This is a genomic window from Rhodoferax sp. (assembly GCF_028689295.1).
Taxonomy (GTDB): domain Bacteria; phylum Pseudomonadota; class Gammaproteobacteria; order Burkholderiales; family Burkholderiaceae_C; genus Rhodoferax.
In genome coordinates this window covers 1-57,671 of sequence record NZ_JAQTWL010000011.1, presented here as the reverse complement: position 1 = coordinate 57,671, position 57,671 = coordinate 1, and the positions used below count along the sequence as shown (strand labels likewise).

The following is a 57,671-nucleotide window of genomic DNA, read 5'->3' as shown; positions in this document are numbered from 1 at the left end:
TGCTGCAGGACGCGCACCGCGAGGTCGATGACCAAACGCGCCAAAGCGCCACCTTTGCCCGCATGGAGGCGCTGGTAATGGAATCAGCGGCGGTTTGCAGGGCTCGCGCGGGCACAAGAGTGGACGGCTCCGATGTGAGCGCCGCGTTGCAGGCGCGCCAGTGGCGTCACAACTACCCCGACCAGCGCATGCAGGAGACCATCACCGACGGCGAGCGGCTGATCAGCCTGCAGGGCGAAAAGACCGGCCAGATCAACGGCCTGACGCAGATCGACCTGGGCGACTACCGCTTTGGTTTTCCGGTGCGGGTCACGGCGCACACCTCGGCCGGCGAGGACGGCCTGATCAACGTCGAGCGCGAGGTGGCGCTGTCTGGCCCGATCCACGACAAGGGCGTGCTGATTCTGCAAAGCTACCTGTCCACCCTCTTTGCCGCCCAGGCGCCGCTGGCGCTCAATGCCACCCTCGTGTTCGAGCAGGAGTACCACGGCATCGAGGGCGACTCGGCGTCGTGCGCCGAGCTGTACGCGCTGCTGTCGTGCCTGTCCGGGCTGGCGCTCAAGCAAGGCATTGCCGTGACCGGCGCCGTCAACCAGCACGGCGAGGTGCTGCCGGTGGGCGGCATCAACGAAAAAATTGAGGGGTTCTTCAGGATTTGCAATACCGCCGGGCTCACCGGCCAGCAGGGCGTGCTGATTCCCCAGCGCAACCGGCGCCACCTGATGCTGTCCGGCGATGTGACACAAGCCGTGGCGCAGGGCCGGTTTCACATCTACACGGCAGAGCATGTGAGCGAAGGCATTGAATTGCTGACCGGCCAAGCCAGCGGCCTGCCCGGCACGGCCAGCGGCTACGCGCCGGACACGGTGTTGGGCCTGGCCCAGAATACGCTGCAGGCATACCGCCAAGCCTGCCAACTGGCCGATCACTCCAAGACGGGGCGCAAGCGCAGGCGTTGACGTGAAGCAACATCATCGTCAGGGCCATTGACCAACTGCCAGAATTTCTCTTGCCAACCCTTCCAGGAGTCCATCATGTCGCATGCTTTTGCCTCCACCCTCAAACCTTTCACCACCGATTCGGGCAAGATTGGCCAGTGTTATTCGTTGCCGGCGCTGGCCGGACAATTTCCCGCCGTGAGCCGCCTGCCGGTGTCGATGCGCATTGTGCTCGAAGCCGTGCTGCGCCACTGCGACGGCCGCAAAGTCACCGCCGAACATGTGGCCCAGGTGGCCAATTGGCAGGCCAATGCGGCGCGCACCGACGAAATCCCGTTGGTCGTCTCGCGCGTGGTGCTGCAAGACTTCACCGGGGTGCCACTGCTGGCGGACCTGGCGGCCATGCGCAGCACGGCGCAGCGCCTCGGGCTCGACCCCAAGCGCATCGAGCCGCTGGTGCCGGTGGACCTGGTGGTGGACCACTCGGTCATGGTGGACCACTATGGCACGAAAGACGCGCTCGACCTGAACATGAAGCTGGAGTTTCAGCGCAACCGCGAGCGCTACGAGTTCATGAAATGGGGCATGCAGGCCTTTGACACATTTCGCGTGGTGCCACCGGGCTTTGGCATCGTGCACCAGATCAATCTGGAGTACCTGGCGCGTGGCGTCCACAAGGGTCCGGCCAATGTCTATTACCCCGACACGCTGGTCGGCACCGACAGCCACACCACCATGATCAACGGTATTGGCGTGGTCGGCTGGGGCGTGGGTGGCATCGAGGCCGAGGCCGCCATGCTGGGCCAGCCGGTGTACCTGCTCACGCCCGACGTGGTGGGCGTTGAATTGACCGGTTGCCTGCGCGCGGGCGTGACCGCCACCGACTTGGTGCTCACTGTCACGCAGATGCTGCGCCAGCGCAAGGTGGTAGGCAAGTTTGTCGAATTTTTTGGCGCAGGCACGCGTACCCTGGCCGTGCCCGACCGCGCCACCATCGGCAACATGGCGCCCGAATATGGCGCCACCATGGGCTTCTTCCCGGTGGACGACAAGACCATCGACTACTTCTTGGGCACTGGCCGCACGACGGATGAGGTTGAGGCTTTTGAGGCCTACTTCAAGGCGCAGGGCCTGTTCGGCGTACCGTTGGCCGGCGAGATCGACTATTCGGAGGTGGTCAAGCTCGACCTGAGTGCTGTCACCCCCAGCCTGGCCGGCCCCAAGCGCCCACAAGACCGCATCGAGCTGGGCCAGGTGGCCAGCCAGTTCGCCTCGCTCTTTAGCAAGCCGAATGCCGAGATCGGGTTCAACCAGAGCGCCGAGCGCCTCACGCAGCGCTACCCGGTGAATTGTGGCGCGGGCGAGTCGGCGGGCCAGGCGCCGCCGCTGGCACCCGGCGCCCGGCGTGACGTCGAAGAGATGGTGAGCAACCGGCCAGCGCTGGCGGCGGTAGAGGTGCCATCTTCGGTGGTGTGCGACATCAAGGCGTCGGCAAAAGCCGGGTTCACCTTGGGCCATGGCGACGTGCTGATCGCCGCCATCACCAGTTGCACCAACACCTCCAACCCCAGTGTCCTGCTGGCGGCAGGCCTGTTGGCCAAAAAGGCGGTCGAGGCGGGCATCACGGTGCAGCCGCACATCAAGACCTCGCTCGCGCCGGGTTCGCGCATCGTCACCGAATACCTCACGCATACCGGCTTGCTGCCCTACCTCGAGAAGCTCGGCTTTGCCCTGGCGGGCTACGGCTGCACCACCTGCATCGGCAATTCTGGCGACCTGACGCCCGAGTTCAACGCCGCCATTAGCCAGCACGACCTGGTCTGCGCGGCAGTGCTGTCGGGCAACCGCAACTTCGAGGCGCGCATTCACCCCAGCATCAAAGCCAATTTTCTGGCCAGCCCGCCGCTGGTGGTGGCTTATGCGATTGCCGGCACGGTGCTGCGCGACCTGATGACCGAGCCGGTCGGGCAGGGCAGCGGCGGCAAAGACGTGTACCTGGCCGACATCTGGCCCGGCAGCGACGAGATCCAGGCCCTGCTGGCCTACGCCATGAATGGCAAGGCGTATCGGGAAAACTACGCGCGCATTGCCACCGAGCCCGGCCCACTGTGGGAAGCCATCACCGGCGTCACCGGCACCTGCTACAGCTGGCCCAGGAGCACCTACATTGCCGAGCCGCCGTTCTTTGCCGCATTCAGCCTGCAAGAGGGTGCATCTGACACCGTGAATGCGGACGCCGCAGCGCCGGAAAACGCCGAGTCGGTGCGCGGTGCACGCATCATGGCGCTGTTTGGCGATTCAATCACCACCGACCATATTTCTCCGGCGGGCAACATTGCGGCGAGTTCACCCGCTGGCCAGTGGCTGCTGGCGCACGGCGTGCAACAAGCCGACTTCAACTCATACGGAGCACGGCGCGGTAACCATGACGTCATGGTGCGCGGCACCTTTGCCAATGTGCGCATCAAGAACCTGATGCTTCCCGCCCAGGCGGATGGTTCGCGCATCGAAGGCGGCTGGACGCTGTACCATGCGACCGCCGGCCAGCAGGGCGCTGCGGCCAGTGCCGAGAAGATGTCCATTTTTGACGCAGCCACCCGCTATCTGGCCGCAGGCACGCCGACCGTGGTGTTCGCCGGTGAGGAATATGGCACCGGCTCCAGCCGCGACTGGGCCGCCAAAGGCACGCAACTGCTGGGCATCAGGGCGGTCGTGGCGCAGAGTTTTGAGCGTATCCACCGCAGCAACCTGGTGGGCATGGGTGTGTTGCCGCTGCAGTTCAAGGCCGGAGACAGCTGGCAGCGCCTGGGGCTGACCGGCAATGAGCAGATCGACATCGTGGCCGATGTCGATCTGCACCCGCAAAGCGATGCGCAACTGGTAGTCACCCGCGCCGATGGCAGTCGCACGGCTGTCACGGTGCGACTGCGCATCGACACCCCGATCGAGGTTGACTACTACCGGGCCGGCGGCATCCTGCCTTTTGTGCTGCGGCAACTGCTGCAGAATACCTCCGGGAAATGAGCGCGACGCTTGATTTTTTGCGCCAATGTATTAGGCTTTGAACATGACACGCACACGCCTTGAATCCGACAGTTTTGGTTCAATAGAAGTGCCTTTTGATGCGCTTTGGGGTGCACAGACGGCGCGCAGCCTGCACTTTTTTGCCATTGGTGAGCAGCGCATGCCATTGCCTGTGATTCATGCACTGGCATGGGTCAAGTGGGCGGCGGCCAGCGTCAATGGCGAGCTCAATTTGCTCGATGCCGGCAAGTCACAGGCCATTGCCAACGCCGCACAGCGTGTCGCCACGGGCGAGTTCGATGCGCAGTTTCCGCTGTCGGTCTGGCAAACCGGCTCCGGCACACAGAGCAACATGAATGTGAATGAGGTGGTGGCGCATCTGGCCGGACCACAGATTCACCCAAATGACGACGTCAACCTGGGCCAGTCGTCCAACGACGTGTTTCCCAGTGCCATGCACATTGCCGTGGCGTTGCAGGCCAAATCAACCCTGCAACCCGCGCTTGCGGCCTTGCGCAGTGCCCTGGGCGTCAAGGCAGCCGCCTTCAGTGGCATCCTCAAAATAGGCCGCACCCACTTGCAGGACGCCACACCGATCACACTGGGTCAGGAATTCGGCGGTTATGACGCGCAACTGGCACTGTGCGACAACGGCATCAAGCACGCCCTGCTGGCCGTGCACCGGCTGGCCCTGGGTGGCACAGCGGTGGGCACCGGCCTGAATACCCACCCACAGTTCGGCGCGCGCGTGACGGCCATGCTCGGCAAAAAGCTCGAGTTGCCGCTGCGGCAGACCGACAATCTGTTTGCCGCCCTGGCCGGGCACGAAGCGCTGGTGGCTTTTCACTCCAGCCTGAAAACACTGGCCATTGCCCTGACCAAGATCGGCAACGACATCCGCCTGATGGGCAGCGGGCCGCGCGCGGGCCTGGGCGAGCTGCAACTGCCGCAAAACGAGCCCGGCAGCTCCATCATGCCCGGCAAGGTGAACCCCACTCAAATTGAGGCACTGACCATGGTGTGCGCGCAAGTGATGGGCCATGACGCAGCCATCGGCTTTGCCGCCAGCCAGGGCCAGTTTGAGCTCAACGTTTACAAACCGCTGATCATTTTTGACGCGCTCGATAGCCTGCGCCTGCTGACCGACACGATGCAGAGCTTTACCCGACACTGCGTGACGGGCATCACCGTGAATACGGCGCGTGTGCAGGCGCTGTTGCAAAGCTCGCTGATGCTGGTTACGGCCTTGACACCGCATATTGGTTACGACCGCGCCGCACAAATTGCCAAGCATGCCCACTCCCATGGCAGCACGCTGCGCGCAGCGGCGCTGGCGCTGGGTGCCGTCAGCGCCGAGCAATTCGATGCCTGGGTTGACGTGAAACACATGCTCGGTCCGCACGCTGGCTGAATCTGTGCGTTCGGTTCGCCATCGCACAGATGGGCGCAAGCTGCGCCCTTAAGCTGCGAATGTGGTGGATGACGCCACATTGATTCACTCTTCAAGGATTTCAAATGAAAAAAACAACACTGATTCTGGCGCTTCTCGCAACCCTCGGCCTGGCTGCCTGCGACCGACCAGCCACCGTGGTCAATGTTCCCGTCCCTGTGGCTGTGCCGGGTCCTGCGGGTCCTGCCGGAGCCACCGGGGATACCGGCGCCACGGGCAATACCGGCAATACCGGCAATACCGGTAGCGCTGGCAACACGGGTGCCACAGGCAGCACAGGCAGCACAGGCAGCACAGGCGACACGGGTAGCACGGGCTACACCGGTGCCACGGGCGACACAGGAGCCACGGGCAAAACCGGCAAGTCTGGCGATAGCACCACCATCATCGTGATGCCACCCGCTTCTGCACCCACCAATTAATCCAAACCAACCACTTCAAGGAGAATCCCATGGGCCTAGGAACCATCGTGCTGATTGTGCTGATTCTGATGCTGGTTGGCGTCATCCCGGCCTGGCCGCATAGCCGGGGCTGGGGTTACGGACCCAGCGGCGGCCTGGGCCTGGTGGTGATCATCATCATCGTGCTGCTGTTGATGGGGCGCATCTGACCGCTTGCCCGGCAGGGTGAAAGAAGTTCAACCCGGAGCCTCATCCGGGGCAGGCGGCCAAAGTGATGGCCATCGATATGCGGCTGAACATGGCCTTGCCGTGTCGCATCTCGGTGTACACAGAAAAAGGCAGCACCCAAATCGGCCTGATCAGGCCCGTGCCCATGCTTGCCGTCTTGTCACAGGACGCCTCGCTGCTGCAAGTGGCCGAAGAAGTTGAGAAAAAACTATTGGCGATGGTTGAAGAGGCTCAATAAGCCTGGCCGCTTACGTCTCTGCGAGCTTGAGTTCAAACCAGAACTCGCTGCCCTCGCCTTCGATGCTCTCCACGCCCATCTCACCGCCCATGGACGTGACCAGGCGCTGGCTCACCACCAGACCGATGCCCGTGCCCTTGGTGTTGCCGACCTCCTGACCCAGCCGGTTGAACGGCTGGAACAGGTGGGCAAGCTGCTGCCTTGACAAACCCGCCCCCGAATCGCGCACGCTGATGCGCACCTTGCCGTCTTCCGGGGCACGCCACGACACTTCCACAGAGCCGCCCACTTTGTTGTATTTGATGGCATTGGACAGCAGGTTGATCATCACCTGCTTGAGGCGGGTCGGGTCGGCCTGCACGCAGCAGGCACCGGGTAGTTTGGAAAAAACGAGGTGCACGTCACGGACTCGCGCCAGGGGTTCGACCAGGGTCTGGCAGTCCAGCAGCACGGGGGCCAAGGCCACAACTTCCATATTCAGGGCTGCATGTCCCGACTCAACCGTGGCCAGGTCGAGAATGTCGTTGATCAGGGACAGCAGATACCAGCCGCCCTTGATGATCTGATCCAGGCTGGCCTGCTGGCTCGGTGTGGGCGCTGGCGTGCCGACCTCCATGAGTTGTGCAAAACCCAGAATGGCATTCAGCGGCGAGCGCAGTTCGTGACTCATGCTCGACAGGAACTCGGATTTGGCCAGATTGGCCCGGTCGGCCTGCAGCCGGGCAAGCTCCAGATTCTGGTTGGTCTCCTGTAACACTTCTTGAAGATGCTTGCGTTCCGAGATGTCGCTCATGATCATGCGCAAATCAGTCTCTTTGATGTCGGCCCGCACCGCGCTCACATTGAGCTTGACCCACCGGGTGACACCATCGTCACGCAGCACCTGCAGTTCGCAGCTTTGGGTCTGCCCGGTTTCCAGCAGTTGTCGGTGGCATTGGTAGTAGATGTCCTGATACGTTCTGACAATGAAGCGGCTCAAGGGCTGTTTGACCAGCGCACTGCGGACCAGGCCCAGCAGTGTTGCCGCGCTCAGATTGGCCTCCACAATCAACCCGTTGGCAGCCACCGTGAGGTAACCCACCGGCGCCAGATCATACAAATCAAAATAGCGCGCGTGCGACAACTCAAGCGCCACCTGCGCCCGGCGCAGTTCCTCATTTTGCAATTGCAGCTCGATCTGATGCACCTGCAGGTCGTGCATCAGTTGAGCGGTGTTGACGGATTCAATCGTCATGGCAGGCACTGACACGCTCGGTGGTGGCAATGGCATAGACCTGACCGGCTTCATCGAGCAGCGCGGTGGCAGTGAGGGCCACGTCCAGCACGCGGCCGTCCCGTGTCAGGCGCCGGGTCTTGAAGGGCGCCAGGGTTTGCGCTTCACTGAGCTGGCGCACTTGCGCCAATGCCCGCTCCTGAAGCTCGATCGGAATCCGCTCGCGCACATTCATTTGCAGGGCCTCGGCTTCGGTCCAGCCATACAGGTGTTCAGCGCCCGGATTCCAGGCAATGATGCGACCGTCCAGCCCCTGCACCGTGATGGCATCGTGCGCATCCCGCACCACCACCGCCAGGCGCAGCAGCGCATTGGCTTTTTGCAGTGCCTCGCGGCTGCGCTTGACCTCGGTGATCTCGACAAAGGTGATCACGGCGCCCTCGATCACATTGTCGAGCGTGCGGTAGGGCAGGATGCGCAGGGTGTAGCACTTGCCGTCGTTGGATTGCACCTCGGCCTCTTTCGGGGCCAGCGTCCTGAGCACCTGCTGCACGTCGGCCACCAGCGTGGTGTAACCCACCAGGTTGTTCACGATGTGCGACACCGGGCGGCCCACATCGCTCAAAATCAGGTTGATGATGCTGCTGACCGCTGGCGTAAAACGCATGATGCGCAGGCTGTGGTCAACAAAAATGGTGGCAATGCCGGTGCCCGCCAGCAGGTTGTTCATGTCGTTGTTGGCGCGTGACAGGTCGGCCACCTTGGCTTGCAGTTCGGTGTTGACGGTGCTGAGTTCCTCGTTGATCGACTGCATTTCCTCCTTGGAGGTCTCCAGTTCCTCGTTGGTGCTTTGCAGCTCTTCGTTGACCGACTGCATTTCCTCGTTGCTGGACTTGAGCTCCTCGTTGGTGGTTTCCAGCTCTTCGTTGGCGGCGCGCAGGTACTCCTCCTTGGCCTGCAGCTCTTCATTGAGCTCGGCAATCTGGGCGCTGTCGGTTTTGCTGGCGGACGCTTTGGGGGCTGGCACTGACACGGCCGTGGCCTCGGTCGCCGATGCCTCTGGCGCAATTTCCAGCACCACCAGGTACAGCGGCGACTCCAGTGCGCCGGACGGACCGCCCAGCACCGGGCAAACGCTCAGATTCACCGGCGTGAAGTGGCCGTTGGTCTTGACGCGCACGCCCAGGGCCTGCGAGGTGCTGCGGCTGGTGGCCGCCTTGTGCAGGGTCACGGTCAGGTCGCGACGCAAGCCTTCGCGCGCCATTTTCAGAATGTTGTAAATGCCGGCCACGCCGGGCGCGGGCTCCAGGTACATGCCGGTGCGGCCGTGCAGGTAGAGAATGTCGCCACTGCCGTTGACCAGCGCGGCCACCGCCGCCACGTGTTGCAGCAGGGCATGCTCGGTCAGCTCGCGCAGCGAGAGTGCGGGCAGCGGCGCGGTTTTGTCAGCAGACTTGGCCAGGCTTTTTTGTACCAGCGGCGGCAAGAAACGGCCCAGCGCGGCGCGCTGCGCGCCCTGGAAATCTTCCTTGCGCTGGTAGATCTTGGCCTTGCGGTCGAGCACGGCAAACAGGTCGCCCTGCTCCCCGGCGGTCTCAGAGGTGCCCAAGAACAGGATGCCGCCGGGCTGCAGCGCGTAGTGGAACAGCGAGATCAGTTTCTTTTGCAGCTCGGCGCCCAGATAAATCATCAGGTTGCGGCAACTGATGAGGTCGAGCTTGGAAAACGGCGGGTCCTTGATGATGTCGTGCTCCGAAAACACCAGCAGGTCGCGAATCCCCTTGTGCACGCGGTAGGCGCTGCCGCCGGGTTCCAGCGTAAAAAACCGCGCCAGCCGCTCCGGCGTGATGTCATCGGCAATGCTGACCGGGTAAACACCAGCGCGGGCCACCGCAATGGCCCGGCTGTCGATGTCGGTGGCAAACACCTGCAGCTTGTAGCTTGCCCTGAGCAACTCAAGCCGCTCCTGCAGCAGGATGGCCATCGAATACGCCTCTTCGCCGGTGGAGCAACCGGTGCACCAGACGCGCACGGCAGCGCCCACTGGCTTGCCCTCGAACAGTTTGGGGATGACTTGCACCTCCAGCGCCGCAAAGGCGTCGGGGTCGCGGAAAAAATTGGTCACGCCGATCAGCATGTCATTGAACAGCGCCTGCACCTCAACCGGGGTTTGCTGCACATATTTGACGTAGGCGTCAATGCCCTCGATCTGGTGCACCGCCATGCGTCGCTCGATGCGGCGGTAGATGGTGCTGGGCTTGTACTGGGAAAAGTCGTGCCCGGTCTGGGTGCGCAGCAGGACAAATATTTTCTTCAGGGCGTTCTCGCTGAGCGGCTCGGCGGCCCTGATGCGATGGGCCGGCCGGGAAAAGGCATGCGCCGTGTAGGCCATGAGTTGGGCCGCCATTTCCGCCGGGGGCATTTCAAAGTCCACCAGGCCCGTGGCCAGCGCGCTTTGCGGCATGCCGTCGAACTCGCTCGAGGCCGGGGTTTGCACCATCACCATACCGCCCTCGGCCTTGATGGCGCGCACCCCCAGTGTGCCGTCGCTGCCGGTGCCCGAGAGCACGATGCCGATGGCGCGCTCATGCTGGTCCAAGGCCAGCGAGCGAAACAGAAAATCGATCGGCAGGCGGTGGCCACGCGGCGCGGCAGGCTCCAGCAACTGCAGCGTGCCGTGCAAAAAAGCCATGTCGCGGTTGGGCGGGATGATGTAGGCGTGGTTGGCTTGCACCACCATGCCGTCCACCACCTCCGACACCTGCATGCGGGTGCGACGCTGGATCAGCTCGGTCAGCAGACTTTTGTGGTCGGGGTCGAGGTGCTGCACCAGCACAAAGGCCATGCCGGGTTCCACATCGGGCGGCATGCCAGAGAAAAAAGCTTCTATCGCCGCCAGGCCACCAGCCGAGGCGCCGATACCGACGATGGGAAAGGACAGCGACAGGGCCGGCACCAGCGCCTTGTCAGCGTCTGGCTCCTTGGCTTTGACTTTTGGGCGCGTGGCCATGGGATTCTCCAATGTCAGGGCCGGCGGCCTGGTAATACAACAGCTCGCAGTGTAGTGCGGGCTTTCTACGTGGTTTGGCGGCTATGGCACACGGGCGTCGGCGAGTGCCAGGCCCTCGTCGAGCGCCGCCATGAACTCCTGCACCCGGATCGGCTTGGTGACGTAGCGAAAAAAGCCGGCTTCCATGCCTTTTTCAATGTCACGCGGCATGGCGTTGGCGCTCAGCGCCAACACCGGAATATGCCGGGTGGTGGCGTCGGCCTGCAAAATCGCCAGCGCCTGCATGCCACTGATGCCGGGCAGGTTGATGTCCATCAAAATCAGGTCGGGCTGGTGCGCCCGTGCCATGGCAATGCCACGTGTGGCATCCGGGGCGCCCAGCAAGCGCATGTCGGGGCGGCGCGCAACCAGTTGCTCCACCAGCGCCATGTTGGCCTTGCTGTCTTCCACATACAGCAGGGTGCGCAATGCGGTACCCGCTGGCGTGGGGGTTTCCGGCAAGGCAGGCGGCAGCCCTTCGTTTTCGACCAGCTGCGGCGCCGAGGCAGCGTCGAGCTCGAACCAGAACACACTGCCCACGCCGACGCTGCTGGTGACGCCAATTTCACCGCCCATCAGCTCCACCAGCTGGCGGCTCACCACCAGGCCGATGCCGGTGCCCTCCTCGGCGCCCGCCTCTTGCCCGAGTCGGTTGAACGGCTGGAACAATTGCGCAATTTTGAGCGGCGCCAGCCCTTCGCCGCTGTCACGCACGCTGATGCGAAGGCGCCCGGCAGAGTGCGTCCTGTAGGTCACTTCGGCGGTCCCGTTGGGGCGGTTGTATTTGATGGCGTTGGAGAGCAAATTCACCAGCACCTGCTTGAGCCGGGTGCGGTCGGCGATGACAAAGCAGTCGTCGTCAACGGGTGCAAACTTGATGCGAATGCCCTTTTGCTGGGCCTGCGGCTCAATCATGGCCTGGCAGTCCTGCAGCACGCCGTGCAACGAAGTAGGCTCCAGCGACAACGACAAGCGGCCGGACTCGATCAGGGCCAGGTCCAGAATCTCGTTGATCAGCTTGAGCAAATACCAGCCGGCCGTGAGAATCTGGCCGACGCTGGCGGACTGTGCCGGCGAGGGTGGCGGCTCGCCCGACTCCAGCAACTGGGCAAAGCCCAGGATGGCGTTGAGCGGCGAGCGCAGCTCGTGGCTCATGCTGGAGAGAAAGTCCGACTTGGCCTGGTTGGCATGGTCGGCCACGCGGCGGGCGCGCTCCAGTTCGACATTCTTGTTTTGCAGCACCAGGTCGAGCCGCGCACGCTCGGCCTCGACCTGCTTGCGCGCGGTGTTGTCGGTGCCGATCAGCAGGTAGCCGATGATGCTGCCCTGCTCGTCGCGCAGCGCGGTGACCGAGACCACGGCGGGGAAGCGGCTGCCGTCCTTGCGGATGTAGGTGAGCTCGTAAATGTCTTCAATGCCGCGCGAGGCCTTGAACACCAGCGCCTCGAAACCGGGGCTGATGTCGGTCTCAAGCTCGGCGCTCAAGGATTTGGCCCGGGCGATGACCTCCTGCGGGTCAGAAATATCGGCCGGGGTGATCTTGTTCATCACCTCGGCGGCGGTGTAGCCCAGCATGCGCTCGGCTCCCACATTGAAAATCTGGATCACGCCCTTGGCATCGGTGGCAATGCTGGAGAAGTTGGCGCTGTCAAAAATGGCTTTCTGCAGGGCACCCGCTTCGCGCAGTGCCTCTTCGGCCGCTTTGCGCGCGGTGTTGTCGGTGCCAATCAGCAAGTAGCCGATGATGCTGCCCTGCTCGTCGCGCAGCGCAGTGACCGAGACCACGGCGGGGAAACGGCTGCCGTCCTTGCGGATGTAGGTGAGTTCGTAAATGTCTTCAATACCGCGCGAGGCCTTGAACACCAGCGCCTCGAAGCCGGGGCTGATGTCGGTCTCAAGCTCGGCGCTCAAGGATTTGGCCCGGGCGATGACCTCCTGCGGGTCAGAAATATCGGCCGGGGTGATCTTGTTCATCACCTCGGCGGCGGTGTAGCCCAGCATGCGCTCGGCTCCCACATTGAAAATCTGGATCACGCCCTTGGCATCGGTGGCGACGCTGGCGAAAACCGCGCTGTCGAAAATTGCTTTTTGCAGGGCGCCCGCCTTGCGCAGCGCCTCTTCGGCCTGCTTGCGCGCGCTGATGTCGCGCAAGATGCCGGTGAAGTAGCGCTGGCCGCCCAGCGTCATTTCGCTTACCGCGATCTCCAGCGGAAAAGAGCTGCCGTCCTTGCGCAGGCCAATGACTTCACGACCGACCCCAATTGCCCGCGCCTCGTCGCTGACCCCGTAATACGCCAGCGAGCCGTTGTGATGGTCCCGGTCAAGCTCGGGAATCAGCAAACTCAGGTGTTTGCCATCAAGTTCGTCAGCGCTGTAGCCAAACATGAGTTCGATGGCCGGATTCACGGTTTCGATGATGCCACCATGGGCGTGAATGGTCACCAGGCCATCCGCCACCGTATTGAGAATGGTCTGCAACAGTGCCGCGCTGTCGCGCAGTGACTGTTGCACCGCGTATTCCTCGGAGATATTGCGAAACACCAGCACCGCGCCCACCACCAGACCATCAGCGGAGCGGATCGGAGCACAACTGTCGGCGATGTCAAATTCGCGCGCGTCGCGAGCAATCAGCACCGTGTGGTTGGCCAGGCCCTGAATGGTGCCGTGTGCCAAAGTGTCTGCCACAGGAATTTTGGTCAGCGCGCGGGTTTCCTTGTTGATGATGTGAAACACTTCATCGATCGGTTGCCCGACAGCCTGCGCCTGCGTCCAGCCAGTCAGCGCCTCAGCCACCGGATTGAGCAGCGTGACGCACGCGGCGGCATCGGTGGCAATCACGGCGTCGCCAATCGAATTGAGCGTGACCCAGAGCCGTTGCTCGCTCTCCTGCAAGTGGTGATTGGCCTGCTCCAGCAGTTGGTTGCTGGTTTCCTGCGCCTGCAGCAATTGCATTGTCTCGCTTTGCACCAGTTGGTTGACACGCTGCCGGGATCTTTGCAGGATCAGATAGGCAAACAACCCGGCAAGCGCCAACGCCAGCACGGCAACGGCAGACAAGTAACTAAAAATTGACATGCCCCTAGCATACCGGGCGCCACGTCGGCGTCTGTGTGTTGGCGCACAGAACTAATGCCCGCCTGCGCCAACAATGGGTCTTCGTCCGTGCCAACGCGCTCTGCGTCGCACGATATGATTCTTAATCGACCTGGAGAATTTTCATGAACTTTACCAAACGTATTTCTGCCGCTGTGCTGGTGTTGGCCGCCTTGGGCCTGGGTGGCTGCGCCGGCATGACCCATCAGGAAAAAGGCACGGCAACCGGTGCCGTGATTGGCGGCGTTGCCGGCAATGTGGTCGGCGGCGGCTTGCTCGGCACTGCTGCCGGTGCGGCTATCGGTGGCGTCATCGGCCACGAAGTGACCAAATAACACACCTCGCGCAAGCTTGGAACCATTGGAGTTGTCCATGACAGCCGAAAGGTATGGGCGCTGCCGGCCAGGCATTTTGCAATGCCTGGCCGGTTTTGTTTTGGTCTGCCATGTCAACAGCGCGTGGGCCGGAACAGAGGCAGCCCTGGCGCTGGCGCTGCAGGGACAGTACACGCGCCTGCAAACACAACTCCAGCACAACGCGTTTGGACGTCCCCTGGTGCTTCAGTCCGCAGAGAGCGCAGACGGCCTGTCGGGCGACATTTACGCCGTCGTGGCCTTCCCGTTTGCCACGGTCAGCACAGGAATGAGGTCACCCGGGCATTGGTGCGAAGTGATGATGTTGCACATCAACACCAAATACTGTCGCGCCGTGGCAGGGTCGACAGGCACTGCCTTGCGCGTCAACATTGGCAAAAAAACACCCCAACCCATTGCTGCCGCCCCGCGGGTCGAGCTTCAATACACTGAAACCGCAGTCACCCATGCGTATTTTGCAATCACACTCACGGCAAAAGACGGACCGTTAGACACCAGCAACTATCGCATTCATCTTGAGGCGGTTGAACTGCCGGACAACCAATCGTTCTTGCATTTCACCTACGCCTATGACGTGGGCTTGGTAAGCCGTCTGGCCATGAAGACCTATCTGGCCACTCTGGGAGCCGGCAAAGTGGGCTTCACCCAGGTCGGCACAAGTGCCAACGGCCAGCCCGTTCATGTGGCGGGGATGCGCGGCGTGGTGGAGCGCAACACCATGCGTTATTACCTGGCGATCGACAGCTTTTTGGCATCGCTCGGCGAGCCACCCGCGACACAGGTCGAGCATCGTCTGAATGCCTGGTTTGACGCGGTAGAACGTTACCCGCGCCAGTTGCATGAGGTTGACCGGTCAGACTATCTTGAGATGAAACGCGCTGAGGTCGCGCGCCAGCAAGCTGGTTGACTAAACGCCACATTTTTCAAAATGCCATTTGATCTGCCTTTGTACTGGGCTCTGCTCAAAAAGGTATTCAATTTATGGCTTGACGACGACGTACCCTGCATGGGCGCGGCGCTGGCCACCATGGAACGCTTGTGGAGCCCGCTCTTTGGCGGCTGACTCACCATTGCCGGCGCCAGCAACGCGGCCGCCGGATTCGCCCTGGTCACCGCCATGTTTGCGCTGATCTACAAAGTGATGCCACGCGCCGGCGTTTACATCGGCCGCAGCGGCATTGTGTCGGGCTTTGGTGCCGCGGGCTTGCTGGTGGTGGTGCTGTTGTGGGTGTATTACTCGGCCCAGATCTTTCTGATCGGGGCCGAATTCACCTGGGTGTATGCCAATCTGTTTGGCTCCAGAAAGCCGCTTAGACCTGCGATTTGAAGTAGTTGAATGAATGCACAAAAGCTTCACGCACCTTGTCCATTTCCGTCGCCATGGTTTTCCAGGTGTCTTCACTCGCGGTTTTGAGCTCGTCGAGCTTGGCACCGGCCAACTTGGACTGGTGGCGCAGCTTGCGCATTTCTTCCAGATAAGCGTCGCGCGCATCGGCCTTGGCTTCGGTGGCCCTGGCTTCGAGCTTGTTCATGTTGGCGTTGAGCTCATCAAGCTGCGACTTCATTTTTTCGATGTAAACGTTTTTGGTGGTCATGGTTTTTCCTTGGGTTGAATCAATCGGGGGGATCAGCGTGCGATCACCTTGCCGCTGTCGTCGGACAAGACGATCTCGACACGGCGGTTGAGCTGGCGGCTGGCGGCACTGTCGTTGGCGGCCACGGGAAAGGATTCGCCGTAACCACGCATGTCAATGCGCTCACGCGCCACACCCAATTCCAGCAAGGCGGTGCGCACCGCGCCGGCGCGGCGCTCCGACAGGCCCTGGTTGTAGTCGGCGGCGCCAGTGCTGTCGGCAAAGCCTTCAATCAGCACATTGCGCTGCGGGTTTTGCTGCAACACATTGGCCAACTTCTGCGCGCTGCGCATGCCGTCGGTCGTCAGGCGCGACAAGTCGGTGCCAAACAGCACGTCGCCCAGCGTGATGACGGTACCGCGTGCCGTTTTCTTGGCAGCAAGTTCAGCCAACTGGGCTTCAAGTTGCGCGGCACGCGCCTGCGCTTCCTGCGTCTGGCGCTGGGCATTGGCGGCGTCCAGCTGGGCTTGGCGGGCAGCCAGTTGCGACTGGGCGGCATTGCTTTGCGCCTGTTGCGCGGCCAGGGTGGCTTTTTCGGCGCTGAGTTTGGCTGCGTTGGCTTCGTTGGTGCGCGCGTCCAGGCGCAACTGGTCGCGCTCCTTGCCGGCATTGGCGATTTCAGCCTCGGCCATCTTGCGTTTGGTCACTTCCTGCGCGAGGGCGATCTTTTGCTTGGCCAGGTAGGCCAGGTTGTCAATCTTCTCATCGCTGCCGCGATCATTCGCTTCGACGTTGGCCTGTGCCATGGCCTGGGTCGCCAGCTTCATTTCAAACGGCGCATAAGTGGCAACGTCGGGGTTGCCCTGGGCCGCCATGTAGTCGGTCCGGGCCTGGTCCAGCAGCGATGTTGTTTTGGGGGTCGAGCTGCAGCCTGCCAGGAAGGCGGCAATTGCCAGAACGATGGGGGCCAATTGAGTTTTTTTCATGATGTTTCCTGTCTGTAGGGTTGAATTTATTGGGCGGTGCGATTGAGCTCTTCGCGCAACACGCGAATGTCTTCCTGCAGCACATCGGCGGCGGCCTGCGCCTTGACCGAGCTGGCGGTGCTTTGCGCCAGCTTGGCGTCGGCCTGGGCCTGGTTGGCCAGTTCGATCGCCAGCTTGTAATCCTTGGCCAGCATGGCTTTGTTGGCCAGTGCCAGCTTCTCGCGCGCCGAGGCCATTTCAAGCGGCGCATACTGGGCGCCACCGGCACCCGCAGCGTTGGCGACAGCAGCGTTCGATACCGCCACATCGGCCGTCGCCGGGGTTTTCAAACTGGTGCAGCCCACCGCGAGCGTGAGGGCGGCGGCAGACAACAAGGCAAGGCCGCCTCGGGTATTTGACTTCATCATGGAACTCCTGTAACGGTTCACCCAAAGCACAATCGCCTTGGCTAAATCAGGTTATAGGCGGCCCAGCTGGAAAAGTCTGTTCGCTGGCATACAGAGCGCGTCTTAGGCGGGCGCCAATACGCGACCCGCTGCCATCCCAGGCCACAACGCATTCCGGCTTTTTTTGGAAGTTTCGCTACGGCTCAACCGGCAGTTGCGGCCGGACTCAAAGCCAGTTCCTTCTTGGCCCCCGGCACTTGCTTGCGTGCCAGCAAGGTGTACATGGTGGGCACCACGAACACCGTTAGCAAGGTGCCCAGGCTCATGCCGCCCACAATCACCCAGCCAATCTGATGCCTGCTCTCGGCGCCCGCGCCGGTGGCGATGGCCAGCGGCACCGCGCCCAGCACCATGGCGCCGGTGGTCATCATGATCGGGCGCAGGCGCTGCGCGGCAGACTGCTGGATGGCGGCCATTGTGTCCAGGCCCTGCTCGCGCAGCTTGTTGGCAAATTCGACGATCAGAATGCCGTGCTTGGTGATCAGGCCCACCAGCGTGATCAGGCCGATCTGGCTGAACACATTGAACGTGCCGCCGGACCATTTGAGCGCCAGCAGCGCACCCGCCATCGACAAGGGCACGCTGAACAGGATCACAAACGGATCGACAAAGCTCTCGAATTGCGCTGCCAGCACCAGAAAGATGAACAACAGCGCCAGCGCAAACACCAGTGCCAGAGAATCTGACGACTTTTTGAACTCACGGCTGATGCCGTTCAGGTCGGTGGCATAACCGGGTTTGAGGACTTTTTGCGCCGTGGCGTCCATGAACTGCAGCGCCTCGCCCACCGAGTAAGTGGCCGACAAATTGGACGTGATGGTGGCCGAGCGACGCTGGCCGAAATGGATCAGCTCGCGCGGCACCACCACCTCGCGGATATGGACCAAGCTTGACAGAGGAATCAGCTCGGCGCCCTTGCCGCGCACAAAAATGCTTTCGATGTCGTCCGGCGCATCGCGGCCCAAGGCCGCGGTCTGAACGATCACGTCGTATTTCTCGCCACCGCGTTTGTAGCGCGTCACCTTGCGCCCGCCCAGCAGGGTCTCGATGGAACGGGCGATCGCATCGACACTGACGCCCAGGTCGGCGGCGCGCTCGCGGTTCACCTCGAGCTTGATCTCGGGCTTGTTCAGGCGCAAATCGGTGTCCACCTGAACAAAGCCGGGGTTTTTGGCCAGTTCGTCCTGGAAGGCGCGCAATGTTTTGTTGAGTTCCTCGTAACTCTCCGAGGTGATGATGACGTATTCAATTGGCTGGCTGCGAAAACCCTGGCCCAGCGACGGCGGCGTGATCGGTGTGGCGTTGACGCCAGACAACCCCGAGAAACGCGGCGTCATGGTGCGCGCCATCTCCAGCGTGGTGCGCTCGCGCTCGTCCCACGGTTTGGCCCTGAAGAACACATTGGCCTGCGACACCGTGGGATTGCCGACGGTGGCAAAGATGCGGTCGAACTCGGGGTAGTCTTCGGCGATCTTTTCCACGCCACGCACATAGCGGTCGGTGTAAGCCAGCGTGGCACCGTCGGGTGCGTTGACGCGCGCCAGCACCACGCCCCGGTCTTCCAGCGGCGCCAGTTCGCGCTTGATGTCGCCCAGCACCCACCACGACACCACGCCACTGGCCACCATCACGGTCAGCACCAGATAGCGCCGGTGCAAGGACCAGTCCAGCAGCCCGGCATAAACCCGCGTCACCCATTGCAACAGGTTTTCCATGTGCGCATCGAACCAGGTCGGGCGCGGGTTGTGCCGCAGCAGCAAGGACGACAACATGGGCGACAAGGTCAACGCAACGATGCCGGAAATCACCACCGCGCCGGCCAGCGCCAACGCAAATTCGGTGAACAGGCGCCCGGTGCGCCCGGGTGAAAACGCCAGCGGCGCATACACCGCCACCAGCGTCATGGTCATGGCGACGATGGCAAAACCCACCTCGCGCGCACCGCGGATGGCCGCCTGAAACGGCGGCAGGCCCTCCTCGATATGGCGGTAGATGTTCTCCAGCATGACGATGGCATCGTCCACCACCAGCCCGATCGCCAGCACCAGCGCCAGCAGCGTGAGCGTGTTGATGCTGAAGCCCGCCAGCGCCATCATGGCGAAGGTGCCGATCAGCGACACTGGAATGGTGATAAGCGGAATCAGCGAGGCGCGCAAAGTGCGCAAAAACACAAAGATCACCAGCGCCACCAGCACGGCGGCTTCGACAATGGTGGTGAACACCGCCTTGATCGACTGGTCGATGAACACCGAGTTGTCGTTGGCAACCTCGATCTGCACGCCCGGCGGCAAGTCGCGGCGCAGCTTGTCGAGCAGGCCGCGCACGCCTTTGCTCAGCTCCAGCGGGTTGGCGGTGCTTTGCCGCACCACGCCCACGCCGACCGCGTCGCGGCCGTTCAGGCGCACAAAAGATCGTTCATCGACCGGCGCCTCCTGCACGCGTGCCACGTCGCCAATGCGGATCGGCTGGCCATTCACCGTGCGAATTACCACCTGGGCAAATTCCGGCGGCCGTTCAAGGTCGGTGGCTGCGGTGACGTTGAACTCGCGCTGGGCGCTCTCGATGCGCCCGGCAGGCACCTCCAGATTGGCGCGGCGCAAGGCGTCTTCGAGGTCTTGCACGGTGAGCTGATAGGCGGCCAGCTTGCCCGGATCGACCCAGATGCGCATGGCAAATTTGCGCTCACCGTAGATGTTCACTTCGGCCGCACCCGGCGCGGTTTGCAGCACCGGCTTGACCAGCGTGTTGGCCATCTCGGAGAGCTGCAAGGCATTGTGGGTGTCGGAGCTCAGCGCCAGGAAAATGACCGGGAACGATTCGGCCTCGACCTTGGCAATGACCGGTTCGTCGATGCCCTGCGGCAGACGCTGGCGCACCCGCGTGACCTTGTCGCGCACATCGGCAGCGGCGGCGTCGGCATCGCGGCTCAGGGCAAAGCGCACGCTGATCTGGCTGCGCTCCTGGCGGCTGGCGGAGGTGATCACATCGACCCCCTCGATGCCGGAGAGCGAGTCTTCCAGCACCTTGGTGACCTGGGCTTCCATCACCTCGCTGGAAGCGCCGGCAAAGGTGGTGGTGACAGACACCACGGGCTCGTCGATCTTGGGGTATTCGCGCACCGTGAGGCTTTTGAACGAGACCGCGCCGATCAGCACGATCAGCAGCGAGAGCACGGTGGCAAAGACCGGGCGGCGAATGGAGGTTTCAGCCAGTTGCATCGATCGCTCCCGGGCTCAAAGGCTGGCCGCCGAGGCAGCCGGACGGGCTGCCAGTGCTGCAGCGCCCCGGCCGAGTTCCACCACGCGCAGTGGTGAACCATCTTTTTGCAGGCGCTGCTGACCTGCCACGACCACGGTGTCAGCGGCACTCAATCCTGCCGTCACTTCAACCTTGCCTTGACGTCGCACGCCCAGCGCGACCTCTTGCCGCAAGGACACAAACTTGACATCCGGCGGTAACCTGGCACCGGCTTCAGGCGCCACCACCTTGATCACAAATTGCTTGCCGCCCTGCGGCACGATGGCTTCCTCAGGCACCACCAGGGCCGCGTCATTGACCGAGAACACCGTGCTCACGCGGGCAAACATGCCAGAGCGCAATGGCCCGCCCTGGCCCGTGCGGGACACGAGCGCACGCACGCCGAGCGAGCGGCCGTTGGCGTCGAGCAGCGGGTCGATGGCTTCCACCACGGCGTTGAAATTTTGACCAGGCAGGGCATCGAGGGCCAGCTCGACAGTTTGACCCGGTTTGACCTTGGCTCCAAAACGTTCGGGCAGACGGTAGTCCACCAGCATCTGGCGCGCGTCCTCCAACGCCACCAGGTCGGCGCCGTCCTTGACGTAATCGCCCACGTTCACCAACCGGATACCGGCCGTGCCGTCGAACGGTGCGCGCACCGCCATGCGGTTGAACCGCGCCTGCGCCAAAGCCAGCTGGGCCTGCGCCACCTGCAAATTGGCCGCGCTGGTGTCGAGCATTTGCTGGGCCACAAAATTGGCGGCCACCAGCTCCTGGGTGCGCTTGAAGCTGGCCTGGGCAATGGCCAGCTGCGCCTCCATTTGCTGCACTTCGGCACGCTGCAACTGGTCGTCAAACTGCACCAGGATTTGCCCCCGGCGCACCGGGCCGCCATCCTTGAAGTTGAGCGCGCTGATGCGGCCCACCAGCTCCGGGCGCAGCATCACGCTGTGGCGGGCGCGCAAACTGCCCACTGCCTGGGCATCGTCGCGCAGGCGTTGCAGCTCGACCTTGGCCACCTCCACGCCAGCCACCCTGGGCGCGCCAGCCGCGTTGCTGCTGGCGGGGGCGCTGGCTGCGCCAGTGACGGGCTTTGGCGCTGTCGGACGCGATTGCAGCCACCACGCCCCGCCACCCGCCACAGCGATACCCAAAACAGCAAGCGCTGTGAAAGAAAATTTAGAAGTCATGAAAGTAGTCCAGTCAATGCCAACAAACCATGCACCGCGCTACTGTAGCGGGACCGGGCACGCCTTGCAGTGCAGGGTTCAGCGCTGTGCCAGCGCGATGTCCACGCCCTGGTTGGCCAGCTCGTCGGCGCGCTCGTTGCCGGGGTCACCGTTGTGGCCACGCACCCAGAACCACTCGATCTGGTGGCTTCCGTCGTTGACCAACGCGTCCAGTCGCTGCCACAAGTCCACATTTTTGACCGGGGCCTTGCTGGCGGTTTTCCAGCCGCGCGCTTTCCAGCCCGGCAGCCATTCTGTCATGCCCTTGAGGACGTACTGGCTGTCCACATGCAGCCTGACCTTGCAGGGGCGCTTCAAGGCGGTCAGCGCCTCGATCACCGCCATCATTTCCATGCGGTTGTTGGTGGTCCCCAGTTCACCGCCAAACAGCTCCTTTTCGGCGTCGGCAGATTTGAGCAGTGCACCCCAGCCGCCCGGGCCCGGGTTACCCTTGCAGGCGCCGTCGGTGTAAATATCAATCAGATTCAAAACCTTGACCTCATCCTTCTTCATGCAAACCATTATGAAAACCAGCCTGGGCACTGCCAGCGCTGTTGGCCACGGAAACAGGCGCAGTGGCCAGGATTCTTGGCGTATTCCAGCCCGGATTGAGCAGCGTCATGCCGCGCACCCGCTTGACCGCGACCAATCCATAGACGGCGCCAAAAAATGGCCACCAGCGCGCGCCCGCCTTGTCCATCCAGGCAAAGCGCTGCAACCACGTCTGGTTGGCCAGGGCCGGCCGATAGCAGCCAAAGTGCCCCGACTCGATTTCAAAACTCAGCAGGCGCAACCAATCGCGGCAACGCAGGTAACCGATGAACTCACCGTTTTGCGGCAAAAACAGCCGGTTCACGCCCAGGCGCCGGTACAGGTGCGCGCGTTGCTGGCGAAAGCCCCACAAACTCATGGGGTTAAAGCCGCAGATCACCACTCGGCCCTCGGGCACCAGCACGCGTGCCACTTCACTCAAGGCGGTGTGCGGGTCGGCGGTGAGTTCGAGCGCGTGCGGCAGCACCACCAGATCGAGACTGCCAGACGGAAAGGGCAGTGCCGCAAAGTCGGTGACAAAGGCGGCCTTCTCATGGGGAATTTCAGTTGCCAGCCATCGGTGCGGCATGCGGTTGGCAGCCAGCCCGTCGAGCTCGGGCAAACCCAGTTGCAGGGCATGAAAGCCAAACACATCGGTCACCGCCCGGGCCATGTATGCTCGCTCCCACGCCAGCAGATAAGCGCCCGGCGGTGTCGTCATCCATTCGTGCAAACCTATAATTTGTTCAGCCATGAAATTAATACCAATACCTGCTTTCGACGACAACTACATCTGGATGCTGCACGACGGCCGCCGGGCGTTGGTGGTTGACCCTGGAGATGCCAACCCTGTGCTGGCTGCATTGCAGCAAGGCGGTTTGGCGCTGGAAGCGATTCTAGTCACGCACCACCACGGCGACCATACCGGCGGCGTCGATACCCTGCGCCAAAATACGGGCGCGCTGGTTTATGGTCCCGCAGGGGAGCGCATGCCAGAACCCCTGCAGCGCCTGGGTGACGGCGATGTGATCCGGCCGCTGGGCTTGCGCTTCGAGGTGCTGCTGGTGCCGGGCCACACTGCCGGCCACATCGCCTATGTGGGCCATATCCCCGACGAAGACCCCGTTTTGTTTTGTGGTGACACCATGTTCAGCGCGGGTTGCGGTCGCCTGTTCGAAGGTACACCGGCGCAAATGCTGACCTCGCTGACGCGTCTGGCCGCCCTGCCCGATGCCACCCGCATGTGCTGCGCTCACGAATACACCCTGGACGGCTTGTGTTTTGCCCGCGCCGTTGAGCCCGACAATGCGGCCGTGCAGGCCTATACGGATCGGGCCCATGCACTGCGCGACCAGGAGTTGCCGACGTTGCCCTCCTCGATCGGCCTTGAGAAAACCGTGAATCCTTTTTTGCGCACTCATTTGCCCAGCGTGGCTCATGCAGTGCGGCAGAGGTCCCCGAACGCGCATGACCCCGTCAGCGTGTTTGCCGCCCTGCGAACCTGGAAAGATCAATTTTGAAATTTCTTCTTCACTGGTTGGTGCTTTCTGCCAGCGTTTGGCTGGCCGGTTGCGCCAACCCGGCATTGGCTCCCACAGATACGCCTGCGTCTTCAAGTGTTGGCGCACCGGTGTCCGGCAGCACCAGCACCAGCGCCAACGACAGCAACCCCGCGCTCTACCCCGCGGGCGGCCTCAAGCCACTCACCTCTTTGCACCTGGGCTCGCAAAGTGTGCATGCCGTGCTGCCGCCGGCCGACCTGTGGGAGCGCGTGCGCCGCGGCTTTGCCATGCCCGACCTCGACACCGACCTGGTGCGCGAGCGCGAACTCTGGTACAGCAGCCGCCCCGACTACATGGCCCGCATGACCGAGCGCGGCAGCAAATACCTGTTCTACATCGTCGAAGAACTGGAGCGGCGCGACATGCCCAGCGAATTGGCGCTGCTGCCATTCATCGAGAGCGCCTTCAATCCGCAGGCGATCTCCAGCGCCAAGGCGGCCGGCATGTGGCAGTTCATGCCCGCCACCGGCAAGCATTTCGACCTCAAGCAAAACATGTTTCGCGACGACCGCCGCGACGTGATCGAATCGACCCGCGCCGCGCTGGATTACATGCAAAAGCTCTATGGCATGTTCGGCGACTGGCATCTGGCGCTGGCCGCCTACAACTGGGGCGAGGGCAGCGTGCAGCGCGCCATCAAGAAAGCCAAAAAGGCCGGCACCGGCACCGGCTATACCGATCTGGTCATGCCCATGGAAACCCGCTTTTACGTGCCCAAGTTGCAGGCCGTGAAAAACATCGTGGCCAATCCTGAATCCTTCCGGGTGACCCTGCCGGAGATCGGCAACCATCCCTATTTCCAGAGCGTCGAGATCACGCATGACATCGATGTGTCGCTTGCTGCCTCACTGGCCGAGGTACCGCTGGACGATTTCCGGGCGCTCAACCCCTCCGCCAGCAAACCCGTTTTATTGGCGGCCGGCACTTCGCAAATTCTGCTGCCGTGGGACAACGCCGAACGCTTCCAAAGCAACCTTGAGGCCTACACGGGCGGGCGTTTGACCAACTGGACGGCCTGGATCGCACCCACCACCCTCAAGCCCGCCGATGCCGCCAAGCGTGTCGGCATGACCGAGGCCGAGCTGCTGAGCGTCAACCAGATTCCGCCCCGGATGCGGATCAGGGCCGGCTCGACCCTGCTGGTGCGGCGCTCGGCCAGCATCGACAGCGACGTCACAGAGCACGTCGCCGACAACGGTTACCTGTCACTGGCGCCCGACGTGGTGTTGAGAAAAACCGTGGTGAAAGCAGGCAAGAGAGACAACGTCGCCAGCATGGCCAGGCGCTTCAGCGTGAGCGCCCAGGTGCTTGCTGACTGGAACAAGGTAAGCACGTCGGCCACTTTCAGACTGGGGCAATCGGTCGTGCTTTACTTGCCAGCCAAGGCGCGAGCCGGGCGCGGCGCCAAGGCGCGCGGAAAAACGGCGGTCGCCAGGGCGGCCAAACGCGCGCCGGTCAAATCAGCGGCCAGGAAAAAACCCGTCAAGCTGGCGCGCCAATAAACGTGTCAGCGCCGGTCCACCAGCGCGTGGGCAATGGTGCCAAGATCCACATACTCGAGTTCGCTGCCCACCGGCACGCCGCGCGCCAGCCGCGTCAGGTGCAGGCCGCGCGCCTTGAGCCCTTCGCTGATGACGTGCGCCGTGGCTTCGCCCTCGGCGGTGAAATTGGTTGCCAGAATCACCTCCTGCACCGTGCCGTCGAGTGCCCGCTCAAACAGCTTTTTCAGACCAATGTCGTGCGGGCCGATGCCGTCGAGCGGGCTGAGCTTGCCCATCAGCACAAAGTAAAGACCCCGGTAGGCACCGGTGCGCTCCACCGCCGACTGGTCGGCCGGGGTTTCCACCACGCACAGTTGGCCGGCATCGCGGCGCCCGTCCAGACAGGTGGCGCACACCTGTGCCTCGGTAAAAGTGTGGCAGCGCTCGCAGTGTTGCACCGCCTGCGCCGCATGGGCCAGCGCCATCGAGAGCGCTTGCGCCCCGGGCCGGTCGTGCTGCAGCAAATGAAACGCCATGCGCTGCGCCGACTTGACGCCCACCCCGGGAAGCCGCCGCAGCGACTGGATCAGGGTTTCAAGCGCGTTGGTGTCCATATTGAAATGATGGCGACAGAGCTGGTGCGCGTCAGAAGGGGAACTTCATCCCGCCGGGAAGGCCGGGCATGCCGGCGGTGATCTTGCCCATCTTTTCGGTCGAGGTTTCTTCGGCCTTGCGCACCGCGGCATTGAAGGCGGCGGCCACAAGGTCTTCGAGCATGTCCTTGTCGTCGGCCAGCAGGCTGGGGTCGATGGTGACGCGGCGCACGTCGTGCTTGCAGGTCATGGTGACCGTGACCAGGCCCGCACCCGACTCGCCCGTGACTTCGATGCTGCCCAGCTCGTCCTGGGCTTTTTTCATGTTGTCCTGCATCGCCTGCGCCTGCTTCATGAGACCGGCGAGTTGTCCTTTGTTGAACATGGAAATTTCCTTCTTTAATTTAAATCGTCAATCGAAAAAGCGTCGGGGCGCAAGCCATGCGCATCCGGCACAAAAATATTAAGCGGCTGAGGCGCTTCACCCCGGCTTGATGCTGCCGGGCACGATTTTCGCCCCAAAATCACGCATCAGCGACTGCACCAGGGGATCATCGAAAACGATTTTTTCAGCCGCCAGCTGGGCTTGTGCCGCCGCCGCCGCATTGCGTTTGGCCGGGCTGTCGGTGACGCGCCCCACCTCCGCGACCAGCCGCACCGGGTAACCCGCAGCCGACAGGGCCGCCGCCAGCCGCTCACGGCTGCCCGACTGGTTAAGCGACTCGCGCTCGACGCGCAGCAGCCACTGGTCTTGATCACGCGCCACCAATTGCGACTGCAGGGCCAGCTCACGCACCATGGCCGCAATGGACTCTGTGGCAATCAGCGCGTGCACCGTGGCGTGCCAGAAATCGCCCTCCGGACTGGCTGGCACCGAAGTTGCCGCTTGTTCAAGCGGCACATCGCGCCAGGAGTCTGGCTGCTCACGCACCTGGACGGCTTCAATTTTTGCAGCCTCCGGCGATGGGTCCGCGGGGGTTGAAGTCTTGGGCTGTTGCGCCACCTCGGGCTGGTTTTGTGCGCTGGATGAGGCGCCTGGCATATCGCGCACCGCCAGCCGCTGGCCCTCGGGACGGGTGGCAGCGGCAGGCGCAACCCGGGCCGGCTCAGGGCCGGGCCGAGGCGTAATTTTCAGAGTTTTTTTTTCCTGCATCGCAGCCGGCACTGCGCCGGGCTTGAACGCCAGCAGGCGCAGCAGCACCATGGTGAGCGCCGCATACTCATCGGGCGCCAAACCCAGCTCGCCGCGCCCATGCAGACAGATGCTGTAGAGCAACTGGGTTTCATCGGCGGGCATCAGCGCAGCAAGTTGCGCGATCTCGGCCGCCTCAATGTCGCTGTCGTCCCGGGCGCTGTCGGGCACGGCCTGCAGCACGGCCATGCGCTGCAGCACCCCGCTCATTTCTTCCAGTGTGGAGGCGGCGCTCAAGCCGTGGGTGCGCAAGGCTTCCGACGTTTCCACCACGGTTTTGCCATCGCCCTGGGCCAGCGCCTGGAGCAGGCGGAACACATAGGAGCGGTCGACACTGCCCAGCATCTGGCGCACCGTGGCCTCCTGCAGGCTGCCCGAGCCAAACGCAATAGCCTGGTCGGTCAGGCTGAGCGCATCGCGCATGGAGCCATGCGCCGCACGCGCCAGCAAGCGCAGCGCCGGCACATCAGCGCTGACCTGCTCGGACTGCAACACTTTTTGCAGATGCTCGCGGATGGTCTCGGGGGCCATCGGCCGCAAATTGAATTGCAGGCAGCGCGACAGCACCGTGACCGGCACCTTTTGCGGGTCGGTGGTGGCCAGTACAAACTTCAAATACTCGGGCGGCTCTTCCAGCGTTTTGAGCATGGCGTTGAAGGCGTGGCCCGTGAGCATGTGCACTTCGTCGATCATGAAGACCTTGAAACGCCCCTGCACCGGCTTGTAAACCGCCTGCTCCAGCAGCGCCTGGACCTCGTCCACGCCCCGGTTGGAGGCGGCATCGAGTTCGGTGTAGTCAACAAATCGACCGCTGTCAATGTCGGTGCAGGCCTGGCAAACGCCGCATGGGGTGGCAGTAATGCCGCCCTGCCCGTCCGCACCCTGGCAATTGAGCGATTTGGCCAGAATGCGCGACACCGTGGTTTTGCCCACGCCGCGCGTTCCGGTAAAGAGATAGGCATGGTGCAGGCGCTGGGTGGTGAGCGCATTGGTCAGGGCTTGCACCACATGGTCCTGCCCCACCATTTCGGAGAAGTTGCGGGGACGGTATTTACGGGCAAGCACGAGATATGACATTTCTCGATTCTAAAGGGCCGTTAGTGCCGTTAAACTGATCATCCCGGCAGGCTCAGTCAAACGCCTGTCCGGTCAATCCAAGCCCATTTGAATACTTTTAAGGAGAAAAATCATGGCCGGAAAATTTGAGATCAGCAAATCAAAAAACGGGAAATTTCTGTTCAACCTGAAAGCGGGCAATGGTCAGGTCATTCTGACCAGCCAGATGTATGACTCAAAGGCGGACGCCACACAGGGCATTGAATCGTGCAAAACCAACGCCGCGGTGGACGAGCGCTTCGTGCGGGCCGAGTCCACGTCTGGCCAGCCTTATTTCAGCCTGAAGGCAAGCAACGGCCAGGTCATCGGACGCAGCGAAATGTATGCCTCAGAGGCGTCACGCGACAACGGCATTGCGTCCGTCAAAACCAATGCGCCGGGCGCGGATACCAAAGACCTGACAGAGGCTTAAGTCCGGACGCAGGCTTTACAATCTCGATTGACGGGCCTTCCCGCATGGTGAAGCGGCCAACCGGGTCAGGTGGGGAACCAAGCAGCCCTAACTGTGGAGCCAGTGCCGGGGTCAAGGCTCGTCAACCTCATTTATGTCTTTGATGATCGTCAGGCCAAGCGGATCGCGCTTGAGTGCCTGCTCATCACGTCACGGTCAATCCCTGATTTTTCTTACTATGAAACCTGTAGCAAGCGTTCAGATTACGCTATAGTTTGCGCATTGGCCGGCCAGGAAAATGCCGGTCTTTCAAACAGGACACTTCAAGGAGATACCACACATGACGGCCAAAGACAACGTTGCCATTGGGCAATTGCTCAGCCTGCTGGAGTCACGCTACGCCATTCGGGTTTTGTGGGCGTTGAAAGACGGACACCCGCAAACGTTTCGCATCTTGCAGGACAGCGTCGGCCACATCACTCCCAACACCCTGAACACCCGCATCAAGGAATTGCGGGCGGCAGGTTTGTTGACTCACGGCAGCGACGGTTACCTGGCCACGCCCATGGGTCTGGACCTGCTCAAGCGCATGGGTGACCTGGCGGCCTTTGCCAATAAATGGGTGACCAGCCTGGCACCGGACAAAGCCTGACAGACACCGCCGCCATTTTTTTCTTTTCCAATTTTTACAGATTGACTTCCATGACAACAACTGCTTCTGGCCTGATATTTGAAGACACCATCCTCGGCAGCGGCGCCACCGCCACGGCCGGCCAAAACGTCACCGTCCACTACACCGGCTGGCTCTACCAAAACGACCAGCAAGGCGCCAAATTCGACTCCAGCAAAGACCGGCGTGACCCGTTTATTTTCCGGCTCGGCGGCGGCATGGTGATCCGGGGCTGGGACGAGGGTGTGGCCGGCATGCAGGTGGGCGGCACACGCACCCTCATCATCCCGCCCGAACTGGGCTATGGTGCGCGCGGTGCCGGCGGCGTGATTCCGCCCAACGCCACCCTCAAGTTCGAAGTCGAGCTGCTCAGCCTCGGTTAAGCGCTCGCCATCTGCGAACCAGCGGGCATCGGCCCGCTTTTTTTGCATGCCAGCCGGTCCGACAACATTTTTTGTCGGCCCCACTTGCAAACACGGCTTCAATCCCCATCTCTGAGGCTTGTTGTTTCAACCCAATGGCACCTGCATGACCCACCCTAGCGCGACCCCACCCAATTCCGAGCCCTCCGCCACCGGCACGACTCCCAACCTCATTGACCCGGCCGGCGCATCCTCCGACCTGCCTGAACTGGAAGTGCAGACCCTGGCCAGTTGTCAAGCCGAGCTGGTCGCACTGCAGGCCAAGTGCCACGATCTGGCCGACCAGTACCTGCGCGCCAAGGCTGATTCGGAGAACGCCCGTCGTCGCGCCGAGGACGAAGTGTCCAAGGCGCGCAAATTTGCGCTGGAGTCGTTTGCCGACAGCCTGCTGCCGGTGATTGACAGCCTGGAAGCAGGCCTGGCCCTCAAGGAGGCCTCCCTCGAACAATTGCGCGAAGGCTCGCAAGCCACGCTGCGGCAATTGGTCTCGGCGCTGGAGCGCAACAAAATCATTGCCATCAACCCGGCCGCCGGCGACAAATTCGACCCGCACCAGCACCAGGCCATCAGCGTGGTGCCCTCTGAGCAGGAGGCCAACACCGTGGTCGCGGTGCTGCAAAAGGGCTACCTGATTGCCGAGCGCGTGCTGCGCCCGGCGCTGGTCACCGTGGCAGCCGCAAAATAATTGTGGGTTCCGGCTTGAAAAAGCAGCCGCCAGCCGCACTTGACTCACATCTGAATTTCAAAACCCTCCGGGCACGAGCACCTGCTGCACAGCAGTTCGGTGCAGGTCCAAACATTTAAGGAAGCATCATGGGAAGAATCATTGGTATCGACTTGGGCACCACCAACAGCTGCGTCGCCGTCATGGAAGGCAACACCGCCAAAGTGATTGAAAACGCCGAGGGTGCCCGCACCACGCCTTCCATCATTGCCTACCAGGAAGACGGCGAAGTGCTGGTGGGTGCCTCGGCCAAGCGCCAGGCCGTCACCAATCCCAAGAACACGATCTACGCCGTCAAGCGCCTGATTGGTCGCAAGTTCACCGAAAAAGAAGTGCAGAAAGACATCGACCTGATGCCCTACACGATTGCGGCAGCTGACAATGGCGACGCCTGGGTCGATGTGCGCGGCAACCGCATGGCGCCGCAACAAATCAGCGCCGACATTCTTCGCAAGATGAAGAAGACCGCTGAAGACTATCTGGGCGAGCCGGTGACAGAAGCCGTGATCACCGTGCCGGCCTACTTCAACGATGCCCAGCGCCAGGCCACCAAGGATGCGGGCCGCATTGCAGGCCTGGACGTCAAGCGCATCATCAACGAGCCCACCGCCGCGGCACTGGCCTTTGGCATGGACAAAAACGAAAAAGGCGACCGCAAGATTGCGGTGTATGACCTCGGCGGCGGCACCTTCGACGTGTCGATCATCGAAATTGCCGATGTCGATGGCGAGAAGCAGTTCGAAGTGCTGTCCACCAATGGCGACACTTTCCTGGGCGGCGAAGACTTCGACCAGCGCATCATCGACTTCGTGATTGCCGAGTTCAAGAAAGAACAGGGCGTTGACCTGGGCAAGGACGTGCTGGCGCTGCAACGCCTGAAAGAAGCCGCTGAAAAAGCCAAGATCGAGCTCTCCAGCAGCGCCCAGACCGACATCAACCTGCCCTACGTGACGGCCGATGCCTCGGGCCCGAAGCACCTCAACATCAAGCTCACCCGAGCCAAGCTGGAAAGCCTGGTGGAAGAGCTGATCGAGCGCACCATCGCGCCCTGCCGCACCGCCCTGAAGGACGCCGGCGTGAGCGCCTCCGACATCAACGACGTGATTCTGGTCGGCGGCATGACGCGCATGCCCAAGGTGCAGGAAAAGGTCAAAGAACTGTTTGGCAAGGAGCCGCGCAAGGACGTCAACCCTGACGAGGCCGTGGCGGTGGGCGCCGCCATTCAGGGCCAGGTGCTCTCGGGTGACCGCAAGGACGTGTTGCTGCTCGACGTGACCCCCTTGAGCCTGGGCATTGAAACCCTGGGCGGTGTCATGACCAAGATGATCACCAAGAACACCACGATTCCGACCAAGTTTGCGCAAACCTTCTCGACCGCCGACGACAACCAGCCAGCGGTGACCATCAAGGTGTTCCAGGGCGAGCGCGAGATTGCCGCCGGCAACAAGCTGCTGGGCGAGTTCAACCTCGAAGGAATCCCGCCCGCGTCGCGCGGCACCCCGCAAATCGAGGTGTCCTTCGACATCGATGCCAACGGCATTTTGCATGTGGGCGCCAAGGACAAAGGCACCGGCAAGGAGAACAAGATCACCATCAAGGCCAACTCCGGCCTGACCGAAGCTGAAATCCAGCAAATGGTCAAGGATGCTGAACTCAACTCCGCCGATGACAAGAAGAAGCTGGAACTGGTGCAGTCCAAGAACCAGGCCGATGCCAGCCTGCACAGCGTCAAGAAGAGCCTGACCGAGTACGGTGACAAGATTGATGCGGCTGAGAAAACCAGCATTGAAGCCGCCATAAAAGCCCTTGAGGAAGCCCTCAAGACCGACGACAAGACGGCAATCGACGAGAAGAGCGCGGCCCTGATGACGGTGAGCCAGAAGCTCGGTGAAAAAATGTATGCCGACATGCAGGCCAAGCAGGCCGCCGAAGGCACCGCTGGCGGTGAGGCTGGTCAGGCCGGTCCCCAAGGCGGTGCGGCCCAGGCCGACGACAATGTGGTCGATGCAGAAGTGAAAGAAGTCAAGAAGCCCTAAGCGCTTGTTGTCACCCTGTCTTTAAACCGTTCGCATGCGCCGCGCTGAACCTTGAAACGTTCACCGCGGCGTTTGCATTGACATCAGGCAACCACAGACCATGTCCAAAAGAGATTATTACGAAGTGCTGGGTGTTCCCAAGAACGCCTCGGACGAAGAAATCAAAAAGGCCTATCGCAAGCACGCGATGAAGCACCACCCTGACCGCAACAGCGGGGATGGTGCCAAAGCCGCCGAGGAAAAGTTCAAGGAATCCAAGGAAGCCTACGAGATGCTGTCGGACCCGCAAAAGCGTGCGGCCTACGACCAGCACGGCTTTGCCGGGGTCGATCCCAACATGCGCGGCGGCGCGGGTGGCGAAGCCTACGGCGGTTTTGCCGAAGCCTTTGGCGACATTTTTGGCGACATGTTCGGCCAGCAACGCGGTGGCCGTGCCGGTGGCCGACAGGTGTTCCGCGGCAGCGACCTGAGCTATGCCATGGAAATCACGCTGGAAGAAGCAGCCAAGGGCAAGGATGCGCAAATCCGCATCCCCAGCTGGGACAGCTGCGACACCTGTCAAGGCACCGGTGCCAAGCCCGGCACCAAGGCCAAGACCTGCGGTACCTGTGGCGGCTCCGGTGCGGTGCAAATGCGCCAGGGCTTTTTCAGCGTGCAGCAGACCTGCCCCACCTGCCACGGCACCGGCAAGGTCATTCCCGAGCCCTGCACCGCCTGCCACGGCCAGGGCAAGATCAAAAAACAGAAAACCCTCGAAGTCAAGATTCCGGTGGGTATCGACGGCGGAATGCGCATACGCAGCGCCGGCAATGGCGAGCCCGGCACCAATGGCGGCCCGCCCGGCGACCTGTATATTGAAATCCGCCTGAAAAAACACGACATCTTCGAGCGTGATGGCGACGACCTGCACTGCTCGGTGCCGATCAGCATCGTTACCGCCTCTCTCGGCGGTGAAATCGACGTGCCCACGCTCGAAGGCAAGGCCGCCATCGACATCCCGGAAGGCACGCAAACCGGCAAGCAGTTCCGCCTGCGCGGCAAGGGCATTAAGGGCGTGCGCTCCAACTACCCCGGCGACCTGTACTGCCACATCCTGGTTGAAACACCCGTCAAGTTGACTGAACACCAACGCAAGCTGATGCGCGAACTGGACGAGTCGTTGAAAAAAGATGGCAGCAAGCACTCGCCCAGCGGCGACAGCTGGACCGATCGGCTGAAAAGCTTTTTCAGTTGATATTTGTCGCCTGATCGACCTTTAAAAGGGCCAGAATCAAGCCACGCTGTTGAGTTGCAACAACGTGGCTTTTTGTTTGGGCAACACAAGGAGACTCGACATGAGCGTGACCATCACCTTTCTGGGCGGTGCCAGCACCGTCACCGGCTCCAAATACCTGGTTCAGCACGACGGCAAACGCCTGCTGGTGGACTGCGGCCTGTTCCAGGGCTACAAGCAATTGCGGCTGCGCAACTGGACCCCGCTGCCCGTGCCGCCCGACCAGATTCATGCGGTGCTGTTGACCCACGCCCATCTGGACCACAGCGGCCACATGCCGTTGCTGGTCAGAGAAGGCTTTGCCGGCCACGTCCATGCCACCCCGGGCACACGCGACTTGTGCCGCATTCTTTGGCCCGACAGCGGTCATATCCAGGAGGAAGACGCCGCCTTTGCCAACCGCCATGGTTTTTCAAAGCACGCCCCGGCGCTGCCTTTGTACACACGGCAGGACGCGCTCGACGCGCTGCCCTTGATCAAGGCGGTGGAATTCGACAAAGTCATCACACCCATGCCCGGCTGGAAAGCGACCTTCAGTTCAGCCGGGCACATCTTGGGCGCATCGAGCATCCTGCTCGAAGTGGCGGGTCGGCGCATCTTGTTCTCGGGCGACCTCGGCCGCCCGGACGATCTGATCATGAGCCCGCCAGATGCCGCGCCGCAAGCCGACACGATACTGATCGAATCCACTTACGGCGACCGCATCCATCCCAAGGAAGACGTTCTGGCCGAACTGTCGCCAGCCTTGCAGCGCGTTGCCAAGCGCGGCGGCGTGGCCGTGGTGCCGGTGTTTGCCGTGGGACGTGCCCAGGCTTTGCTGCACGCCATTCACCTGCTCAAGATGAAGGGTGAACTGCCAAACTCGCTGCCTGTTTTTCTGGACAGTCCGATGGCGGTGCACACCACACACTTGTTTGAAAACCACCCCGGCGAGCACCGCCTGAGCCGCCAGGACACCCATGCGCTCACCCACAGCGCCACCATGGTCAACAGCACCGACGAATCCAAGGCGCTGGCCAGCCGCCACGGCCCCATGGTGATCTTGTCGGCCAGCGGCATGGCCACCGGCGGGCGCGTGCTGCACCACCTGGAACACTATGCGGGCGACCACCGCAACATGATCATCCTGGCGGGCTACCAGGCGCCTGGCACCCGTGGCGCCACGCTGGCCAGCGGCGCCAAGTCGGTCCGCATCCATGGGCGCGATGTCGAGGTAAACGCCGAAGTGGTGCAACTGGAATCAGCCTCGGCCCATGCCGACGGCAACCAGTTGATGGCCTGGCTGCGCACCATGCCGCAAGCGCCTGACCAGGTCTATGTAGTGCACGGCGAGGCCGGACCCGCCGACGTCCTGCGCGCCCGAATCAAGCACGAACTCGGTTGGCGCGCGGTGGTGCCTGAACAGGGCTCGACCTGGCCAACCTGAGAATGGGGGGTGTCATGGTGAGCGCGCAACGCGTTGAGTCGATGCGCATGGAAAATTTCTGCCCATCGGGCATGGCGAGCCGGGGCTCTTGAAGTAAAAGTATGGGATGTCAAGCTGCCAACCCCGAGCCAGCGAAGATTGCCCGGATCGCGCTTCGCTGCAGCCGGGCTTCCGGATTTCAATCAGGCAAGTGCTTGCGGTAACACCATCAAAACGCCTCAATCGCCAACCCCGTCACGCAACCCGCCCCCTCCACAATGCTGTCCCGCAGCCCCGGAGCCTTGGTCAGCAGGTGGTCGGCGTAAAAGCGTGCGGTGGTGATCTTGGCCCGCATGAACGCGGTGTCGTTCCCCTGGGCCAATTGCTCCTGGGCGACCAGCAGGGCGCGCGCCAGTTGCCAGCCTGCCATCAGGTTGCCCGAGAGCATCAGGTAGGGCACGCTGCCGGCAAACACGTCGTTGGGCTGCGTCTTGGTGTTGCTAGCGACAAACGTCACGACGTCGAGGAACGCCAGTCGCGCCGCCTTGAGGCGTTTGGCCACAGCCTGGGCGTCATCGCTGCCGGTTTGCAGCAACTCGAATTCGGTGGCCTCGATTTGCGCGGCAAGGCCTTTGGCGGTCTGGCCGCCGTCGCGCGCCGTCTTGCGCCCCACCAGGTCGTTGGCCTGGATGGCGGTCGTGCCCTCATAAATGGTCAGTATCTTGGCGTCGCGGTAGTACTGGGCGCAACCGGTTTCCTCGATGAAGCCCATGCCGCCATGCACCTGCACGCCAAGGGATGTCACTTCCAGGCTCATCTCGGTACTAAAACCCTTGATCAGCGGCACCATGAATTCATAGAAGGCCTGGTTTTGCTTGCGCGTGTCGGCGTCCTGGTGGTGGTGCGCGGCGTCATAGGCGGCAGCGGCCACGCTGGAAAGCGCTCGACAGCCTTCTGTGTAGGCGCGCATGGTCATCAGCATGCGTTTGACATCCGGGTGGTGGATGATGGGGCCGGCCGCTGGCAGCGAGCCATCGACCGGGCGGCTTTGAATGCGCTCTTTGGCAAATTCCACGGCTTTTTGGTAAGCGGCCTCGGCAATGGCGATACCCTGCACACCGACGCCGTAACGCGCGGCGTTCATCATGATGAACATGTATTCGAGGCCGCGGTTTTCCTGGCCCACCAGGTAGCCCACAGCACCGCCGTGGTCGCCAAATTGCAGCACCGCCGTCGGGCTGGCCTTGATGCCCATCTTGTGTTCGATGCTGACGCAATGCACGTCGTTGCGCGCACCGATGCTGCCGTTCTGGTTGACCATGAATTTGGGCACCACGAACAGGCTGATGCCTTTCACGCCCTCGGGTGCGCCGGTGACGCGGGCCAGCACCAGGTGGATGATGTTGTCCGCCATGTCGTGCTCACCCCAGGTGATGAAGATTTTGGTGCCAAACACCGTGTATGAGCCGTCGGCCCGGGGTTCGGCCCTGGTGCGAACCGCGGCCAGGTCGCTGCCAGCCTGCGGCTCGGTCAAGTTCATGGTGCCGGTCCATTCACCGCTGACGAGTTTTTCGAGGTAGATGGCATTGAGTTCGGGTGAGCCTGCCGTGAGCAGCGCCTCGATGGCGCCGTCGGTGAGTAGCGGGCACAGGGCAAAGCTCATGTTGGCCGAGTTTTGCATTTCACCCACGGCCGAGCCGATGGTCTTGGGCAGGCCCTGGCCGCCGAAGTCGCTGGGGTGTTGCAGGCCTTGCCAACCGGCCTCCGTGTATTGCTTGAAGGCTTGCTTGAAGCCCGGGCTGGCGGTGACCACGCCGTCTTTCCAGGTGGACGGGTTTTTATCGCCCTCCCAGTTCAGGGGCGCGAGCACGCCTTCGCAGAACTTGGCGGCTTCTTCGAGCACGGCTTGCGCGGTCTCCAGGCCGGCGTCTTCCATGCCGGGGAGTTGCGCAATCTGGTCAATGCCAGCGAGGTGCTGGATATTGAACAGCATATCTTTGACGGGGGCGATGTAGCTCATGGGTATTTCCTTAATCAGTTGGGGTCAGAGCACGTCGCTGCGCGAGTGGTCTGACCCGCAAGGTATCAAATCAGTTGGGGGCAAAGCACGTCGCTGCGCGAGTAGTCTGACCCGCAAGGTATCAAAGCGCTGCCACCAACTCGGGCACGGCCACGAACAGGTCGGCTTCCAGGCCGTAGTCGGCGACGCTGAAGATGGGCGCCTCGGGGTCCTTGTTGATGGCCACGATCACCTTGCTGTCCTTCATGCCGGCCAGGTGCTGGATGGCGCCGCTGATGCCCACGGCGATGTAGAGCTGGGGCGCGACGATCTTGCCGGTCTGGCCCACTTGCAGGTCGTTGGCGGCATAGCCGGCGTCCACGGCCGCGCGGCTGGCGCCAATGGCCGCACCGAGCTTGTCGGCCAGCGGTGTCAGGATTTCGTTGAACTTCTCGCTGGAAGCCAAAGCGCGGCCACCGCTGACGATCACCTTGGCGGCGGTCAGCTCAGGCCGGTCGTTCTTGGCGATCTCTGAGCCGAGGTAGCTGGTGTTGCCAGAAACTGCCACGGCAGCGATGGTGTCGATGGCGCCACTGCCACCCTGCGCGGCCGCATCGAAGCCGGTGGTGCGCACGGTCAATACCTTGATGGCGTCTGTGCTTTGCACGGTGGCGATGGCGTTGCCGGCATAAATCGGGCGCTCGAAGGTGTCAGGGCTGATCACTTTGGTGACATCCGAGAGCTGGCCCACATCGAGCTTGGCGGCCACGCGCGGCGCCACGTTTTTGCCGCAAGCCGTGGCCGGGAACAGCAGGTGGCTGTAGCTTGCGGCCAGCGCGACAATTTGCACGGTGACGTTTTCCGCGATGCCATGCGCCAGGCTTTCAGCGTCGATGTGCAGCACTTTGCTGACACCGGCGATTTGGGCGGCTGCAGCAGCAGCCGCTCCAGCGTTGTGGCCGGCAATGAGCACGTGCACGTCACCGCCGCACTGAAGCGCGGCGGTGACGGTGTTGAGGGTGGCAGGCTTGAGGGTGGCGTTGTCGTGTTCGGCAATGACGAGGGTGGTCATGGGGATTCCTTCAATAAGTTCATGAGAAAGTCGTCATTGCGAGGAGCGCAGCGACGTGGCAATCCAGGATTTCATGGACTGCCGCGCTGCGCTCGCAGTGACGGAGTTTCTGTTCATTGGGTGAGTCAGATGACTTTGGCTTCAGTTTTCAGTTTGGCCACCAGGGTGGCGACGTCGGGCACTTTGACACCGGCGCTGCGTTTGGGCGGCTCGTTGATCTTGAGCGTCTTGATGCGCGGGCTCACATCCACGCCCAGGTCTTCCGGCTTGAACACTTCAAGCGTTTTTTTCTTGGCCTTCATGATGTTGGGCAGCGTCACATAACGCGGCTCGTTCAGGCGCAGGTCGGCGGTGACAACGGCCGGCAGGGTGACTTGCAGGGTCTCGGAGCCGCCATCGATTTCACGCGACACGGTGGCTTTGCCGTCTGCCACGTCAAGTTTGCTGGCAAAAGTGACCTGCGGCAGGTCGGCCAGGGCGGCGAGCATCTGGCCGGTCTGGTTGCTGTCGTCGTCGATGGCCTGTTTGCCCAGAATGATCAGGCCGGGTTGTTCCTTGTCCACCAGGGCCTTGAGCAGTTTGGCCACCGCCAGGGGTTGCAGTTCTTCACTGGTTTCGATCAGGATGGCGCGGTCGGCGCCGATGGCCATGGCGGTGCGCAGGGTCTCCTGGCATTGGGTGACACCGCAGGAGACCGCGATGATCTCGGTGGCCACGCCTTTTTCGCGCAAGCGCACCGCTTCTTCGATGGCGATTTCGTCGAACGGGTTCATGCTCATTTTGACGTTGGTGGTATCCACTGCCGTGTTGTCCGACTTGACCCGGACTTTCACGTTGTAGTCCACCACACGCTTGACTGCGACCAGGACTTTCATAACTGTCTCTCTCCAGATGGTTAAAAAATAGGCAAATACGCATCGCGCCGACATCAATCTGATTGACGTGCACGTCAACTCGGGCATTCTATGCGGCCGCCACGGCCAGCATGGTCGCTGTGACGACATTCTTCACAAATTACGCTAAAAAGAACGACCGTGCTTTTTATTATACGCAGGACGCCATCACCGGCTCAAACCGCACGCTGATGGATGACGCGCTGCGGGAACGGGATCTCGATCTGGTGTTCGCGCAGCAGGCGCAGGATGTCAAGATTGATCAGGGAGCGCAGGTTGTCGCTGCCGTTTTCGGGGTCGCTGATCCAGTAACCCAGCCTGAACTCCAGACCGTCCGCACCAAAGGCCAGCAACACCACCGCGGGGCCGGGCTCTGCCAGCACCCGCTGCTGCGCGGCAGCGGCCTGCAGCAGCAAACGCGACACCAGCTCAACGTCGCTGTCGTAGGCCACCGACACATTGGTGGACTGCCAGACCTTGGGGTCGGCCAGCGACAGGTTCTCGACCCGACTGGTGATCAGCATCTCATTGGGCACGATGGACTCGCGCCCGTTGAGTGAGCGGATCACGGTGTAGCGCGCGTTGATTTCAGTGATGACGCCGCTGAAGTTGTCCACTTGCACGCTGTCGCCAATGCGCATGCTGCGCTCGGCAAGAATGACAAAACCACTGACGTAATTGGCCGCCAGTTTTTGCAAGCCAAAACCAATGCCCACGCCAATCGCGCCGCCCAGCACCGACAGGGCTGTCAGGTCGATGCCCACTGCCGACAAGGCCAGCAACAGGCCAACGAACATCAGCAGCGCCCGGGCGGCATTGCTGAAGGCTTTGCGCAGGCTCAACTCGCCACCCGTCGCGCTGCGCAGCAATTTGGCCTCGATGGCAGACGAAATCCACAAGCTGATGATCAGCACCAGGCCGGCGGTGAGCGTGCCCTCGATGATTTTTCGCACCGACAAAGTGGCGCCACCCACACGCCAGCTGATCTGGTCAAGCTCCTCCATCACCAGCGGCAGCAAGCCGCTGACCCACAGCACCATGGCAGCCCAGGCAATCCAGGAAATGCTGCGCTCCAGCAGACGGATCGCGGGCGTGTCATTGAACGCTGATTGCAGCACCTTGACCCCCAGCCGGATCACCAGCAGGGAGATCAGCACGGGAATGGCCAGCTTGAACAGCGCCAGCGGCATGCTGTAGGCCAGCAGCTTGCGCGCGGCATAGGCCAGGCACAGCAACAGCGCCGGAAACAGCACGCCATCGACAATGCGGCGCCCGAACATGATGGAGTTGAGCTCGCGCAGGGGAAAGGCTTGCGACACCAGCCGCGCCAATTGCCAGGCCAGCAGGGCGCATGCCAGCAGCGCGCCCAATTCGATCAACACGCTGGTCTGGCTCAACGCGGCCAGCCAGCCGCTCAGGTCGGCGATAGCGGGCTCAGACATCCGCCAAAACCCGGATGTGCGCCTCCACGCTACGCGACAGCGCACTCATCACATAGCCGCCTTCCAGGCAACTCACAATGCGGCCCTTGGCGTGGCGCCGCGCCACATCCACGATACGGCTGGTGATCCAGGCGTAATCCTGTTCCACCAGGCCGAGCTGGCCCATGTCGTCTTCACGGTGCGCGTCGAAGCCGGCGCTGATGAAAATCATCTCGGGCTTGAATTCTTCCAGCCGCGGTATCCAGGCGGCCTCGATCATGTCGCGGATCTCCATGCCCTTGGTGTAGGCCGGCACCGGCAGATTCACCAGGTTTTTGGCACTGGAGTGCACCCAGTCCATCGGGTAGAACGGATGCTGGTAAAAGCTCACCATCAGGATGCGGTCGTCACCGGCCACGATGTCTTCGGTGCCGTTGCCATGGTGCACGTCGAAGTCGACAATCGCCACGCGGTCGAGGTTGTGCCGTTCCAGCGCGTACTTGGCAGCGATGGCCACGTTGTTGAAAAAACAAAAGCCCATGGCCTGGTTGTGCGTGGCGTGGTGGCCCGGCGGCCGCACCGCGCAAAAAGCCGTTTTCATTTCGCCCGCCAGCACCGCATCGGTAGCGTCGATGGCAGCTCCGGCGGCGTTCAGGGCGGCCTCCCAACTGTGCATGTTGATGCTGGTGTCGGGGTCGATCTGCAGGCGGTCATGACCACCCGCGGCAATCTGCTCCTGCAGTTCGGCATTCAGGCCGCGAATGGCCGCCACATACATGCGGTCGTGCGCCAGCTCGATGTCGGACACCGCAGCGGGCGTGGCCGTGCGCCGGTCCAGCGCCACATCCAGCCCCGAGATCAGCAGGCGGTCATCAATGGCATCGAGGCGCTCGGGGCACTCGGGGTGACCCGGCATCATTTCGTGCTTGCGGCAACTTGGGTGAGTAAAGTATCCGGTCATCGTCATATGCAATAGTCTCCTCAATCAATTTTTTGCTATGGTGCAGTCCATGGACATACAGCTCAAACTCAAATCTCTCGTTGATCAGCTTAACACGGTCATTTATGGGAAACCTGATCAAACGCAAGACTGCGTGGCTTGTCTGCTGGCCGGCGGGCACCTGCTCATCGAAGATGTGCCCGGCGTCGGCAAGACCACCCTGGCCCATGCGCTGGCGCGCACCTTCGGACTGCAATTCTCGCGGGTGCAATTTACTTCGGACCTGATGCCCAGTGATTTGTCGGGTGTATCGGTGTATGACCGCGGCCTGGAACAATTCACCTTTCACCCCGGCCCGTTGTTTGCCCAAGTGCTGCTGGCCGACGAGATCAACCGGGCCAGCCCCAAAACGCAGAGCGCGCTGCTGGAGGCCATGGAAGAGAGACAGGTCACGATCGAAGGTGAAACGCGGCCCCTGCCCTCGCCCTTTTTTGTCATTGCCACGCAAAACCCGCATGACCAGCTGGGCACCTACCTGCTGCCCGAATCGCAACTGGACCGTTTCCTGATGCGCATCTCGCTGGGCTACCCCGACCGCCTGGCCGAGCGCGAATTGCTGATGGGGCGCGACCGGCGCGAATTGGTTGAAGCCCTGCCCAGCCTGCTGACAGCGCAAGAACTGCAGACCCTGCAGGCCCAGGTGCTGGCGGTGCACGCCGCCGGGCCGCTGCTGGACTATGTACAGGACCTGATCCAGGCCACCCGTTCGGGCCAATGGTTTGTGCAGGGCTTGAGCCCGCGCGCGGGCATGGCTGTGCTGCGCGCCGCCAAGGCCCGCGCCTTGTTGAATGGTCGCAGCTATGTGGCCCCGGACGACGTGCAGGCCATCCTGCCGCAGACCATTGCCCACCGGCTGGTGCCGCTGGGCCAGGCCGGGCGTGGCGCCAGCGAGCAGGTGCGCGCCATGCTGGACGCGGTGCCGTTGCCTTGACCCGCACCGCCGCTCTCCCCCCTGCGGTCAGCCTGCCGCACCCTGTGCGTCATCCGCTGGCCCATGTGCGCTCGCGCGTGGCGCGCTGGTGGCAAAGCCGGCTGCCGCTTGCCGACAGCATCACCTTGACGCAGCGCAACGTGTACATCATGCCCACCCGCGCCGGCCTGATGCTGGGCGTGACGCTGCTGGTGCTGCTGGTGGCCGCCATCAACTACCAGCTCAACCTTGGCTATTTGCTGACCTTTTTGCTGGCTGGCAGCGCCCTGGTGGGCATGCATGTAGGGCATGGCACCCTGCGCGGGCTGAAGCTCAATCTGACGGCGCCCGAGGCCATCCATCTCGGCAGCAAAGCCGTGTTCCGGGTCCATCTGCACAACGCCCGCAGGCGCACCCGCTTCGGCATCGGGCTGGCCGTGCTGGGCGCCGGGCAGTGGGCCTGGACCGATGTGGCGGGCCAGGCCAGCGCCACGGTGCAACTGGCCTTCAGGCCCGAGCGGCGCGGCCGCCACCGGCTGCCCACTTTGAGCGCCGAAACCCGCTTTCCGCTGGGCACGTTCCGGGTCTGGACGTTGTGGCGCCCTGCCGCCCAAGTGCTGGTTTATCCGGCGCCCGAAGTGCCCGCGCCGCCGCTGCCCGAGGGCCAGGCGCATGAGGGCAGCGCCCACGCCATTTCGATCAGCGTGCAGGGCGAGCCCGATGGCCTGCGCGCCTACCGCCGCGGCGATGCGCTGAAAACCATCGTCTGGAAAAAAGCCGCCAAGACCGGCGAACTGGTCAGCCGTGACAGCCAGACCCTGCAACAACAAACGCTCTGGCTGGACCAGCAACACACCGGTCTGGGCCAGTTTGAGGCGCAACTCAGCCGCCTGTGCGCCTGGGTGCTGCAGGCCGAGCAACTGGGACTGATTTATGGCCTGCGCCTGAAAACCCAGGACATCGCACCCGCCAACGGACCCTCCCATCAGCAGCGCTGCCTCCAGGCCCTGGCCCTGGCCTGAAGCACACCATGAAGCTGCCCACTTTGAGCCACCTGCCGCGCGACACCCGCGACACCCTGTTCGTGCTTGCAGTCATCGCCTGGGTGCTGGCGCCGCTGAGCCTGGAAGTGCCGCTGTGGTGCAGCCTGCTGAGTGCGGCGGTCATCGTCTGGCGGGGTGTGCTGGCCTGGCGCAGCCAGCCGCTGCCGTCCCGGTGGTGGCTGCTGGGTTTGCTGGCCTTGAGCCTGGTGGCCACGCTGATCAGCTTCAAGACCATTCTGGGGCGCGATGCCGGCGTGACGCTGGTGGTGGTGCTGCTGGCGCTCAAAACGCTGGAGCTGCGCGCCCGTCGCGATGCCTTCGTGGTGTTTTTTTTGGGCTTCTTTTTGATGCTCACCAATTTTTTCTATTCGCAGTCGCTGCTCACCGCCGCAGCCATGCTGCTGGGCTTGCTGGGCCTGCTCACCGCCTTGGTCAACGCCCACATGCCGGTGGGCAAACCGCCGCTGTGGCAGGCGGCGCGGCTGGCCGGCGGCATGGCGCTGCTGGGTGCGCCCATCATGGTGCTGCTGTTCGTGCTCTTTCCCAGAGTGGCGCCGCTGTGGGGTTTGCCAAGCGATGCCATGAACGGGCGCAGCGGCTTGTCCGCCAACATGACGGTGGGCAACATTGCCAGCCTGGCGCTCGACGGCAGCGTGGCCATGCGGGTGCGCTTCGAGGGCGCGGCGCCGGCGCAGTCGGCGATGTATTTTCGCGGCCCGGTGCTGTCCCACTTCGACGGCCGCAGCTGGCAAACGCGGCCCTCAAACTTGCCCAACCGCCTGCGACTGCCTGCCAACCTGAAAGTCGCGGGTGAGCCAGTCCGTTACCAAATCACGCTGGAGCCCAACCAACTGCCCTGGCTGCTGGTGCTCGATGCCACGCCCCAGGCGCCCGCGCTGACCGGCAAAAATGCCCGCATGACGCGCGAACTGCAATGGATACTGGACCAGCCGGTGACCGAGTTGCTGCGCTACAACGCCGTCAGCTACCCCAGCTTCCGGCATGGGCCGAGCGAGCGAGCGCCCGGCCTGGAAGAATACCTGGCGCTGCCCAACGGCTATAACCCGCGCACGTTGGAGCTGGCCGCCGAGCTGCAACGCGACCCGCGCTACGCCCGCGCCGACAACGCGCAGTGGGTGGCCGTGGTCATGGAGCGCCTGCGCAGCGGCGGTTACCGCTACACGCTGGAGCCGGGCGTGTACGGCCAGCACAGCGCCGACGAATTCTGGTTTGACCGCAAGCTGGGTTTTTGCGAACACATCGCCTCCAGCTTCGTCATCCTGATGCGGGCTTTGAACGTGCCCGCGCGCATCGTCACCGGCTATCAGGGCGGCGAAAAAAATACCGTCGATGATTTCTGGACGGTGCGCCAAAGCGACGCCCACGCCTGGACCGAAGTCTGGCTGCAAGGCCAGGGCTGGCAACGCGTGGACCCGACCTCGGCCGTGGCACCATCGCGCACCGGCACCCTGGAGCGCCTGACGCCCCCGCGCGGCGCCATTGCCAACGCGATCCTGGGCAACGTGAACCCGGCGCTGGCGCTCAATTTGCGCGCTGCCTGGGACGCCGTCAACAACCGCTGGAACCAGTGGGTGCTCAATTACAGCCAGTCCCGGCAACTGGACCTGCTCAAAAACATCGGCTTCAAGGAACCCAACTGGCAAGACCTGATTTACCTGCTGTGCGTCATCGTGGTGCTGGTCAGTCTTGGCGGCGCCGCCTGGAGCGCCTGGGAGCGCCACCAGCATGATCCCTGGCTGCGCCTGCTGCACCTTGCGCTGCTCAAACTAAAGGCAGCCGACATGGCGAGCGCCGCCAACAGCACGCCGCGCCAGTTGGCGCAGCAACTGCTGGACGATGCGGCGCGATCCACACGGTCAGCGCGCCAGCCCGATCCTGCGCGGCAAGCCTGGCACGACTGGCTGATCAGACTGGAGGCGCTGCGTTATGCGCCGGCTGGTGCTGGCCGCACTGGCAGTTTCAAACAGCAGCTCGCTACACTGCACAGCGAACTCAATCACCTGCCATCACCCAAGTGAAACCCTTTTCTCCTTCCCCACACTGGCGACAGCGCACGCTGCTGGCCGTGCTTGTTTTTGTCGCGGCCGCCACGCTGGCCGTCAGCGCCTCGGCGGGCAAACACGTCAGGAAAAAGGGCAAGACCACCGCCAGCGCCAGCGTTATCCCCGGCCCCAGCTATGCCCAGCGCCTCGACGCCCTGCAAGTGGCTGATGACATGGCCATGCGCCGCGACCTGGACCCGGTCTGGGTGCGCCAAACCATCAGCCAGGCCCGTTATGTGGCCGCCATTGCCAAAGCCGTGACCCCGCCGGCCGTGGGTGTGGCAAAAAACTGGCAGCTCTACCGTAGCCGCTTTGTCGAGCCGCTGCGCATCAAAGCCGGCGTCGCCTTCTGGCAAACCCATGGCGACACGCTCAAGCGCGCCGAGCAGGCGACCGGTGTGCCCGCAGAAATCATCGTCGGCATCCTCGGTGTGGAGACCATTTACGGCCAGCAGACGGGCAATTACCGGGTGCTGGATGCGCTCGCCACGCTGAGCTTCGATTTCCCGGCCAGCCACCCGCGCGCGCCCGAGCGCAGCGCTTATTTCAAAGGCGAGCTGGAACAGTTTTTAAGCTGGACACAACGCAGCGGGCTTGACCCGCTCAGCATCAAGGGCAGCTACGCCGGCGCCATGGGCTGGCCCCAGTTCATGCCGTCGAGCTGGCACCAATACGCGATCGACTTCGACGGTGATGGCGCCGTCAACCTGTTTGACAGCCCGGCGGATGCAATCGGTTCAGTGGCCAACTATTTCAAGGCCTTCGGCTGGCAGCCCGGTCTGGCCACCCATTTCCCGGTGGCGTTCGATGCGCAAAAGCTCGACATGGACGCGCTCATGGCCCCCGACATCCTGCCCACCTTCAGCGTGGACAGCTTCCAGGCGAAAGGCGCCGTGTTGAGCGGTGCGGCCCTGGCACACACCGGCAAGCTGGCGCTGATCGAGCTGCAAATGGGCGACGCGCCGCCCGTTTATGTGGCGGGCACCGACAACTTTTACGCCATCACCCGCTACAACTGGAGCAGCTACTACGCCATGGCCGTGATCGAACTGGGGCAGGCGGTGGCGCAGGCCATGGCGGCCCAGGCCGTCACACCGGCACCGGCACCAGAAAATCGCGACTGATGTTGGCGCCCAGATCGTTGATGCGATCGAGGAACTGGGTCAGGTAGGCGTGCAGGCCGGTGGCCAGGATTTCGTCGATGCGGCCATATTGCAGCTCGGCGCGCAGTTTGCCGGCGCGGCGCTGGGTTTCACTGGACTGGTCATTGGCCACCATGCGCAAATTGCCCACCACCTCGTTCAGGCTGGCGTGCAACGAGCGCGGCATGTCAGGGCGCAGGATCAGCAACTCGGCCACCCGCTCGGGCCGGATCACGTCGCGATAAACTTTGCGATACACCTCGAAACCGCTGACGCTGCGCAGAATGGCGCTCCAGTGGTAGAAGTCGTACTCCTGGTCCTTGCCGTTGGCGGTGCCGTAAAAGTCGTTGTCAACGGCGTGAAACTTCACATCGACCAGGCGCGCGGTGTTGTCGGCCCGCTCCAGAAAGGTGCCCAGGCGCATGAAATAAAGCGCCTCGTCCATCAGCATGGTGCCCACCGTGACGCCGCGCGACAGGTGCGAGCGGAACTTGACCCATTCGAAGAACTGCGACGGGTCGGCCTCGAAGTCGCCCTGCTTGATCATGCGCTTGACTTCGAGCCAGGTCTGGTTCTGGGTTTCCCACACCTCGGTGGTCAGCGTGCCGCGCACAGCGCGGGCGTTTTCCCGCGCGGCGCTCAGGCACGACACAATCGAGGACGGGTTGCTTTCGTCCTTGACCATGAAGTCCATCACCTCGCGGGCAATGATTTTGTCGTGTTTTTTCTTGTAGGCGGGCAGCAGTTCGCTGATCGACAGCAAACCCTGCCAGCCCGCCTGGGCTGCTGCGGCGGACTGCGGCAACAGCGAGGTCTGGTAGTTGACATCGAGCAGCCTTGCGGTGTTCTCGGCGCGTTCGGTGTAACGGTTCATCCAGAAAAGGTGGTCGGCGGTTCGTGAAAGCATGTTGATTCTCCGGTGACTATTTCGCTGGGGCTTCTGCCTGCGTCTGCGACTGCGACTGCGCCGCCTGCACAGGCGAGGCATCGTCTTCCAGAATCCAGGTGTCCTTGGTGCCGCCACCCTGCGACGAGTTGACCACCAGCGAACCCTCCTTGAGCGCCACGCGGGTGAGGCCGCCCGGCACCATTTGCACCGTCTTTCCCATCAACACATAGGGCCGCAAGTCGATGTGGCGCGGCGCAATGCCGCTCTCGACAAAGGTCGGGCAGCTCGACAGGCTCAGCGTGGGCTGGGCGATATAGCCGCCCGGGTTGGCCAGCACGGCCTTCTTGAAGTCTTCGACCTCGGCCTTGGTGGCCGCCGGGCCGACCAGCATGCCGTAGCCACCGGCGCCGTGCACTTCCTTGACCACCAGGTCTTTCATGTTGGCCATCACATAGGACAACTCGTCCTTGTTGCGGCACATGTAGGTCGGCACGTTGTTCAAGATGGGTTTTTCACCGAGGTAAAACTCGATCATTTTGGGCACATAGGGGTAGATCGACTTGTCGTCTGCCACGCCCGTGCCGACACCGTTGCAGATGTTGATGTGACCGGCCTTGTACACGTCCAGCAGCCCGGCACAGCCCAGGGTGGACGTTGGGAGGAACACCTTGGGGTCAAGGAAGTCGTCATCGACGCGGCGGTAAATCACATCGACGCGCTGCGGGCCGCGGGTGGTGCGCATGTAGCAAAAGTTGTCCTTGACGAACAAATCCTGACCTTCGACCAATTCAATGCCCATTTGCTGCGCCAGAAAGGCGTGCTCGAAGTAGGCGCTGTTGTACATGCCGGGCGTGAGCACCACCACGGTGGGCTCGGCCGTGGTGGGCGGGCTGCTTTCACGCAGGGTCTCCAGCAGCAGGTCGGGGTAGTGGGCAATGGGCGCCACACGGTGCATGCTGAACAGGTCGGGGAACAACCGCATCATCATCTTGCGGTCTTCCAGCATGTAGCTCACGCCGCTGGGCACGCGCAGGTTGTCTTCAAGCACGTAGTACTCGCCGTTGCCCTTGGCGTCAGGCGCGCGCACGATGTCGATGCCCGAGATTTGCGAATAGACGCTGTTGGGCAAATCCACACCCATCATTTGCGGGCGGAACTGGGCGTTCTGCTCGATCTGCTCGCGCGGGATCAAGCCCGCCTTGAGAATTTCCTGGTCGTGGTAGATGTCGTGCAGAAAGCGGTTCAGGGCTGTGACGCGCTGCTCCAGGCCGCGCTCCATGCTGCGCCATTCATGCGCCGGAATGATGCGGGGAATCAGGTCGAACGGAATCAGGCGCTCGGTGCCCGCGCCCTCGGCATCCTTGTCGCCATAGACCGCAAAGGTAATGCCGACGCGACGAAAGATCATTTCGGCCTCTTCCCGCCGTTTGGCCATCATGTTGCCAGGTTGGCGTGCCAGCCATTCGTCGTATATTTTGTAATGGTCCCGAATCTGTGCCCCATGGGTAAAAAACTCATAGGGCAGCTTGGTGTACATCTCGTCGAATTTCTGCATCATTTTTTACTCCTGCACTGGACTTAGCAAAGTTTAGGCCAAAGCGATGGAAGACACGCCATTGCGAAACCTGACCCCGTCATTGCGAGCGAAGCGCGGCAATCCATGACTTCCTGGATTGCCACCTCGCTTCGCTCCTCGCAATGACGGTGCCGGCCTTCATGGCACCACATGATGCCAATAGCGTTTTTGTACCTCACGGGCACACTGCACCCCATCCGGGTGCCAGGACTGCCAGCTTGCTGCACCACAATGAGGCGTATCGATCACCCTGATCCTGCGCTCATCGTACCGCACCAAAACAGGGCCTGCGGGGTGACCAAAGCGATTCCTGTAGCCCGCCTGCACCAGCGCCAGGCGCGGTTGCACGGCGTCCAGAAAGGCTGCGCTGCTGGAGGTTTTGCTGCCGTGGTGCGGCACCAGCAGCACATCGGCCTGCAAACTTCCTGCCGGATGGTCTGAGCCGGCGGCCCTGTCCTGGCTGCGCGCCAGCAATTGCGCCTCTTGCGCCTGCTCGATGTCGCCTGCCAGCAGCGCCGCCTGCCTGTCGTTGGCAATGCGCAGGGCGCAACTCATGGCGTTGGTCTTGCGCACATCGCCGTAGTCAGAGGCCAGCGGGTGCAGCACCTCGAACTCCACCCCGTCCCACTGCCAGCGCTGGCCGGCCACGCAGCGGGTGGCAGGTCGCAGGGCCTGCAGCGCGTGGTCAACTTCCATCGAACTCAGCAAACTGGCTTGCGGCTGCATTTTCAGCACGGCGATGGCACCGCCGGTGTGGTCGCTGTCGCGGTGGCTTAGCACCAGGGTGTCGAGCCGAACGCCCAGCGCGCGCAACAACGGCACCAGCACCCGGTGCCCGGCGTCGCTTTCGCGGCTGTACTGCGGGCCGGCGTCATACAGCAGGGCATGGTGGGCGGTGCGCACCAGCACCGCATTCCCCTGGCCAATGTCCGCCGCCAGCACCTCGAACTCGCCCGCCGGGATGGGCGCCGCCTGCCACAAGAGCAACGGCAGCAGCAGTGGCACGCCGCCGAGGCGCAGCGGCCAGGGCAGGCGCAGCGCCAGCAACAAGCCACCCAACACGCCCGCCGCACCGGCCCACCACGGCGCCTGCGCCAGGCTCATGCTGGCCCAGGGCCACTGCGCCAGCCCGCGCAGCAGTTGCGCCAGCAGCGTCATGGCCCAGGCGGCCATATCCCACAGCGGGTGCAGCAGCACACCCAGCATGGCCAGCGGCGTCACCAGCAGCGTGACCCATGGAATGGCCAGCGCGTTGGCCAGCAGACCCACCAAAGAAACCTGGCCGAACAGCAACAAACTCAGGGGCGTGAGCGCCAGCGTGATCATCCACTGCTCGCGCATCAGGGTCCGGAATCGGCTTTTCACGCCCGAACTGCCGGCGCGCGCAACACCGGCATCGGTGGCAAACAGCACGCCCACCGCCACAAAGCTCAGCCAGAAGCCGGCCTGCAACAGCGCCCACGGATCCACCGCCACCACCACCGCGCAGGCCAGCAGCCAGACCTGCGGCCAGGGCCAGCGCACGCCAGCCAAGCGCAAGGCGCCAACGGTGGCCAGCATCAGGATGGTGCGCTGCGCGGGCACGCCCCAGCCGCTGAACAGGGCGTAGGCGGTGGCCAGCGCCATGCCGCCGAGCAGGGCCGCGCTGGGCGCAGGCAGGCGCAGGCAGAGCCAGGCCGAGCGCCGCCACAACCAGCCCAGCGCCAGCGCCGCGGCCCAACCGAACATGGTGATGTGCAGGCCTGAAATACTCATCAGGTGCGCCACTCCGGTGGCCCTGAACACATCCCAGTCGGCGCGGTCGATGGCCGCCTGGTCGCCCACCACCAGCGCGGCGATCAGGCCGGCAGATTCCGAGTCAGCCAGGCGAAGCACAATCTGGTCGCGCACCTGGCCGCGCGCCCATTGCACCGGGTGCCGCCAGGTAAACGCCAGCCAGCGGGGCGCCGGGTCATGCGGGCCGGCGCGGACGTAGCCGGTGGCCTGCACGCCCTGCACCCACTGCCACAATTCGAAGTCGAAGCCATGCGGGTTGATGGCACCGTGCGGTGCCTTCAGGCGCACCGTCATCTGCCAGCGCTCACCCGCCTGCAGCGGTGCGGGCAGGCGTTGCAGTTCGCCCAGGGATTCCCCCGGGCCATCGCCACGGGCAAAAACGCCGGCATACCAGCCCAGTTCCAGCCGGGGCGGCAAGCGCAGCGGCTGCCCGTCCAAGCTGGCGCTCTCCAGATCGAGCAGAAAGCGCACGCCGCCTTCGAAGTGCTGCGGCATGGCAGCCACCACGCCAGTCACGGCCATGTCGCGCCCCTCCAGCGCGGGATCAAGTGCCTGGCTGCCAAACGCCTGGGCGCGCCAGCCGGTCGTGGCAAAAGCCAGCGCGGTAAACGCCGCACCCAGCAGAACCCAGCGCAGCGCGGGCCAGCCCACGCGCAAGCCGAAAACCAGAAGCAGCAGGCCCAGGCCAATGCCAAGCAGGTCATCACCGGCAGGCATCAACACCGCTTGCTGCAACTGCAAGGCGCTGCCCAGCAGCACCCCCAGCAGCGCAGGCGTCAAGCCACGGGTTGCGGCAAAGCGTGAAACCGCCGTTGAAGGATGCGGGCCGGCATAAATGTCAAGCGCCCGCATCACGTCGGGTCATGTTTGGGGAGCCGCCAGCACAGTCCCCGTCACCTGGCGCGACCAGTCGATGGGGTCTTGCTGCAACACCATGTCGATGTCGAGTCCCAGCATTTCAGCCACCAGCGACGGAAAAGTGACCGTCAGTGCGTTGTCCTGCAAGCCCAACTGGTTGGCGCGGGCGCGCCACTGGGCCAGGTGCAGCACCGCCGCCAAAGGCTCATAGGCATCGTTGTCGAAGGGCGCATGGGCGTAGGCCAGCGCATCGCACAAAATTTGCGGCAAGTGGGCCTGGCTGGCCATGGCCGAGCTGAGCTCGGTGCAACAAAACCCGAGCCGTTGGCGCTCGGTGCGGGCGCGCCTCAGGTCCAGGGGCAGACAACTTTCATCCAGTGCCAACGCCTGCGGCAGGTTCGATCGCATGACCAGTTCACCCAGCGCATGGATCAGTCCGGCCACATAAGCGGCCTGCTGGTTTTGCTGCAACAGCCCCGCCAGGGCGCGCGCCACCCGTGCGCAGTCCTGGCTGTAGACCCAGAACTGCATCAATGGCAAACCCGCATCGCCCTTGAAAGAAGCCTGCGCAAGGGCCTGGTTGACCATGTCTTGCACCTGCTCCAGGCGCAACAGCGCCAGCGCCTGCGCTATGCTGTTGACCTGTCCGTCCAGTCCGAAAGCGGGCGCATTGGCAGCCTGCAGCACGCGCAGGCTCAGCGCCGGATCGGCCTTGATGAACTGGTCGATGCGGCGCAAATCAGGTTGCAGTTGCTTGAGTTCGGTCAACAACAGCGCAAGCACCCGCGGGCTGCTGGGCAGCGGCGGTGCGTGGGCCAGCAGGTCAGCCGGTGTCATGGCGGCTAACTCCCCAGGCCTTTGAGTTTGGCAAATGCAGAAGACATGGCGTTGGATTGTGGCGCATGCGCGCGTGCCTGCGGGCGGGCGCCCTGAAAGCGGTTGTCACCGGCGCTGCCGCTGCGCGCCGGGGCTGCGCCAAGCTTCATCGTGAGGCCGATGCGCTTGCGCGCCACGTCCACCTCGACTACCTGCACCTTGACAATGTCACCGGTCTTGACGACCTCACGCGCATCGGTGACAAACTTGTGGCTGAGCTGGCTCACATGCACCAGCCCGTCCTGGTGCACGCCCAGGTCGATGAAGGCACCAAAAGCGGCCACATTGCTCACCGTGCCCTCCAGCACCATGCCTTCTTTCAGGTCGCGAATGTCTTCCACGCCGTCGTTGAACCGGGCCACCTTGAAGTCGGGGCGCGGGTCGCGGCCCGGTTTTTCCAGCTCGCCCAGAATGTCTTTGACCGTGATGACACCGAATTTGTCATTGGCAAACAGCTCGGGACGCAGCGTTTTAAGCATCTCGGCGCGGCCCATCAGCTCGGTCACCGGCTTGCCTGTTTTGGCGATGATTTGCTCCACCACCGGATAGGTTTCGGGGTGCACGCCGGTCATGTCGAGCGGGTTGGCCCCGCCGCGAATACGCAAGAAACCCGCGCTTTGCTCGAACGCCTTGGGTCCCAGGCCGGTCACCTTGAGCAACTGCTGGCGGCTGGCAAAGGCGCCGTTGACCTCGCGCCAGCGCACCACGGCCTTGGCCACGCTGGCACTCAGGCCCGACACGCGGCTGAGCAGCGGCACGCTGGCCATGTTGAGATCGACACCGACCGAGTTCACGCAGTCTTCCACCACCGCATCGAGCGTCTTTGCCAGCTCACTCTGGTTCACGTCATGCTGGTACTGGCCCACGCCAATGCTCTTGGGGTCGATCTTGACGAGCTCGGCCAGCGGGTCTTGCAGTCGCCGGGCAATGCTGGCGGCGCCGCGCAGGCTGACATCGACATCGGGCATTTCCTGACTGGCAAATTCACTGGCGGAGTACACCGAGGCGCCGGCTTCGCTGACCACCACTTTTTCCATCAACCGCTCGGATGACTTGGTCATGAGCTTGATCAGGTCGGCGGCCAATTTGTCGGTCTCGCGGCTGGCGGTGCCGTTGCCAATGGCGATCAGATTCACGCCGTGTTTTTCGCACAGCTGGACAAGCGTGTGCAGCGCGCCGTCCCAGTCCTTGCGCGGCTCGTGCGGGTACACGGTACTGGTATCGACCAGCTTGCCCGTGGCATCGACCACCGCCACCTTGACCCCGGTGCGAATGCCGGGGTCAAGGCCCAGCACCACACGCGGTCCGGCGGGCGCGGCCAGCAACAGGTCGCGCAGGTTGTCGGCAAACACCTTGATGGCCACGCGTTCGGCCTCCTCGCGCAGGCGGGCAAACAGGTCGCGCTCGGTGGACAGGCTCAGCTTGACGCGCCAGGTCCAGGCCACGCATTTGCGGATCAGATCGTCCGCCGCGCGCGCTTGGTGGCGCCAGCCGAGTTTGAGGGCAATACGCGCTTCTGCCAGCGAGACGGCGGGCACTGGATTGCGGGTCACGCCCGCAATGACAGGCAAGGGTTCAGGAACAATGAGCTTGGCATCGAGGATGTCCAGGCTGCGGCCGCGAAACACGGCCAGCGCCCGGTGCGAGGGCACGCGGTTGATGGGCTCGTCGTAGTCAAAATAGTCGCGGAACTTGGCCACATCGGCATGATTCTCGTCCTTGCCAGCCATCAACTTGCTTTGCAGCAGCCCCTCGGCCCACAGCCATTCGCGCAGGTCTTGCACCAGCGCCGGGGTTTCGGCCCAGCGTTCACTCAACAGGTCGCGCACACCATCCAGCACCGCTGGCACGGTGGAAAAATCGGGCTGTTTGTCTTCGCCCTCGACCACCGGGCGCAGCGGGATCACGTAGGCCAGCGCCTCGTCGGCTGGCACCAGCGCCGGGTTGGCAAACAGCGCGTCGGCCAGTGGCTCCAGCCCGGCTTCACGCGCCAGCTGGCCCTTGGTTCGGCGCTTGAGTTTGAACGGCAGATACAGGTCTTCGAGCTCCTGCTTGGTGCTTGCGGCGTGCAGCGCGGCCAGCAGCGCGGGTGTCAGCTTGCCCTGCTCGTCAATCGCCTTGATGATCGTTTGCAGCCGGTCGCGCAGCTCGCGCAGGTAGCCCAGACGGGCTTCGAGCTCGCGCAGTTGGATGTCGTCCAGGCCGCCGGTGGCTTCCTTGCGGTAGCGGGCAATAAAGGGCACGGTGGCGCCACCGTCGAGCAGTTCGACAGCGGCCGCCACCTGGCGCTCCTGCACCCTGATTTCTTGCGCGATTTGCGCGATTATGTTTTGTGTCACAGGGTATCGGTCGTCACGCCGGGCGCAGCATTTCAAGGTGCTGGATGCCGTCCTCCAGGTAGGGCTTGCCCGCATCCGCAAAGCCATGCTGGGCATAAAACCCGGCCAGATGCGCCTGCGCGCCAATGCGAATGGCCTGCGGCCCCCAGACCTGGCTGATGGCGGCCACCGCCTGCTCCATCAACACATGCCCCAAGCCGGTGCCGCGGGCGCTTTGGCGCGTCAGCACCCGACCAATGCTGGCCTCCGGGAACTTGACGCCTGCCGCAAAGCAGCGCGCATAGGCCTTCAATTCCTGGTCCTGCACGCCCAGCAGGTGCATGGCCTGGCGGTCGGCGCCGTCGATGTCCTGGTAGATGCACTGCTGCTCCACCACGAACACCTCGCTGCGCAGGCGCAACACCTCGTACAACTCGCCCACGCGCAAATCCTCGAACGACATCAGGCGCCACACCGGGGTGCGCGGTTTGCGCGACTTCGACCTGGATGAGCCCACCGACCAGAGTTTGAACGTCATGCTGTCAGCTCCTGCTTGAGCGCGTAGCCAACGCGCGGAAAGTGCACCCGCACCACACCCGCGCTCGGGTCAACGCGGCGCAGCGTGTAGCGCGTGCGGGTGGCGGCCACCAGCTCGCCCACCGTGGGCTCGGCGCCAAAACTCTCGGCGCTGATGCTGACCCGGCTGCCCAGCACAATACCGTGGTCGTCCTGAAAATGGTCATCCGTCTGGCGCCACGCAGCACCCGCTCCCGCGCAAACCGCAATGGCATCAGCCGCGCTCAAACGGCTCATCTGACCATGACCCAAAGCCGCCATCCTGTCCAGCCACGGCAACACCTGTGGCGTGGCCTGCAAAATCCCGGCCATGGCGGGCACCTGGGTGCGGGTGAACCAGAGCGGATGGTAGGCGGCAAAGTCGGCAATGGTGGGCGCATCACCCAGCAAGAAGTCATGCCAGTCGAGCATGTCGGCCAGGCGCCGCAAATAAGACTTGTAAGCGCTGGTAGCGTCCAGCGGGCGCGGCCGGTTCATGCCCTGCGCCATGGCCGAGCGGTCGGCGGCAAAGGCCTTGACCGCCTCCGCCGGCACCCCGGCAAAAAGTTCGGCCATGCCTGGTTTTTGCATGTTGTAGCCCATGGCCGCCCAAAACAGCGTGCTGTCGGCCCACTGCGCCAGGATGCGGGCCAGGCCTTTGCTGCCTTCGGGGTAAAGCGTCGGGCCGTGTTGAAAGTGCTCCAGCACTTCGCAAATCAGCGCCGTGTCGCAGTAAATGTCGGCACCGATTTGCAGCACCGGCGTTTTGCGATAACCGCCGGTGAGCGCCAGCAGGTCGGGCTTGGGCATCACGGCAGGAATGAGCACCGACTGCCAGGCGAGGTTTTTAAAACCCAGCACCGCGCGGACTTTTTCCGAAAACGGCGACATCGGGTAGTGGTGCAGGATCAGGTTTGGCATGGTGCCTCCAGGTAAAAAATCAGTCTGTGGCAATGGTTTGCAGCGCATTCACGCTCTTGGGGCCGGTGGCCAGGCGGCGCACGAACTTGAAGGTGCCGGTGGCGTGAGCACAGGCTTTGCCCTGCGCGTCGAACACCGTGCCTTCGGTGAACGCCATGGTGGCGGTTCGGTGCATCAGGTGCCCGCGCGCTGTGAGTGGGCCGCGCGCGGGCTGCATAAAGCTGGTTTTCATCTCGATGGTGACGGCACCCATGTCCTTTTGCACGCTGCGCGCGGCCACCGCCATGGTCACATCGAGCAGCGTCATGAGCGCGCCGCCGTGCGTCACCGCAAAAGAGTTCAGATGCTCAGGAAGCGGGTCATAGACCAGCTCGGAGCGTCCGTCCTCGAACAGCATGAGCGCAAAACCAAGATGCTCCACAAACGGAATCGCCACACCAAAGTCCATGTTTCAAGCTCCAATGACTGCACTCACACCACCATCCACCGCCAGCCACTGGCCGGTGATGTGCTTGCCCGCCGCGCTGGCAAACAGCAGCGTGACGCCTTTTAAATCTTCGTCATCGCCCAAGCGTTGCAGCGGTGCACCTGCTGCCAGATTGTCGGCACCCAGCGCGTCAATGGTGCCGGCTGTCATCTTGCTGGGAAAGATCCCCGGGCAAATGGCATTGACGTTGATGCCGTACTGCCCCCACTCGCAGGCCAGCGCACGGGTGAAGTTGATGACCGCGCCCTTGCTGGTGTTGTAGGCCAGCGTGCCCATGCCGGGCGGGTTGCCGCCCAGCCCGGCGATCGAGGCCACGTTGATGATGCGCCCGCCGCGCCCGATCATGCTCTGCCTGCCCACCATCTGGCTCAGCAAAAAGTAGCCGCGCACATTCAGCGCCATCACCTTGTCCCAGGCGGCCACCGGGTGATCTTGCGCCGGCGCGCCCCAGGTGGCACCGGCGTTGTTGACCAAAACGTCAATATCACCCATGCGCTGCAGGGTCTCGGACACCAGCTTTTGCAGGTCGGCCTCGACCGCGCAATCGGCCGCCACCCAGCGCGCATCGATGCCGGCGTCCTGCAGGTCGGCGCAAGCCGCCTCAAGCTCGTCGGCCTTGCGCGCGCACAGCATGAGGCGCCCGCCCGCCTCGCCCAGCGCGTGCGCCATTTGCAGCCCCAGCCCGCGCGAACCGCCCGTGATCAGGGCCGTCTGGCCGGTGAGATCGAAAAGTTGATGGGTGGTTCGGGGCATGGCAGGACACGGTGTTGGTAAGCGGCAAATTATGACCGAGTGCCCTGACCGGCCGCATCCCGGCAAATTTAGCCGGTGCCCAGCCAGAACAGCCAAAAAACTCCCCTATAATTCGCGGCTTGTTCCTCGATAGCTCAGTTGGTAGAGCGCCGGACTGTTAATCCGTAGGTCCCTGGTTCGAGCCCAGGTCGAGGAGCCAATATACGCTAGTGAATGAAGCCCTTACGAGAAATCGTTGGGGCT

49 protein-coding genes, 1 tRNA gene, 1 other RNA gene and 1 pseudogene (1 of these 52 running past the window's edge) are annotated in these 57,671 nt (G+C 63.0%); 25 read left to right on the top strand and 27 right to left on the bottom strand.

Annotated elements, in window-relative coordinates; genetic code table 11:
- From PHF15_RS10875 to PHF15_RS10850, 6 genes and pseudogenes are all read left to right on the top strand, one after another.
- On the top strand, positions 1-959 hold the final stretch of the coding sequence (locus tag PHF15_RS10875; protein ID WP_300121073.1) for an ATP-binding protein. The gene continues 1,474 nt to the left of window position 1, outside the view; 959 of the gene's 2,433 nt are visible here — the last part of the coding sequence; its start codon lies off the left edge, out of view; the stop codon is at positions 957-959.
- Between the two features lie 75 nt (positions 960-1,034).
- Complete coding sequence (locus PHF15_RS10870) at positions 1,035-3,962, top strand: aconitate hydratase (RefSeq protein ID WP_300121071.1); 2,928 nt, start codon at positions 1,035-1,037, stop codon at positions 3,960-3,962.
- A 43-nt stretch (positions 3,963-4,005) separates the two neighbouring features.
- Positions 4,006-5,373 (top strand): class II fumarate hydratase, encoded by a 1,368-nt coding sequence (locus tag PHF15_RS10865; protein ID WP_300121069.1) that lies wholly within the window; start codon positions 4,006-4,008, stop codon positions 5,371-5,373.
- Between the two features lie 104 nt (positions 5,374-5,477).
- A complete protein-coding gene (locus PHF15_RS10860) occupies positions 5,478-5,834 on the top strand; it encodes a hypothetical protein (protein WP_300121067.1) in 357 nt (118 codons plus the stop codon).
- Between the two features lie 29 nt (positions 5,835-5,863).
- The gene (locus tag PHF15_RS10855; protein ID WP_300121065.1) at positions 5,864-6,022 is read left to right on the top strand and encodes a DUF3309 family protein; all 159 of its coding nucleotides are present in this window, start codon (positions 5,864-5,866) and stop codon (positions 6,020-6,022) included.
- 56 nt (positions 6,023-6,078) lie between these two features.
- Positions 6,079-6,279: pseudogene (locus PHF15_RS10850) on the top strand (DUF302 domain-containing protein); the annotation flags it as partial.
- Between the two features lie 10 nt (positions 6,280-6,289).
- Here PHF15_RS10850 and PHF15_RS10845 read toward each other — a convergent pair.
- From PHF15_RS10845 to PHF15_RS10835, 3 genes are all read right to left on the bottom strand, one after another.
- Positions 6,290-7,513 (bottom strand): PAS domain-containing sensor histidine kinase, encoded by a 1,224-nt coding sequence (locus PHF15_RS10845; protein ID WP_300121063.1) that lies wholly within the window; start codon positions 7,511-7,513, stop codon positions 6,290-6,292.
- Positions 7,503-10,502, bottom strand: coding sequence for a chemotaxis protein CheB (locus PHF15_RS10840; RefSeq protein WP_300121061.1), 3,000 nt, complete (start codon positions 10,500-10,502; stop codon positions 7,503-7,505). Before PHF15_RS10840 ends, PHF15_RS10845 begins: the two co-directional genes overlap by 11 nt.
- An 81-nt stretch (positions 10,503-10,583) precedes the next feature.
- The gene (locus PHF15_RS10835) at positions 10,584-13,616 is read right to left on the bottom strand and encodes a PAS domain S-box protein (protein ID WP_300121059.1); all 3,033 of its coding nucleotides are present in this window, start codon (positions 13,614-13,616) and stop codon (positions 10,584-10,586) included.
- 143 nt (positions 13,617-13,759) lie between these two features.
- On the opposite strand from PHF15_RS10835, the gene PHF15_RS10830 reads away from it, so the two are divergent.
- Genes PHF15_RS10830 through PHF15_RS10815 form a run of 4 tightly spaced genes read left to right on the top strand, consistent with a single transcriptional unit; the run spans position 13,760 to position 15,335 of the window.
- Positions 13,760-13,969, top strand: a complete 210-nt coding sequence (locus PHF15_RS10830; protein ID WP_300121057.1) for a glycine zipper 2TM domain-containing protein — start codon at positions 13,760-13,762, stop codon at positions 13,967-13,969.
- Between the two features lie 37 nt (positions 13,970-14,006).
- Positions 14,007-14,915, top strand: coding sequence for a hypothetical protein (locus PHF15_RS10825; RefSeq protein WP_300121055.1), 909 nt, complete (start codon positions 14,007-14,009; stop codon positions 14,913-14,915).
- Between the two features lie 21 nt (positions 14,916-14,936).
- Positions 14,937-15,071, top strand: a complete 135-nt coding sequence (locus PHF15_RS10820; protein ID WP_300121053.1) for a hypothetical protein — start codon at positions 14,937-14,939, stop codon at positions 15,069-15,071.
- A gap of 54 nt (positions 15,072-15,125) precedes the next feature.
- Positions 15,126-15,335, top strand: a complete 210-nt coding sequence (locus PHF15_RS10815; protein WP_300121052.1) for a hypothetical protein — start codon at positions 15,126-15,128, stop codon at positions 15,333-15,335.
- Here the strand turns inward: PHF15_RS10815 and PHF15_RS10810 are convergent.
- From PHF15_RS10810 to PHF15_RS10780, 7 genes are all read right to left on the bottom strand, one after another.
- Positions 15,319-15,603, bottom strand: coding sequence for a hypothetical protein (locus tag PHF15_RS10810; RefSeq protein ID WP_300121050.1), 285 nt, complete (start codon positions 15,601-15,603; stop codon positions 15,319-15,321). The genes PHF15_RS10815 and PHF15_RS10810 overlap by 17 nt on opposite strands.
- Positions 15,604-15,635: 32 nt before the next feature.
- Positions 15,636-16,568, bottom strand: a complete 933-nt coding sequence (locus PHF15_RS10805) for an OmpA family protein (RefSeq protein ID WP_300121048.1) — start codon at positions 16,566-16,568, stop codon at positions 15,636-15,638.
- 26 nt (positions 16,569-16,594) lie between these two features.
- Positions 16,595-16,972, bottom strand: a complete 378-nt coding sequence (locus PHF15_RS10800) for a DUF4398 domain-containing protein (RefSeq protein ID WP_300121046.1) — start codon at positions 16,970-16,972, stop codon at positions 16,595-16,597.
- A 185-nt stretch (positions 16,973-17,157) separates the two neighbouring features.
- Positions 17,158-20,232 (bottom strand): efflux RND transporter permease subunit, encoded by a 3,075-nt coding sequence (locus PHF15_RS10795; protein ID WP_300121044.1) that lies wholly within the window; start codon positions 20,230-20,232, stop codon positions 17,158-17,160.
- Positions 20,233-20,247: 15 nt separating this feature from the next.
- Positions 20,248-21,441: an efflux RND transporter periplasmic adaptor subunit gene (locus PHF15_RS10790; RefSeq protein WP_300121043.1), complete on the bottom strand. Its 1,194-nt coding sequence runs from the start codon at positions 21,439-21,441 to the stop codon at positions 20,248-20,250.
- A gap of 78 nt (positions 21,442-21,519) precedes the next feature.
- On the bottom strand, positions 21,520-21,969 hold the full coding sequence (gene rnhA, locus PHF15_RS10785) for a ribonuclease HI (protein ID WP_300121184.1): 450 nt from the start codon (positions 21,967-21,969) through the stop codon (positions 21,520-21,522).
- 10 nt (positions 21,970-21,979) lie between these two features.
- Entirely contained in the window at positions 21,980-22,765 is a 786-nt protein-coding gene (locus PHF15_RS10780; protein ID WP_300121042.1) for a class I SAM-dependent methyltransferase, read from the bottom strand.
- Between PHF15_RS10780 and gloB the strand changes: the two genes are divergently transcribed.
- Both gloB and PHF15_RS10770 read left to right on the top strand, forming a co-directional pair.
- A complete protein-coding gene (gloB, locus tag PHF15_RS10775) occupies positions 22,764-23,531 on the top strand; it encodes a hydroxyacylglutathione hydrolase (RefSeq protein WP_300121041.1) in 768 nt (255 codons plus the stop codon). The genes PHF15_RS10780 and gloB overlap by 2 nt on opposite strands.
- The gene (locus PHF15_RS10770) at positions 23,528-25,075 is read left to right on the top strand and encodes a transglycosylase SLT domain-containing protein (RefSeq protein ID WP_300121040.1); all 1,548 of its coding nucleotides are present in this window, start codon (positions 23,528-23,530) and stop codon (positions 25,073-25,075) included. The genes gloB and PHF15_RS10770 overlap by 4 nt, the downstream gene beginning before the upstream one ends.
- Before the next feature lie 5 nt (positions 25,076-25,080).
- Here the strand turns inward: PHF15_RS10770 and recR are convergent, their stop codons facing one another.
- From recR to dnaX, 3 genes are all read right to left on the bottom strand, one after another.
- Positions 25,081-25,668: a recombination mediator RecR gene (gene recR / locus PHF15_RS10765; RefSeq protein WP_300121039.1), complete on the bottom strand. Its 588-nt coding sequence runs from the start codon at positions 25,666-25,668 to the stop codon at positions 25,081-25,083.
- A 31-nt stretch (positions 25,669-25,699) separates the two neighbouring features.
- Positions 25,700-26,032, bottom strand: a complete 333-nt coding sequence (locus PHF15_RS10760) for a YbaB/EbfC family nucleoid-associated protein (protein ID WP_300121038.1) — start codon at positions 26,030-26,032, stop codon at positions 25,700-25,702.
- 96 nt (positions 26,033-26,128) lie between these two features.
- The gene (gene dnaX, locus PHF15_RS10755) at positions 26,129-27,916 is read right to left on the bottom strand and encodes a DNA polymerase III subunit gamma/tau (protein ID WP_300121037.1); all 1,788 of its coding nucleotides are present in this window, start codon (positions 27,914-27,916) and stop codon (positions 26,129-26,131) included.
- Positions 27,917-28,028: 112 nt separating this feature from the next.
- Between dnaX and PHF15_RS10750 the strand changes: the two genes are divergently transcribed.
- The 8 genes from PHF15_RS10750 to PHF15_RS10715 all read left to right on the top strand — a co-directional run bounded on the left by PHF15_RS10750 (position 28,029) and on the right by PHF15_RS10715 (position 34,897).
- A complete protein-coding gene (locus PHF15_RS10750; RefSeq protein ID WP_300121036.1) occupies positions 28,029-28,367 on the top strand; it encodes a YegP family protein in 339 nt (112 codons plus the stop codon).
- Between the two features lie 29 nt (positions 28,368-28,396).
- An RNA gene (gene ffs / locus PHF15_RS10745) (signal recognition particle sRNA small type) lies at positions 28,397-28,493 on the top strand.
- Between the two features lie 193 nt (positions 28,494-28,686).
- On the top strand, positions 28,687-28,998 hold the full coding sequence (locus PHF15_RS10740; protein WP_300121035.1) for a transcriptional regulator: 312 nt from the start codon (positions 28,687-28,689) through the stop codon (positions 28,996-28,998).
- A gap of 50 nt (positions 28,999-29,048) precedes the next feature.
- A complete protein-coding gene (locus tag PHF15_RS10735) occupies positions 29,049-29,399 on the top strand; it encodes an FKBP-type peptidyl-prolyl cis-trans isomerase (protein WP_300121033.1) in 351 nt (116 codons plus the stop codon).
- A 145-nt stretch (positions 29,400-29,544) separates the two neighbouring features.
- Entirely contained in the window at positions 29,545-30,123 is a 579-nt protein-coding gene (grpE, locus tag PHF15_RS10730; RefSeq protein WP_300121031.1) for a nucleotide exchange factor GrpE, read from the top strand.
- 128 nt (positions 30,124-30,251) lie between these two features.
- On the top strand, positions 30,252-32,198 hold the full coding sequence (gene dnaK / locus PHF15_RS10725; protein WP_300121030.1) for a molecular chaperone DnaK: 1,947 nt from the start codon (positions 30,252-30,254) through the stop codon (positions 32,196-32,198).
- A 100-nt stretch (positions 32,199-32,298) separates the two neighbouring features.
- The gene (dnaJ, locus tag PHF15_RS10720; protein ID WP_300121029.1) at positions 32,299-33,432 is read left to right on the top strand and encodes a molecular chaperone DnaJ; all 1,134 of its coding nucleotides are present in this window, start codon (positions 32,299-32,301) and stop codon (positions 33,430-33,432) included.
- Positions 33,433-33,532: 100 nt separating this feature from the next.
- The gene (locus PHF15_RS10715) at positions 33,533-34,897 is read left to right on the top strand and encodes an MBL fold metallo-hydrolase (RefSeq protein WP_300121028.1); all 1,365 of its coding nucleotides are present in this window, start codon (positions 33,533-33,535) and stop codon (positions 34,895-34,897) included.
- 208 nt (positions 34,898-35,105) lie between these two features.
- On the opposite strand, the gene PHF15_RS10710 is transcribed toward PHF15_RS10715, so the two are convergent.
- The 5 genes from PHF15_RS10710 to PHF15_RS10690 all read right to left on the bottom strand — a co-directional run bounded on the left by PHF15_RS10710 (position 35,106) and on the right by PHF15_RS10690 (position 41,228).
- The gene (locus tag PHF15_RS10710) at positions 35,106-36,896 is read right to left on the bottom strand and encodes an acyl-CoA dehydrogenase (protein WP_300121027.1); all 1,791 of its coding nucleotides are present in this window, start codon (positions 36,894-36,896) and stop codon (positions 35,106-35,108) included.
- A gap of 121 nt (positions 36,897-37,017) precedes the next feature.
- Entirely contained in the window at positions 37,018-37,947 is a 930-nt protein-coding gene (locus PHF15_RS10705) for an FAD-binding protein (protein WP_300121025.1), read from the bottom strand.
- A gap of 125 nt (positions 37,948-38,072) precedes the next feature.
- On the bottom strand, positions 38,073-38,822 hold the full coding sequence (locus PHF15_RS10700) for an electron transfer flavoprotein subunit beta/FixA family protein (RefSeq protein WP_300121023.1): 750 nt from the start codon (positions 38,820-38,822) through the stop codon (positions 38,073-38,075).
- Positions 38,823-39,016: 194 nt separating this feature from the next.
- A complete protein-coding gene (locus tag PHF15_RS10695; protein ID WP_300121020.1) occupies positions 39,017-40,282 on the bottom strand; it encodes a mechanosensitive ion channel domain-containing protein in 1,266 nt (421 codons plus the stop codon).
- The gene (locus tag PHF15_RS10690) at positions 40,275-41,228 is read right to left on the bottom strand and encodes a histone deacetylase family protein (RefSeq protein WP_300121018.1); all 954 of its coding nucleotides are present in this window, start codon (positions 41,226-41,228) and stop codon (positions 40,275-40,277) included. Before PHF15_RS10690 ends, PHF15_RS10695 begins: the two co-directional genes overlap by 8 nt.
- Positions 41,229-41,271: 43 nt before the next feature.
- Here PHF15_RS10690 and PHF15_RS10685 point away from each other — a divergent pair, with 43 nt between their 5' ends.
- From PHF15_RS10685 to mltB, 4 genes are all read left to right on the top strand, one after another.
- Positions 41,272-42,192 carry a MoxR family ATPase gene (locus tag PHF15_RS10685; RefSeq protein WP_300121017.1) on the top strand — a complete coding sequence of 307 codons (921 nt, stop codon included), beginning with the start codon at positions 41,272-41,274 and terminating at the stop codon, positions 42,190-42,192.
- Positions 42,189-43,193, top strand: a complete 1,005-nt coding sequence (locus PHF15_RS10680) for a DUF58 domain-containing protein (RefSeq protein ID WP_300121015.1) — start codon at positions 42,189-42,191, stop codon at positions 43,191-43,193. Before PHF15_RS10685 ends, PHF15_RS10680 begins: the two co-directional genes overlap by 4 nt.
- An 8-nt stretch (positions 43,194-43,201) precedes the next feature.
- A complete protein-coding gene (locus tag PHF15_RS10675; RefSeq protein ID WP_300121012.1) occupies positions 43,202-45,253 on the top strand; it encodes a DUF3488 and transglutaminase-like domain-containing protein in 2,052 nt (683 codons plus the stop codon).
- Between the two features lie 143 nt (positions 45,254-45,396).
- A complete protein-coding gene (gene mltB, locus PHF15_RS10670) occupies positions 45,397-46,401 on the top strand; it encodes a lytic murein transglycosylase B (RefSeq protein WP_300121182.1) in 1,005 nt (334 codons plus the stop codon).
- On the opposite strand, the gene PHF15_RS10665 is transcribed toward mltB, so the two are convergent.
- The 9 genes from PHF15_RS10665 to PHF15_RS10625 all read right to left on the bottom strand — a co-directional run bounded on the left by PHF15_RS10665 (position 46,367) and on the right by PHF15_RS10625 (position 57,428).
- Positions 46,367-47,326, bottom strand: coding sequence for an alpha-E domain-containing protein (locus PHF15_RS10665; RefSeq protein WP_300121010.1), 960 nt, complete (start codon positions 47,324-47,326; stop codon positions 46,367-46,369). The genes mltB and PHF15_RS10665 overlap by 35 nt on opposite strands.
- Positions 47,327-47,342: 16 nt before the next feature.
- Positions 47,343-48,863, bottom strand: a complete 1,521-nt coding sequence (locus tag PHF15_RS10660; RefSeq protein WP_300121180.1) for a circularly permuted type 2 ATP-grasp protein — start codon at positions 48,861-48,863, stop codon at positions 47,343-47,345.
- Between the two features lie 159 nt (positions 48,864-49,022).
- Positions 49,023-51,512, bottom strand: a complete 2,490-nt coding sequence (locus PHF15_RS10655) for a DNA internalization-related competence protein ComEC/Rec2 (protein WP_300121008.1) — start codon at positions 51,510-51,512, stop codon at positions 49,023-49,025.
- A gap of 9 nt (positions 51,513-51,521) precedes the next feature.
- Positions 51,522-52,355, bottom strand: coding sequence for an HDOD domain-containing protein (locus PHF15_RS10650; RefSeq protein ID WP_300121006.1), 834 nt, complete (start codon positions 52,353-52,355; stop codon positions 51,522-51,524).
- A gap of 5 nt (positions 52,356-52,360) precedes the next feature.
- Entirely contained in the window at positions 52,361-54,733 is a 2,373-nt protein-coding gene (locus PHF15_RS10645) for a Tex family protein (protein ID WP_300121004.1), read from the bottom strand.
- A gap of 13 nt (positions 54,734-54,746) precedes the next feature.
- Complete coding sequence (locus tag PHF15_RS10640; protein WP_300121178.1) at positions 54,747-55,175, bottom strand: GNAT family N-acetyltransferase; 429 nt, start codon at positions 55,173-55,175, stop codon at positions 54,747-54,749.
- A 71-nt stretch (positions 55,176-55,246) separates the two neighbouring features.
- Positions 55,247-56,188 (bottom strand): glutathione S-transferase family protein, encoded by a 942-nt coding sequence (locus tag PHF15_RS10635; RefSeq protein WP_300121002.1) that lies wholly within the window; start codon positions 56,186-56,188, stop codon positions 55,247-55,249.
- Positions 56,189-56,207: 19 nt separating this feature from the next.
- On the bottom strand, positions 56,208-56,636 hold the full coding sequence (locus PHF15_RS10630; RefSeq protein ID WP_300121000.1) for a PaaI family thioesterase: 429 nt from the start codon (positions 56,634-56,636) through the stop codon (positions 56,208-56,210).
- A gap of 3 nt (positions 56,637-56,639) precedes the next feature.
- Entirely contained in the window at positions 56,640-57,428 is a 789-nt protein-coding gene (locus PHF15_RS10625) for an SDR family oxidoreductase (RefSeq protein ID WP_300120998.1), read from the bottom strand.
- A gap of 123 nt (positions 57,429-57,551) precedes the next feature.
- On the opposite strand from PHF15_RS10625, the gene PHF15_RS10620 reads away from it, so the two are divergent.
- Positions 57,552-57,627: transfer RNA gene (locus PHF15_RS10620), tRNA-Asn, on the top strand.
- Positions 57,628-57,671 lie beyond the last annotated feature (44 nt).

Bases quoted from the DNA above. Each gene is read 5' to 3' on its own strand.
- PHF15_RS10870 (WP_300121071.1), top strand. From the start codon at position 1,035: ATGTCGCATGCTTTTGCCTCCACCCTCAAACCTTTCACCACCGATTCG.
- PHF15_RS10865 (WP_300121069.1), top strand. From the start codon at position 4,006: ATGACACGCACACGCCTTGAATCCGACAGTTTTGGTTCAATAGAAGTG.
- PHF15_RS10860 (WP_300121067.1), top strand. From the start codon at position 5,478: ATGAAAAAAACAACACTGATTCTGGCGCTTCTCGCAACCCTCGGCCTG.
- PHF15_RS10855 (WP_300121065.1), top strand. From the start codon at position 5,864: ATGGGCCTAGGAACCATCGTGCTGATTGTGCTGATTCTGATGCTGGTT.
- PHF15_RS10845 (WP_300121063.1), bottom strand. From the start codon at position 7,513: ATGACGATTGAATCCGTCAACACCGCTCAACTGATGCACGACCTGCAG.
- PHF15_RS10840 (WP_300121061.1), bottom strand. From the start codon at position 10,502: ATGGCCACGCGCCCAAAAGTCAAAGCCAAGGAGCCAGACGCTGACAAG.
- PHF15_RS10835 (WP_300121059.1), bottom strand. From the start codon at position 13,616: ATGTCAATTTTTAGTTACTTGTCTGCCGTTGCCGTGCTGGCGTTGGCG.
- PHF15_RS10830 (WP_300121057.1), top strand. From the start codon at position 13,760: ATGAACTTTACCAAACGTATTTCTGCCGCTGTGCTGGTGTTGGCCGCC.
- PHF15_RS10825 (WP_300121055.1), top strand. From the start codon at position 14,007: ATGACAGCCGAAAGGTATGGGCGCTGCCGGCCAGGCATTTTGCAATGC.
- PHF15_RS10820 (WP_300121053.1), top strand. From the start codon at position 14,937: ATGCCATTTGATCTGCCTTTGTACTGGGCTCTGCTCAAAAAGGTATTC.
- PHF15_RS10815 (WP_300121052.1), top strand. From the start codon at position 15,126: ATGTTTGCGCTGATCTACAAAGTGATGCCACGCGCCGGCGTTTACATC.
- PHF15_RS10810 (WP_300121050.1), bottom strand. From the start codon at position 15,603: ATGACCACCAAAAACGTTTACATCGAAAAAATGAAGTCGCAGCTTGAT.
- PHF15_RS10805 (WP_300121048.1), bottom strand. From the start codon at position 16,568: ATGAAAAAAACTCAATTGGCCCCCATCGTTCTGGCAATTGCCGCCTTC.
- PHF15_RS10800 (WP_300121046.1), bottom strand. From the start codon at position 16,972: ATGAAGTCAAATACCCGAGGCGGCCTTGCCTTGTTGTCTGCCGCCGCC.
- PHF15_RS10795 (WP_300121044.1), bottom strand. From the start codon at position 20,232: ATGCAACTGGCTGAAACCTCCATTCGCCGCCCGGTCTTTGCCACCGTG.
- PHF15_RS10790 (WP_300121043.1), bottom strand. From the start codon at position 21,441: ATGACTTCTAAATTTTCTTTCACAGCGCTTGCTGTTTTGGGTATCGCT.
- gloB (WP_300121041.1), top strand. From the start codon at position 22,764: ATGAAATTAATACCAATACCTGCTTTCGACGACAACTACATCTGGATG.
- PHF15_RS10780 (WP_300121042.1), bottom strand. From the start codon at position 22,765: ATGGCTGAACAAATTATAGGTTTGCACGAATGGATGACGACACCGCCG.
- recR (WP_300121039.1), bottom strand. From the start codon at position 25,668: ATGGACACCAACGCGCTTGAAACCCTGATCCAGTCGCTGCGGCGGCTT.
- PHF15_RS10760 (WP_300121038.1), bottom strand. From the start codon at position 26,032: ATGTTCAACAAAGGACAACTCGCCGGTCTCATGAAGCAGGCGCAGGCG.
- dnaX (WP_300121037.1), bottom strand. From the start codon at position 27,916: ATGTCATATCTCGTGCTTGCCCGTAAATACCGTCCCCGCAACTTCTCC.
- PHF15_RS10750 (WP_300121036.1), top strand. From the start codon at position 28,029: ATGGCCGGAAAATTTGAGATCAGCAAATCAAAAAACGGGAAATTTCTG.
- PHF15_RS10740 (WP_300121035.1), top strand. From the start codon at position 28,687: ATGACGGCCAAAGACAACGTTGCCATTGGGCAATTGCTCAGCCTGCTG.
- PHF15_RS10735 (WP_300121033.1), top strand. From the start codon at position 29,049: ATGACAACAACTGCTTCTGGCCTGATATTTGAAGACACCATCCTCGGC.
- grpE (WP_300121031.1), top strand. From the start codon at position 29,545: ATGACCCACCCTAGCGCGACCCCACCCAATTCCGAGCCCTCCGCCACC.
- dnaK (WP_300121030.1), top strand. From the start codon at position 30,252: ATGGGAAGAATCATTGGTATCGACTTGGGCACCACCAACAGCTGCGTC.
- dnaJ (WP_300121029.1), top strand. From the start codon at position 32,299: ATGTCCAAAAGAGATTATTACGAAGTGCTGGGTGTTCCCAAGAACGCC.
- PHF15_RS10715 (WP_300121028.1), top strand. From the start codon at position 33,533: ATGAGCGTGACCATCACCTTTCTGGGCGGTGCCAGCACCGTCACCGGC.
- PHF15_RS10710 (WP_300121027.1), bottom strand. From the start codon at position 36,896: ATGAGCTACATCGCCCCCGTCAAAGATATGCTGTTCAATATCCAGCAC.
- PHF15_RS10705 (WP_300121025.1), bottom strand. From the start codon at position 37,947: ATGACCACCCTCGTCATTGCCGAACACGACAACGCCACCCTCAAGCCT.
- PHF15_RS10700 (WP_300121023.1), bottom strand. From the start codon at position 38,822: ATGAAAGTCCTGGTCGCAGTCAAGCGTGTGGTGGACTACAACGTGAAA.
- PHF15_RS10695 (WP_300121020.1), bottom strand. From the start codon at position 40,282: ATGTCTGAGCCCGCTATCGCCGACCTGAGCGGCTGGCTGGCCGCGTTG.
- PHF15_RS10690 (WP_300121018.1), bottom strand. From the start codon at position 41,228: ATGACGATGACCGGATACTTTACTCACCCAAGTTGCCGCAAGCACGAA.
- PHF15_RS10685 (WP_300121017.1), top strand. From the start codon at position 41,272: ATGGACATACAGCTCAAACTCAAATCTCTCGTTGATCAGCTTAACACG.
- PHF15_RS10675 (WP_300121012.1), top strand. From the start codon at position 43,202: ATGAAGCTGCCCACTTTGAGCCACCTGCCGCGCGACACCCGCGACACC.
- PHF15_RS10665 (WP_300121010.1), bottom strand. From the start codon at position 47,326: ATGCTTTCACGAACCGCCGACCACCTTTTCTGGATGAACCGTTACACC.
- PHF15_RS10660 (WP_300121180.1), bottom strand. From the start codon at position 48,863: ATGCAGAAATTCGACGAGATGTACACCAAGCTGCCCTATGAGTTTTTT.
- PHF15_RS10655 (WP_300121008.1), bottom strand. From the start codon at position 51,512: ATGCGGGCGCTTGACATTTATGCCGGCCCGCATCCTTCAACGGCGGTT.
- PHF15_RS10650 (WP_300121006.1), bottom strand. From the start codon at position 52,355: ATGACACCGGCTGACCTGCTGGCCCACGCACCGCCGCTGCCCAGCAGC.
- PHF15_RS10640 (WP_300121178.1), bottom strand. From the start codon at position 55,175: ATGTCGTTCGAGGATTTGCGCGTGGGCGAGTTGTACGAGGTGTTGCGC.
- PHF15_RS10635 (WP_300121002.1), bottom strand. From the start codon at position 56,188: ATGCCAAACCTGATCCTGCACCACTACCCGATGTCGCCGTTTTCGGAA.
- PHF15_RS10630 (WP_300121000.1), bottom strand. From the start codon at position 56,636: ATGGACTTTGGTGTGGCGATTCCGTTTGTGGAGCATCTTGGTTTTGCG.
- PHF15_RS10625 (WP_300120998.1), bottom strand. From the start codon at position 57,428: ATGCCCCGAACCACCCATCAACTTTTCGATCTCACCGGCCAGACGGCC.